Here is a 57,671-nt window from a genome sequence, read left to right as displayed (position 1 = left end):
TCGTTTCGTTTGGTCTATTAGATCAAGAAGGTATTGTAGCAACAGATATTTCTAATTACATCCGTAAAAACATTCGTTTGAACTCTACTCACAAAATTGCTAAAGGCATCACTTTTGGACAAACTTTAGGATATTCAAGAGAGAAAAATGTGGGGATTGGAAATACCAATAGTGAATTTGGTGGACCATTAAGTTCAGCCATCAATTTAGATCCAATTACACCTATAGTGGTTACTGACCCAGTGATTGCTGGTGCGGCTCCATATACCAATAATGGAATTTTCAGAGATAAAAACGGAAATCCTTATGGAATTTCAAATTTTGTTGGACAAGAAATGAGCAATCCATTAGCTTACATTCAAACAAGATTAGGCAATTACAGTTGGTCAGATAATTTTGTAGGGAATGCTTATCTTGAAGTTGAGCCTATCAAAGGGTTAAAAGTAAGAAGTACTCTTGGAGGTAAACTAGCCTATTGGGGCGACGAAAGTTTTACACCGGTTTCTTATTTGAATTCATCTACTATCAATTTGAAAAACAATATTTTCAGAAGTACCAACAAAGGTTTTGGATGGAATATCGAAAACACTGCTTCTTATAGCAATAAAATAAATAATCACAGTTTCAGTGTGTTATTAGGACAAGGTGCTTATGTAGATAATATTACTAGCGGACATGGAGTGACATATTTTAATATTCCTGTAACTAGTTACAAAGATGCTTCCTTTAATTTTAGTGTACCACAAGATCAAATCGACGCTTATGCTTATACCGGTTCCGAGCATATCGTAACGTCTATTTTCTCTAGATTGAACTATGATTATAATGAAAAATACTTACTAACGGGTATTATTAGACGAGATGGTTCTTCTCGCTTTGGTTCTAATAACAAATATGGTACATTCCCTTCTTTCTCATTGGGTTGGGTAGTTTCTAAAGAAGAATTTTGGAAAGAAAACGAGATTGTAAACTTATTGAAATTCAGAGGAGGTTACGGAATCACAGGTAATGATGCTATTGGAGATTTTAGATATTTAGCAACTATTGGTGGTGGAAGAAATTACACCTTCGGAAATGCTGGTTCAGTAACTGTAGGTAATAGTCCAAACGCACCTTCTAATCCAGATTTGAAATGGGAGGAAACTAGTCAGCTTAACGTTGGTTTTGAAACTCGTTTGTTTAATGATTTCAATTTAGGATTTGATTTGTATACTAAAAAAACCACTGGAATTTTACAAGATGTAACTCTACCAGGTTATGTAGGATCAACAGGAAGCCCAGTAGGTAACGTAGCGGATATGACCAACAAAGGTCTTGATGTAGAATTAGGCTATAAAAAACAAATAGGAGACTTATCTATTTCTGCAAATGCCAACTTGTCTTATGTACAAAACGAAGTAACTTATTTAGGAAATGGAATTGATTTTTTATCAGGAGGAGTAGGTTTCCAATCTAGTACTTATCCTATCACAAGGACACAAGTAGGACAACCCGTTAATTCTTTCTTTGGATTCAAAACAGATGGTATCTTCCAAAATCAAGCTGAAGTTAATGCGAATACTAACAGTTCAGGACAATTGATTCAACCAGGAGCGGTTCCAGGAGATTTTCGCTGGAAAGATGTAAACGGTGACGGAACTATCACAGCCGATGACAGAACTTTTATCGGAAGTCCATTACCTGATTTTACGTATGGTTTCACTTTGAATTTAGAATACAAAAGTTTCGATTTGTTAGTGTTCGGTCAAGGAGTAGCTGGTAATCAAATTTTTCAAGGATTACGCAGATTAGATATTGCTAATGCTAACTATCAAACCGAAGCATTAGGTCGTTGGACAGGAGAAGGTTCTTCAAATACATTCCCAAGATTAACCACAAATGATACTAATAAAAACTTCAATAATCCTTCTGATTTTTATTTAGAAGATGGTGATTATTTCCGATTCAAAACCATTCAATTTGGGTATTCTTTGCCTAGTAGTGTTCTTGACAAAGCTAGTATAGCTAAAGCGAGAGTGTATCTTACTGCTGAGAACTTATTCACTTTTACAAAATACTCTGGATACGATCCTGAGATTGGTGGTGGTGTAATGGGAATTGACAGAGGGTATTATCCTCAGGCAAAAACATTTATGTTGGGAGTTAATTTACAATTTTAATAAAACGTAAAATCATGAAACTAAGAAAATTAAAATATACTATCCATGCGTTAGCCTTATTATTTGTGGCCACCTCATGTAGTGATGAATTTTTAGAAGTAGAGCCTAAAGGGACTGCTCTAGAAGAAAATTATTATTCAAATGAAGCCGAAGCTTATTCTGGTCTTGTAGCTGTTTATGATGTATTAAGTAAGCAATCTGGCGGATTTGAAAACATGGTTTGTATGATGAACGCTGGTTCCGATGATCATTATGCTGGTGGCGGTGGAGCTACTGATGGAACAGGCATGCAATCTTTTTCAGATTATTCTATCAGTCAAGTAACTATTCCAGGAAGCTTTTGGAATAATTTTTACCAAGGAATATTTAGAGCCAATACTTTGTTAGTAAAATTACCAAATGTTCCTATGGACGATGCTCAAAAAACTAGATTTACTGCTGAAACAAAAGCGTTGCGTGCCTACTATTATTTTGAGTTAGTTCGTTTATTCAAAAACATTCCATTGATTACGGCCCCAATCCCTACCAGTGAAATTTACAATGTATTGCAAGCGAAACCTGAAGATGTGTATGCTCAAATCGAAAAAGATTTGAAAGAAGCTATTCCTAATTTGCCTAATACTATAACTAACCCTACTACAGAGTCTGGACGTTTTACCAAAGGTGCTGTCAAAGCATTACTTGGAAAAGTGTACTTGTACGAAGGTAAAAATGCTTTGGCTGCTACTGAATTGGCTGAAGTAAATGGTACACCTGGAGGAACAAGTCCTTTTGGTTACAAACTATTGGCAAAATATTCTGATTTATGGGTAATCAGTAACAAGTTCAATTCGGAAGCAATTATCGAAGTATCTCATACTAGCAAAAGTAATGCTGGCTGGGGTAACTGGGGCTCAGGTTCTGATGAAGGAAATTCTATTAACGTAATGGTTGGTCCAAGGGGATATTCAAGACCAGCTAATTCTACAGCACCTGATTATGCTGCAGGTTGGAGTTTCAATCCAATAACTGTTGATTTGTATAATGCTTTAAAACCAGATCCACGTTTTAGCTCAACTGTTGTTGATATGAAAGATTTGAAAGCTCAAGGTCTTGCTGATTATTCTCCAGGATACAAAGACACAGGTTATTTTATCAAAAAATTCATGCCTACAACTGCCGACGTAACTACTGGTGGTGGGGATGCAGTTTTGAACTACAAACAAAACGTATACGTTATTCGTTTGGCAGATACTTATTTGATGGAAGCTGAAGCTTTGGGAGGAACAGGAGCTAGAGCTCAAGCGCTTCTTGATGCGGTTCGTGCTAGAGTTGGATTACCATCTGTTCCAGTTTCAATAAATGCAATTATGGCTGAACGTAGATTAGAATTGGCTTGCGAAGGGCACCGTTGGTTCGACTTGGTTCGTACAGGAAGAGCAGCAGCTGTTTTGGCAAGTAGAGGTTTTATCGCAGGTAAAAACGAGATCTGGCCTATTCCGTTGAAGGAATTAGAAAACACCAAACTGGTTCAAAATCCAAATTATTAATCGTAAATCAAAAGATATGTTTGTAAATAAAATTTCAAAAAGCGCCATTTACTTATTCTTTGCTTTTGCATCAGTAAGTACTTTGCTTAGCTGTCAGCCTGATGATGCGGTTGACGGAAACGGATTGACCGATGCTAATGTAGACGCTTCATTTACCATTACACCAGTAGACGGAGCAGTAAATACCTATATACTAGAAGCACAAACCAAAAATGTTATCGCCTCAAAATGGAATATTGGCGATGGATTGTATTCAGGTAAAATGACAGAGAAAATTTCGCTTCCAGATGCAGGAACCTACAAAATCACACACATTGCTGTAGGAAGAGGTGGTTCCGAAAACGTAACGACCAAAGAAATTGTTGTAGCTACTTCAGATCCATTAAAAGGGAATTTGGTAAAAGGAGGCAACTTTGCCAATGCTGCCGATCATGCACAATGGAGCAGTTGTAATTTGAGTCCATCAGGCGCTGCCAAATGGAACTTCAAAACTGGAAGTGCTACCATCAATTCTAATGGTGGTTGGGCTCAAGAAGCCATGTACCAAGCTATTGATGTAGTAAAAGACAAAGAATACACCATCGATATGAATGTTTCTTCAAACGATGGTTCGAACGAAACTTGGTTCGAAGTGTATGCTGGAACTACAGTACCGGCTTCAGGAGTAGAATACAAAGACAACAAAGTGATGGGATTAAGTACTTGGGACGGTTGTGCAAAAGCTGCCTTCTCTGGAAAACTATCAGTTGTGGGCTGTGTAAAAAATGCCGCTGGAGTTATCTCGAACACCGTAAAATTTAGTCAAACCGGAAAAATATATCTAGTAATTCGCTGCGGCGGAAACACATTTACTCCAAGCGGAATTACCATTTCCAAAGTGGAGTTTAGAGGAAAGTAAAATTGTTTAAGTTGAGTTAAGTTTTGAGTTTTGTTGTTAATAGCCCATTCTCATCCAGATTATGGGCTATTTTTTAACAAAACAACGTAACTTAGGTGATTAATTATCAGGTATTTAAAATAAAATTGAATAAAATGAATAAATCGGCTATATCTCTATTCTGTTTGCTTCTTATGGGAACCCTTTTTGCACAACAAAAGGAAAGCAAAGGAAAACAAGCGTTTACAACAGCTGGAAAAAAAGTAACCGTTTACACCACAGCAGCCAATACCGACTTGCGATTAAGCCCGACAGCTAATTTGGTTTTTGCAAAAGCAGCGCAACCGCTAGAAACAGAAATATCCATTTTTGTAGAACCACAACGAAAATTCCAATCCTTGATGGGAATTGGTGGCGCTATTACGGATGCAAGTGCCGAAGTGTTTGCCAAGTTGTCAAAAGAAAAACAGCAAGAATTTTTAACCGCTTACTACGATACACAAAAAGGCATAGGCTATTCATTGCTAAGAACAACAATTCATAGCTCTGATTTTAGCAGTGGAAGCTATACTTATATCGAAGAAGGCGATAAGGATTTGAAAACATTTTCTATTGCGCACGACAAACAATTCCGAATCCCAATGATTAAGCAAGCCACGCAAGCTGCAGGCGGAAAAATAGTAACCTATGTTTCTCCTTGGAGCCCACCAGCCTTTATGAAAAGCAACAAACAAATGCTAAAAGGCGGAACACTCTTGCCAGAATATTACCAAGCTTGGGCCAATTATTACACCAAGTTTATCAAAGCCTACGAAAAAGAAGGAATGCCTATTTGGGGATTGACCATTCAAAACGAACCTATGGCAGTACAAACTTGGGAATCTTGTGTTTTCTCTGCCGAAGCTGAAAGAGACTTCTTAAAAAACTACCTTGGACCAACCTTAAAAAAAGAAGGACTAGGCAACAAAAAAATAATTGTTTGGGACCACAACCGCGATTTGATGAACCAAAGAGCCAATGTGATTTTTACCGATCCCGAAGCCTCTAAGTACGCTTGGGGAATGGGATTTCACTGGTACGAAACTTGGGCAGGAGGCGCGCCAATGTATGACAACGTAGCCAAAGTGCACGAAGCGTTCCCAGACAAAAACCTCATTTTTACCGAAGGTTGTATCGAAAAATTCGATGCCCAAAAGTACCAGTTTTGGCCTAACGCCGAACGATACGGAGCCTCAATGATACATGATTTTAACAACGGAACCGTAGCTTGGACCGATTGGAATATTCTCCTCGATGAAAAAGGAGGGCCTAATCACGTGGGCAATTTTTGTTTCGCACCCATCCATGCCGACTCTCAATCGGGAGCCCTAATCTACACGCCGTCTTATTATTATATTGGTCATTTTGCCAAATTCATTCGCCCTCAAGCGCGCAGAGTAGCCACGGCCTCTAGTCGCAGTAGTTTAATCAGCACCTCATTTCAAAATGCAGATGGTTCTATGGTCACCGTGGTCATGAACCAAAGCGACAAAGAAGTTACCTACAATTTGATGATTGCTTCCGAGAAAACCGTAACCACAATACCACCACATAGTATTCAGACCTTGCTGTATTAAAACAGCAAAAACAGGAATAGGAAAAGCAGGAGCGAAACATTAGGCAGTACCTGTAGGCAACGTTCCCGCCATCCTTCCTAAGCAGCCGAGCCGAACACCGGCTCAGCTGCTTATCCCTCCTGTCGGGGCTAGGCAGCTATCAAAAGTGATTTTTTGGCAGCAAAGCATTCATATCAAAACTAACTCTAAAATTCTATAAACATTCCTACTTATGAAATTTGAAATAAACAAAACAACACGATACTTACTTTACAGTTTGGCCATTGCCATGCAAATCAGTTGTTCTTCCCCAAGTGATGGAGGAGATACAAATCCCACACCGCCACCACCGCCTAATCCTCCCGCTACCAAAAGCGAAGTAGATTATTGGCTTACCAAAGGCGACCAATCCGTACTATTGACCAAACAAAATGCGATTCTTGCTTTTGGAACTTTGCCCAATGCTTATGCCTCTATCGAAGTAAACGACGCCCAAACTTTTCAAACCATCGACGGATTTGGGTACACCTTAACAGGAGGTAGTGCCGATGTCATCAACCAGCTCACCGCTACTAAGAAAAAAGAATTATTGCAAGAACTTTTTGGTTCTTCAGCAACTAGTATCGGCGTAAGCTACATTCGTATCAGTATTGGTGCTTCAGATTTGAATGCAGCTCCATTCACTTACAATGACCTTCCTGCTGGCGATACCGATTTGACTTTGTCAAAATTCAGTTTGGCCCCAGATAAAAATGGCGTGATTGCAATTTTAAAAGAAATTTTAGCCATCAATCCAAATATTAAAGTTCTTGCAACACCATGGTCTGCACCACTTTGGATGAAAGACAAAGCCAGTTTCGTTGGAGGAAGTTTGCAAACGCAATATTATGGAGTATACGCAAACTATTTTGTAAAATACATCCAACTTATGAAAGCTGAGGGCATCACCATCGATGCGATTACGCCACAAAACGAACCTTTGCATGGTGGTAATAATCCAAGTATGGTAATGACAGCAGAAGAACAAGCCAATTTTATCAAAAATAGTTTAGGTCCTGCTTTTAAAACAGCTGGAATAACGACTAAGATTATTGCTTATGACCACAACTGCGATAACATACAATATGCCACTACCATTTTTAATGATGCTGCAGCAGCACCATTTGTAGACGGTTCTGCTTATCATTTGTATGGTGGCAATATCAATGCACTTTCTTCAATCTACAATGCTTTTCCTACAAAGAATGTTTATTTCACAGAGCAATACACAGGAGCAGATGGGGATTTTGGAGGGGATTTAAAATGGCATGTAAAAAATGTAATCATTGGCTCTATGCGCAATTGGAGTAAAAATGCATTAGAATGGAATTTGGCCAACAACAGCACTTTCGGGCCACACACTAATGGTGGCTGTTCTACTTGCAAAGGTGCATTAACAGTAAATTCTAGCGAATCTTTCAATCGTAATGTTGCCTATTATATCATTGCTCATGCTTCTAAATTCGTGCCTGCTGGTTCCGTTCGAATTAGCAGTAACATAGTAGGAAACTTAAACAATGTAGCTTTTAAAACACCTGCAGGTAAAAAAGTTTTGATTGTAGAAAATGATGGTAATACCAACGAAATTTTTAATATTAAAAACAACGGAAAATGGGTAACCACCTCACTTGATGCGGGTGCTGTAGCCACATTTGTTTGGTAGTTTTCTTCACACCCCTTTTAGAGTATGAAACTTTGAAAGGGTTATTTTAAACACAATAAAAATGAAAAAAATAATTTTTATTCTTCTCGTTTGGCTGCCAACAGTCGGATGGGCTCAAGGCTTTTTACACAGAGACCATCAAAAGATTGTTGATGGAAAAGGACAAAATATAGTACTTCGAGGCTTGGGTCTAGGAGGTTGGATGGTGCAAGAAGGCTATATGCTCAAAACGGGCAATTTTGCTGGACCACAATACAAGATTAAGGAAAAAATTATAGAAGTAATTGGTAATGAGGCCACCGAAAAATTTTACCAAACCTACAAAGACAATGGAATTACCAAAAAGGATATCGATTCATTGGCTGCTTGGGGATTCAATTCAGTGCGATTGCCCATGCATTACAATTTGTATACACCCGCTATTGAAAACGAAAAAAATGGTGAAATCACCTGGCTAGAAGAAGGATTTAAACGCACCGATGCTTTGCTAAAATGGTGTGAAGCCAATAAAATATATTTGATTTTAGATTTGCATGCCGCTCCCGGAGGTCAAGGAAAAGATGCTGCAATATCAGACTATGATGGGTCAAAACCATCGCTCTGGGAGAGTGCTGCTAATCGCAATAAAATGATAGCTTTTTGGAAAAAAATAGCCGAACGCTACAAGGACAATCCTTGGGTGGGAGCCTATGATATTATCAATGAGCCCAATTGGAATTTTACCGGAACCAATGCCAATGGCTGTGACGAAGCTTCAAATGGGCCTTTACGTTCTTTGTTGATGGAGACTACTCAGGCCATTAGAGCCATTGATAAAAACCATTTGATTTTTATCGAAGGCAACTGTTGGGGCAATAACTACAACGGAATTTTTCCGCTTTGGGATGATAATTTGGCTTTGAGTTTTCATAAATATTGGAATACCAATGATCAAGCTTCTATTCAAACGATGTTGGATTATAGAACCCAATACGATGTGCCAATTTGGTTAGGCGAAAGTGGTGAAAACTCCAACGTTTGGTTCAAAGAAGCCATTAGTCTGGTAGAGCAAAACAATATCGGTTGGTCTTTTTGGCCAATGAAAAAAATAGAAAGTATTGCTGGTGTAACTTCGGTAACTCAGCCGCAAGGCTATCAGCAATTATTGGATTATTGGAAAGATGGAAAATCAAAACCAAGTCCAGCTTTTGCCACAAAAGTTCTGATGGAATTGGCGAATAATTACAAGCTAGATCAGGTAACTATTAGACCAGATGTGGTAGATGCAATGTTCAGACAAGTACAGGATCCTAGTGCAAAAGCTTTCAAAAAACACCTACTTCCTGCTCGAATTCTAGCTACCAATTATGACTTGGGTACACAAGGAGTAGCTTATTATGATACCGATTTTCAAAATATCGATGGTACAAAATTCACCCCTTACAACAAAGGTTTTTCTCTTCGAAATGATGGGGTCGATATAATCCCTTCAAGCAATAAAGAAAGCAAAGGTTTTCAAGTAGGATTTATTGAGGCGGGCGAATGGTTACAATACACCATAACTTCCAAAAAGAAAGCTACGTATTCAGTTAGTATTACTTATGCGAGTGCCACAACAGAGGGGCAAGTGCATTTGGTTTTTGGGAACAACAAAAAAACAGAAAGTATTCTGCTGCCCGCTACAGGAAACAATGACAAGTATAGTACTGTCACGATTTCCAACATTGCTTTAGAAAAAGGGGAGACACCCGTACAAGTCGTTTTTGAAAAAGGAGGAATCCAATTTATTTATTTAGAATTTAAAAAAATGAACTAATGATAAAAATACACACTTTTAATGCAAAAATAGGTTTCGTTTTGGGCTTGTTTTTATTGGTTTTTCTTTCTTGTAGTGGCTCGGGTAGCGGTTCTGAAGAACCTGTTATTCCAACGCCTTCCAATCTTTCGGTTACCGCAACTATTGTGGGTGCCGATGCGCAAAACCCTGCCGGTGACGGAAGCGGAAAAGTTAATTTTAAAATTAATGCCACCAATGCTACTTCATACAAACTATTGATAGAGGGCAAAGTGATTGATGTAACCACTACCGATTATGCTTATGTTTTTAAAACTGTTGGCACGAATAGTTATACCATTTTAGCTTCGGCTTATAATGGCGCTAAATACATTAACACGTCTATTTCGGTAACGGTAAAAGTTGAATCAAAATTGGTTTGGTCTGATGAGTTTAACGTAAATGGAGCTCCTGATCCTTCAAAATGGAACATTCAAGTTTGGGATCCAGGACACGTAAACAATGAGTTGCAATCGTATACCAATCGTTCTAAAAATCTAATCGTTGAAAATGGAGTTTTAAAAGTTACGGCTTATAGAGAAGATTACGGCAAAGGTAAATTTACTTCAGGAAGAATCGAGAGCAATGGCAAATTTGAGTTTACGTATGGAACGATTGTCATCAGAGCCAAAGTACCAGTTGGTGTAGGAACGTGGCCAGCAGTTTGGATGCTTGGCGCTAATATTGGAACCGTGGGATGGCCAGCTTGTGGAGAAATAGATATACTAGAATCAGTTGGAAAAAATTTGGATCAAAATCATTCCTCACTGCATTCGCCCGGACGTTCTGGAGCTACTCCTGATACTGGAATCATAAAAGTACCGAACAGCAGCACCGAGTTTCATATTTACAAAGCCAATTGGTCTGCTTCCGAAATCAAATTTTATGTAGATGATGTGTTGTTTTACACGTTTCAAAATTCTGATAAATTTCCATTCAATAAAAATTTCTACTTGATTGTCAATCTGGCAATGGGTGGTGTTTGGGGTGGAGATGTAGATCCTAATTTTACTTCATCTACTTTCGAAATTGATTATATAAGAGTTTATAATTAAGGAGCTTATCATTAATAACATTTTTATAACCAAATATTTAGGTTTGCTTTAAAATGTTTAAGTTTTATTTGTTACCACAAAGGGGCAAAATCGTGTTGGTATTTTAGAGTATCAATAAATATAGATTGACTTTTAAACGCTTTATTGATAGCGTTTTATTGACAACTTTTTTATGTTAATCAAACAATTATTTTGTGTTGGTTGGTAAAAATAAGTTTCAAGATTTTCTTTATTGCTTTAAAAATTTAAAATCCAATATAACAACAAGTATTACTTAAATCAATTTATTATAATGAAAACAGCAAAAAAAATAGGCTTAGTGTTTTTACTCCTTTTATTAAGAGTAACAGTATCTGCTCAATCCCTAAAAATGATGACCTACAACATCCGTTTGGATATTGCTAGTGACGGACTCGATGCTTGGCCACACCGAAAAGATTTTTTGATTGCGCAAGTGCAGTTTTATGCCCCCGATGTTTTTGGGGTACAAGAAGCAACCCCCAATCAAGTAACCGATTTGACTCAAGCTTTTGCTAAGTATACCAAAGTGGGAATTGGTAGAGAATTGGAGGGAAAAGGCGAGGCTTCTTGTGTTTATTTTAAAAAAGACCGATTTGATCTCCTGCAATCCAATACGTTTTGGTTGTCCGAAACGCCTAATCAGGTTTCTATGGGCTGGGATGCTGCGTGCAACCGAGTATGTACCTATGTTTTATTGAAAGATAAAAAAAGCAAGCAATTCCTTTGGGTATTCAACACGCATTTGGATCATATGGGTCAGGAAGCCCGTACCAAAGGAATTCAGCTTATTTCGAAAACTATAGCCGAGCTAAATACTAAAAACTACCCCGTTATTTTTATGGGCGATTTCAATACGACTCCCAACGAGAGTAGAATTTTGGAATTGAAAAAAGTGATGGAAGATGCCAGAGAACTATCCCAAGAAAAACCTTTTGGTCCCGAGGGAACTTTTAATGGATTTCGTTATGATGTGGCGGTAAAAGACCGAATTGATTATATCTTTTTGTCAAAAAATAGCGGGTTGACCGTTCAAAAATATGCGGTTTTGACTGATGCTAAAGACTTGCGATATCCTTCGGATCATTTTCCAGTGTACGTAGAATTGGTAGTTAACAAGAAAAAATAGGGATGAAGTACTCCATTGCTACAGCTGTTTTTCTTTTGCTTTGGAGTGTTTCCTTAAACAGTCAAAATCAAAAACACACAAAAAAAAGGAAATCTCTAGTTACAGCCACTCCGACTAAAACTACTGATTTGGTAATTTCAAGAAGCGACTATAAAGACAAGCTTTATGGTTTTTGGTTAGGACAATGCATTGCCAATTGGACAGGTTTGGTTACCGAGATGGACAAAATAGGCAATATCGGAGAAATCAAAACAGGTAAATTTTATACTCGATTGGATTGGGGAAAACCAGATCAGCCGAGTATTTGGGGGCAAGGTGTGCCGAGCGATTTGTCTAAAAACATCGATTTTGTTTTTGTAGGTCCTGAGGGTATTTGGGGTTCCGATGATGATACCGACATAGAATACATCTACCAAGAACTTCTTTATACCAAGCAAAAATCAATACTTACGGGCGAAGATATAAGAGAGGGCTGGTTGCGGCATATCAAAAAAGAAGAGGAAAATTATTTGTGGGTTTCCAACCAAAAAGCATTTGATTTAATGCAGCTTGGAATGATTCCTCCCGCTACTGGAGATCCAAAGAATAACCCTGAATACGAAATGATTGATGCACAATTGACCACCGAATTTTTTGGTTTTTTTGCGCCATCAAGACCAGACATTGCTTTAAAAATGGCGAAACTTCCCATTCAAAATACCGCTAGATACAACTCCGAATGGATTGCTAATTTTTATGTGTCGATGTATGCTTTAGCTTCTGTTACTGATACCAAAAAATCAAATAAAGATAGCATTCTTTGGATGGCTGAGGTTGCTAAAAAGCAACTTCCTAAAGATTCGTATGCTAGCAAAATGTATGATTTTGTTAAAAGCAGGTATTTAGAAAACATACCTTGGGAACAAACCCGAGATGAGGTGTACCAACGCTATCAAGTCGAACAAAAAGACGGGTACGATATGACTTCAAAGAACCGCTATTGCAATGGCTGCTTTGCTTCTGGAATTAATTTCGCCTCGAGTTTAATCAGCCTTTTTTATGGAGAAGGTAATATCGTTGAAACAATTAAGATAGGAACATTAGCAGGTTGGGATTCTGATAATCCTACAGCTACTTGGGGAGGTTTATTGGGTTTTATGTTGGGTAAAGAAGGTGTTGAAAAAGCGTTTAATCGAAAATTTTCAAATCAATTTAATATTCACAGAACCCGAATGGGATTCCCAAACAACGGTATCGACACTTTTGAAAATATGGCTCAAAAAGGAATTGAAATTATCGATAGAGTCGTACAAGAAGAAAGCAAAGGAAGCGTCGATTATAAAAAGAATGTGTGGATTATTCCACAACTAAATAAGTACTAAAGAAAATGAAAAAGGTAATACTACTGCTATTTTTGGGGTGCAATGTGCTGGTTTTTGCACAATCCAAGAATATCAATCAAAAAGTCGAGGCGTTATTGCGACAGATGACTTTGGAAGAAAAAATAGGGCAGCTCAATCAATACACAGGAGATAATGCAGCTACTGGTCCTATCACCATTAATCCCAACAAACAAACCGAAATCAAACAAGGACTAATTGGTTCTATGTTGAATATTTTGGGAACCAAATATACACGTCAATATCAAGAATTGGCAATGCAATCGCGTTTGAAAATTCCGTTGTTGTTTGGTCAAGACGTGATTCACGGATACAAAACCACTTTTCCAATTCCTTTAGCAGAAGCTGCTTCTTGGGATTTGGAGGCGATGGAACTTACGGCAAGAATAGCAGCTACAGAGGCTGCGGCTGCAGGAATTCACTGGACGTTTGCGCCTATGGTCGATATTTCTAGAGATCCAAGATGGGGTCGTGTGATGGAAGGTGCTGGAGAAGATACCTACTTGGGTTCTAAAATTGCTTATGCAAGAGTCAAAGGTTTTCAAGGAAATTTGGGAGACGTTACTTCGGTGATGGCTTGTGTCAAACACTTTGCGGCCTATGGTGCTGCGGTGGGCGGACGCGACTATAATTCGGTTGATATGAGTAATCGAATGTTGTGGGAAACCTATTTACCTCCTTTCAAAGCAGCTTTAGATGCGGGTGCAGCAACATTTATGAATTCTTTCAATGACTTGAACGGAATTCCAGCCACAGGTAATGCCTATTTGCAACGCGATATCCTTAAAGGGAAATGGAATTTTAAAGGTTTCGTAGTTTCAGACTGGGGATCTATTGGCGAAATGGTCAATCACGGTTTTGCAAAAGATAACAAAGAAGCAGCATTGGCCGCGATTACAGCGGGTAGCGATATGGATATGGAAAGCAATGCCTATCGTTATCATTTGGCACAATTGGTAAAAGAGAAAAAAGTACCAATGGCTTTGATTGATGATGCGGTAAAACGGATACTGCGCAAGAAATTTGAGTTGGGATTGTTCGATGATCCGTTCAAATTCAATAATGAAGAGCGCGAGCAAAAAGCCTTATGCAATCCAGAGCATAGAAAAGTGGCTAGAGCAATGGCAGCCAAAAGCATTGTTTTGTTGAAAAACGAAAAAGGAATTTTACCACTTTCAAAATCGACCAAAACCATTGCATTCATTGGTCCTTTGGTAAAAGAATACAAACAAAATATGGGCTTCTGGTCGGTAGAATTACCAGAATTGGATTATACCAAAGAGATTGTTTCGCAGTGGGACGGATTGCAAAATAAAGTAGGGAAGAATACACAACTTTTGTATGCCAAAGGTTGCGACATCGAAGGCGACAATAAAGAAGGTTTTGCAGAAGCTATTGCCGTGGCCAATCAAGCAGATGTGGTGATTTTGAGCATTGGCGAACGAAGAGATCAAAGTGGCGAGGCCAAAAGCCGTAGCAATTTGCGTTTGCCAGGAGTACAAGAAGAATTAGTAAAAGCCATTCAAGCCACGGGCAAACCAGTTGTCGTATTGATCAATGCGGGAAGACCACTTATTTTTAATTGGACAGCAGATCAAGTACCTGCCATTTTGTATACTTGGTGGTTGGGTTCTGAAGCGGGGAATGCCATTGCCGATGTGTTGTTTGGCGATTACAATCCCTCTGGAAAATTGCCAATGTCTTTTCCGAGAGAAGAAGGACAAATTCCAATTTATTACAATCACTTCAATACTGGAAGACCAGCACCAAATGAAACGGCTACTAATTATGTGTCGGCTTATATCGACTTAAAAAACAGTCCGAAGTTTCCTTTTGGTTACGGATTGAGTTATACCACTTTCAACTACTCCGATTTACAATTGTCTAAAAAAGTAATGAAGAAAAATGAAACCATAACAGTTTCGTTTACCCTTACCAACACTGGAAAATTCGATGGAGAAGAAGTGGTGCAATTGTATCTAAAAGATCAAGTGGGTAGCGTAGTGCGTCCGGTAAAAGAGTTGCGTGATTTTCAAAAAGTGTTTTTAAAAGCGGGAGCTTCGCAAAAGATTACATTTACGATTGATAAAGAAAAACTTGCTTTTTATAATGCCAAATTAGAATGGGCACCTGAACCGGGAGGGTTCGAAGTGCAGTTAGGATCTTCATCCGCCGATATTCGCTTGAAAGACAGTTTTGAATTAATATTTTAATTTTTGAAAAAATGAAATTGAAAAATTTGACCTTTTTTCTTTTGATGCCTTTTATGCTTTTCGCTCAAACAAAAAAAGACACCATCAGAGTATATTATTTGGGAGGACAATCTAATATGGAAGGCTTTGGCTATGTGAAAGAGTTACCAGAAGCCTTACGCAAAAAAAGTAAAAATGCATTTATATATCAAGGCAATCCAGTTGGGGATAATGATGCCAATGGCGGTTTAGGAAAGTGGGCCGTTTTGCAGCCTGGTCACGGAACGGGTTTTGCTTCGGATGGCAAAAGCAATACACTTTCTGACCGATTTGGGGTTGAACTTTCGTTTGTTCAAAAATTACAAGAGGAATATCCCAATCAAAAGATTGCCATTATAAAATATGCTCGAAACGGTTCCGCAATTGATAGTAGCGGAAACAATTTTTTTGGATCTTGGGAGCCTGATTTTAGAAGAGTAAAAAATCAATACGATTATTTTTTAAAAACAGTGCAAGCAGCGATGGCTGTGAAGGATATCAATGGCGATGGTATTGAAGACGTGTTAGTGCCTTGCGGAATTCTTTGGATGCAAGGAGAAAGCGATGCCGATAAAACAGAACAAATTGCGAATCACTATTATGACAATTTGAAACGACTGATGCAACTCATTCGAGCCGCTTTTAGAAACAATGACTTACCAATTGTCATTGGAAAAATATCCGATTCTGGAGATGATCCCGATGGGAAAGTTTGGGGTTTTGGGGAATTAGTTCAATACGGACAAGAAAAATTTGCCCTTACAGAACCTAATGTGCGTATTGTGCGAAGCACCTCCAAGTACCTTTACTCAGATAAATATCATTATAAAAGCGAGGGATATATAGATTTGGGGAAAGAATTTGCCAAAGCCATTATAGATCTTAACAAGAAAGATAACAATCACCCAGAAATACAACACAATTAGTCTAATTGAAATAGAGGATCATAATTAAATTTCATTATATTGTAATACAGAAAGTTACGGAGTTTTTATTGGCGCTTGTGACCTTTAATTTGTAACTAATGCTAAATTTTAATATCAATGCTATGAAATCGCCATTAACAACCGGTTTGTTGCAAACAAACACCAATAAATAAAGGCGATTCCATGTATGACCGCTAACAAATAACTTTTACATATATGAAAAAAATAATGCTATTACCGGTTTTATTAGTTGGGTTCCTTTCGTTTTCTCAAACTGAGGCCACAACTGAAAAACGAATTCAGTCATTAGTAAAAAAAATGACGCTCCAAGAAAAAGTGAGTTTATTGCACGGTAATTCTAAGTTTTATGTTTCCGATATTAAACGATTGGGCATACCAGAATGGGCTTTGTCCGATGGGCCCCACGGCGTGCGTGCCGAAATGAACCGACACAATTGGCAATATGCTGGTTGGAAAGATGATGCGGTTACTTGTTTTCCTCCCGGTACTGCTATGGCCGCCACTTGGAATTTAGATTTGACTGCCCAACGAGGTTATGTTTTAGGTGAAGAAGCCCGATTTAGAAAGAAAGACGTACTCTTAGGACCTGGTATTAATATCATCAGAAGTCCATTATGTGGAAGAAATTTTGAATATTTAAGTGAAGATCCTTTTCTAATTTCTCAATTGACGGTTAGCTATATTAAAGCTTTGCAAACCAAAGATGTGGCGGCTAGTGTAAAACATTTTGCGGCGAATAATCAAGAAGACAATCGATTTGTGATTGATGTAACGATGAGCGACAGAGCTTTGCACGAAATTTATTTGCCTGGTTTTAAAGCTGCAGTTATGGACGCAAAAGTGTTAACCGTGATGGGCGCTTACAATAAATTTAGAGGGGATTATTGCACGGAGAATATGTTGTTGGGACGAACTATTTTGCGCGATTTATACCAATTCAAAGGCGTTTATATGTCGGATTGGGATGCAACTCACAGTACAGTCAATGCGGCTTTGGCTGGATTGGATTTAGAAATGGGAACTAATAATACCAATTATAACGAATGGTATTTTGCGGATCCTTTGATTAAAGCGGTGCAAGAGGGAAAAGTAAAAGAAAGCGTAGTAGATGAAAAAGTAGCCAATGTGTTGCGAGTGATGATTAAAACGAAAGTTTTAGATCCCAAAACCAGAATCAAAGGCAGTGTGAATACCAAGGAACACCAAGCGCTAGCGTATCAATCGGCAGTGGAATCTATAGTTTTATTGAAGAACGAAAACCAACTGTTGCCTTTGCAAATGAATGCCGTGAAATCGGTGGCGGTTATTGGGGACAATGCGACCAGAAAACACTGTGGTGGCGGATTGAGTTCCGAGATTAAGCCTTTATACGAAATCACTCCATTAGAAGCGATTACCAATAAGTACGGAAACCAATTGCAAATTAATTATGCCCAAGGCTACAATAAGCAATCTTCGCCTGGAGAGGGCAGTAACAAAGGGCAATTAAATTCTGATTTTGTCGATTGGAAATTAATCGATGAAGCAGTGGCTCAAGCCAAAAAGTCCGATGTGGCGATTGTATTTGCAGGATTAAATCACGATTTCGATTCGGAGTCGTTTGATAGAATTCATATGCGTTTGCCTTATGGACAAGAAACCTTAATTCAAGAAGTAACCAAAGCCAATCCGAAAACTATTGTGGTAATCATTGCAGGTTCTCCTTTAGAATTATCAGGAATTCAGACACGTGTTCCTTCAATTGTTTGGGCGTGGTACGGCGGAATGGAAGCTGGAAATGCTGTGATGGATGTGTTGAGCGGAAAACAATATCCTTCTGGAAAATTACCGATTACTTTGCCAGTAAGTTTACAACAATCCCCCGATGTTGCTTTAGGTAATTATCCGGGAAGGGATTTAAAAGTGAATTATGAAGAAGATATTTTAGTTGGCTACAGATGGTATGACACCAAGAAAATTGAACCACTTTATCCTTTCGGTTTTGGATTGTCGTATACTTCATTTGCAATTTCTAATGTGGGAACAGATAAAAAAACCTTCGATGTGAACGATACGGTTACGCTAAAATGTACCATCAAAAACACAGGACAACTTGAAGGAGCAGAAGTACTTCAGTTGTATGCTAGTCAACCTGTTTGTTCGGTGCTTAGACCTCAAAAAGAGTTGAAAGCTTTTGAAAAAGTAGTGTTGAAAGCGGGAGAACAAAAAGAAGTTTCGCTTAAAGTTAAGGTGAAAGATTTGGCTTTTTATGATGAAAAAAATGCCAATTGGAAAGTAGAACCAGGAGAATTTGTTTTTCATTTAGGCACTTCATCAAAAGAAATTGTAAATGTTGTAAGCATCCAAGTTAAATAGACCATTAAGATTTCTGATAAAAACAAAGAGCGATACTTTCTGTGTGAGAGTATCGCTCTTTTGGTAAGGTAACCATTGGCTTTTAACAATAAAAAAATCGTTTGTGCTTTCGTTATGAAAAATGTTGGGGGTGTGGTATTTATTTGAGTTTTTTATTAGCCAATGGTAGATATGTTGTTGAGGTGTTACTTTTATTTTTTAGGAATGTATCTTCTGATATACGCAATTTTCCCTTTGATGGTTTTATGAGTTCTACACTTTTCGACTTGATAATGTCTATTCACCAATCACTAATTACTAATCACTAATTACTAATTACTAATTACTAATTACTAATCACTTTGCGACTTTCTTTTTAAGCCAATTTCTAACAGGTTCGTCGTACCATTTCAAACAGGCATAGGCCAAAACAATTGAGCTTACTACGGTCAAAATACTCATTGGTAACGCTTCTTGAAACGGGATTTTTCCATTGGCAACCCAAGCCGTGTAGATATAAATTAAAGGATAATGCGTGATGTAAATAGGATAGGAGATGTCGCCTAAAAATTGGCAAACCCGTGAAGCGTTTTTCCCTTCTAGGGTTCCGCTGGCGCCAATATAAACGATGAGCGGAAAAAGAATAATGATGCTCAACGAATCGTATAATCCGTTTTGCCAAACAGTCGTACTGTCACCAATTCTTGGCATCGCCAAAACAACTATAAGCAACAAACTCGACCACAGAAAAGCATTTTTGATAGTCGTAAGTGTAACGATTCGATGCAATAACAACCCACCAAAAAACGGAAAAAGAAGTCGGGCAAAGCCAATGTGAAGTTGCTCAGGAACCAATGACCAACCACCGATTACATCTCCGTTGGGACTGGTCAAGGTTAGGTGAATCAAAAAACAACCCGATAGAAAAACGAGCACAGCCAAGGCGGTATTCGAAAATTTTCTCACGAACAAGGCATACAAAATATTGCCAATATATTCAAAGAACAGCGACCAACCTGGACCATCAAGCGGATGCATTTCTTGCCATCCTCGAATATCCATTGAAGTTGGCACTGGAATCAATGTAAAGCCAATGACCATAATGAGCAGCATTTTCCAAAGTGGCACTTGGTGAATGTTGGGCCACAAAACCGAATCTTGAAAATAGAAACACAAGGCGCCCACAATCATTCCCATAATAACCATTGGTTGTAATCGAATGAGTCTGATTTTGAAAAAATCGCCTAGGGACATTTTGCTCCAGCGGTCATCATAGGCATAGCTAATCACAAATCCCGAAAGCAAAAAGAAAAAATCAACCGCCAAATACCCGTGATTGATGACTTGGTCAAACCGACTCGTAGCGTGAGCCTCCATAATATGAAAAGCGACTACCATAATAGCAGCCACTCCTCGCAAACCATCTAAAATCGCGTAATGTTTTTTTGTAGGTAGTGTTGGATTTTGCATTAGCAAAGATTTTAAAAAATGAGGCTGTCGCTCAAAACAGCCTCAATTGAAACAACATTTATAACAACCAAAATTTATAGAAACTTACTATTTATTTCGCATTAGCCGCCTGCAACAAAGCTTGTAACTGTTCTTCGGTAAATTTTCCACCAGAGAGCAACAAGAATTTATTAATAGGCATATCGGCAAGCATTGCAATCATAAAGGCTTCGGCTTTTTTCTCTTCTTCTGTTTCCGCTTTTTTAGTGCTACCCGTAAAGCTTCTCGTCAAGGCCTCGTAGATTACAGCGCTGTTTTTGGTTTGTTTGAACTCTTTCAACAAGGAGTTGCGGGTAAAAACAGGCGTAAGGATTTTGGTAGACTGAATATCCAGCGTTTGTTGCAAAGGCAAATCTCTAGAAGAGCTTCCCACACGAATATCAAATTTACCCGATTTCACTATCCAGTCGTGAGCCACTGTGCTGTAATACTCAAAATCTCGTGAGGACAATTGAAACTGTACCGTTTTTTCTTCTCCAGGAGCCAAGGCTATTTTTTCGAAATGCTTCAATTCGTTTTCAGGACGACTGAGTGCGGGATCTTGTTCGTGAACATACAATTGTACTACTTCTTTTCCAGCTACTTTTCCAGTGTTTTTTACTTTTACAGAAATAGTAATCGCATCCGAATCTTTGGCAGAAGTCATATTGGCTTTGATATCTGAATAGCTAAAAGTGGTATAACTCAACCCAAATCCGAAAGGAAAATTAGGTTCAATTTTCTTTTTGTCATAATAGCGGTAGCCAATAAAAATGCCTTCACCATAATTAGCCACGCCATCTTTTGACGGAAAATCGATAGCTGTCGGTGTATCCTCTAAGCGCATAGGGAAGGTTTCAGATAACTTTCCAGAAGGATTTACTTTGCCCGTAAGCACATCGGCTATGGCGCCACCTCCAGCTTGTCCGCCCAAATAGGCTTCTACAATGGCAGCGACTTCTTTTTTCCACGGAGTGCTTACCGCCGAGCCATTCAACAGAATAACAACTACGTTTTTGTTTACTTTCGCTATCGCTTCAATCAATTGATTGTGACCTGCAGGCAAATCCATATTGGCTCTGTCATAACCTTCGGATTCGTATACGTCTGGAAGACCAGCAAACAGAAGAACGGTTTCAGCGCCTTTAGCATTTTTTACAGCTTCGTTAAGCAAAGTAGCGTTAGTCTCTCCCGCTGAGGTATAACCTTCGGCATAACTGAAAGTAGTGCCTTTTGCTAATTTTTGCAATTCATCGAAAGCATTTTCTATTTGAGTAGGTTTTACTTGCGAACTTCCCGCGCCTTGATAGCGTGGTTTTTTGGCAAAAGCGCCAATAATTGCTACTTTTTTGATGGAAGATTTTAGGGGCAAAATTCCAATACTATTTTTTAAAAGAACAATCGATTCTGCACTGGCTTCTCTTGCCAAAGTATGATGTAGTGCTTTGTCGACCACGATACCTTGTTGGTGACTGTCTTTGGCTTTTAGTGTGATGGCTAGGGTTTCGATGACAATTTCATCCAATTTCGATTCGGATAAAGTACCTTTTTTAACCGCGTCTACAATTTTTTTGTTGTTAAAACCTCCACTGGCGGGCATTTCTAAGTTCAAACCTGCGGCTACGCCCAAAGGTCGGTCGTTGACAGCGCCCCAATCCGACACCACAAAACCTTGAAAGCCCCATTTTTTCTTTAAAACATCGGTCAATAAGTATTCATTTTCTGAGGCATATACGCCGTTTAGTTTGTTGTACGAACACATTACAGTCCAAGGTTGGGCTTCTTTTACGGCAATTTCAAAAGCAGGAAAATAAATTTCACTCAGCGTGCGTTCGTCCACCACAGAACTATTCGACATTCGTTCAAATTCTTGGTTGTTGGCGGCAAAATGTTTTAACGAAGTCCCCACGCCTTTGCTTTGCACGCCATTGATAAAAGCAGCGGCAATTTTTCCTGACAAAACGGGGTCTTCAGAGAAATATTCGAAGTTGCGTCCACCAAGCGGAGAACGTTTCATATTGATGCCAGGACCCAACAAAATCTGCACGTCATTGGCTTGTGATTCGGTAGCTAAGGCTTCGCCCACTCGTTTCACTAATTCTTTATTCCACGACGAAGCCAAACCTGAGGCTGTTGGAAAACAAGTCGCAGGAACACTATTCGTAAAATCAAAACCTTCTGCTTTGCGCAAACCGTGTGGACCATCGGTCATAAAAATCGACGGAACGCCCAATCTTGGAATCGCCTGCGTAGACCAAGCGGTTTCGCCCGAACACAACGAAGCCTTTTCTTCAAGCGTCATTTGCGCGACGATTTTCTTGGCTTTCTCACGATAATCGGTCGTTTGCGCACTCGCTGTGAGCACGGCAAAAAAGAAGCAACCCAAAACATATTTTTTTTTCATACTGGTAAAGGTTTGGTTTATAGTGAAATACTAATGTGTTATTTTGACGCAATGTACATTTATTTTTGATTAAAAAAACATTTCGCTCAAAAAAAAGCCTCTTTTTTAGTGAAATCTAGTTTTATGTACGTAAAATTTTAAGGATTAAGAAGTTATTTCACTTTAGCTTTTAAAAAAGAGTTAACCGCAAATTCGCAAATTTTAAAACATTCAGAGATTAAAGTAATTTGCGAATTTGCGGTAATTGTTTGTAATCCAATTTTGCTATGTCTTATTTTATTGCGGTTAGTTTATTTGAATTTAACCCAACATATTTATGCTACAAATGGTAATTCTGCTCTCCCTTTTTTCATTCCAAAAGCGTTTGAAATAGACTATTCGCATTTAAAAAAGTTAGCCAAAAACAGTTCAAAATAGCGTTAAATAGTATGAATTTTAAAAATTCGTGAAATAAAAAAGGCTTATGAATTAGTGTGCATTCGTGTAATTTGTGGTGGAAATTTTAAAAGCGATTGTTTGGCTTGAACAGAAATTTACCGCTTTGTTTCTCAAAAAAAACTAAATTGCGCTCACAATAGCGGCGTATTAATTTAAAGAAGATGCAGATGTTACTGAAAATACTCGAGAATAAAGACCAATTCCAACCTGGATTATCCATAGATTGTGTCATTTTTGGTTTTCATAACAACCAACTCAAAGTGCTCTTGAACAAGACCCAATACAGCGACCAATGGGCATTGCCTGGCGGTTTTGTTCCCGTCGACGAAGATTTGGACCAAGCAGCAGTCTCTATTTTGTACGGACGAACGGGAGTCAAAGGCATCTTCCTGCGCCAGTTTGCCACCTTCGGAAAAGTGAAACGCAACCAGTCAGATTTTAGTCAAAAAGTTGTGCAATTTTATGGACTTACCCCCGAAGCTGCACAATGGTATTTGAACCGATTTGTCACCGTGGGCTATTATGCCTTGGTCGATTTCTCGCAAACGGTACCACAACCCGAGGGCAACAAAGAAGTAGTAGAATGGATTGACCACAGCGCCGTGCCCGAACTCATTTTGGACCACCGCGAAATCCTAGACACCGCCTTGGCCACACTCCGCACCGAGCTCAATTTGATGCCCGTAGGCTACAACCTTTTACCCGAAAAATTCACCATACCCGAGTTGCAAAAACTCTACGAAACCATACTAGGACGCCAGCTCGACCGCCGCAATTTCCTCCGAAAAATCACGGCCATAGGCATCCTCATCAAACTCGACGAAAAGAAAAGCAACGTCGCACACAAGGCGCCCAACTTGTACCGTTTTGACAAAGAACGCTACGAAGAAGTCGTAAAAAATGGCCTCACCCAAGGCTGGTAATTTCACATTTTTTTTGTTTTGGGCATACCCCCGAGCCACACAACCCTGCCAAACCACACCACCCTGCTCCTCGGGGTCGGGCTATCCATTATATCTTTGCTGGCTAAAAGAACCGCCAGCAAAGGATGCCATTCCTATCCCTTATGCGAAGGTAGAAGTTGAGATTTGGGAAGGTAGAATTTGAGATTTGGAATTTGGAATTTGGAATTTGGAATTTGGAATTTGAGATTTTGCAGATTGCATTCTTACAGAAAATTTTTATATTTTTTGAGGAAAAAGGAATATATTTGGGAGATTATATAGTGAAACAGAGCTTTGTCTATCTGCTCGATTATGGAGGTATATGCGAAGGTTTGTTTATATACAAGATAGGTAAAATGTAAAACCAAAAGCAATGAGAATAACCTCTTGGAATGAAATTATCGAAATAATTGAAAAATCAATCCCCAATTTCCCTGATATTACTACTAACTATATTCAGTTTCGTGGTCAAGCAAATAATGAGTGGAAATTGGAACCATCATTGACACGTTTAGTAAAGGGGAGTGAATTAAGTGAAAGTAAAATTATTTATTACGAACAACAGGCTCAAAGAGAGTTTATTTCGCAATTCCATATAAATGATTCGAAACTTTCTTATAACGAGTCGATTAATTCAACTGCAATTTATATTGATATGCAGCATTTTTCTTGTCCGACAAGACTTTTAGATTGGAGTGAATCGGCATATATTGCCCTTTATTTTGCTGTAAATGAACATTTAGATAAAGATGGTGCTTTATTTATGTGGGATGGTCGATTTTATGAAAAAAAAATGAATGAATTATATGGTGATTTTTTAAATATTGGCGGTGGACAAATAATTAGTCATAAAGATTATGATATTGTAAGCATAATTTTTGCAATGAAAAAAAATGAGAGATTAGTAAAACAGCAAGGAGCTTTTTCAATTTCTAATAATCCTCTAAAAAGTCATTGTGAAATGATCTCTGAAATAAATAAGGATGATCCGTTAAAAACAGGTTTATACAAAATTGAAATTCCAAAAGAGTTAAAGCTTGAATTCCTTGCGAGGTTAAGAAATATGAATATTTCTGCCGCAAGTCTATTCCCTGGTTTGGATGGTCTTGGGAGATCTATAAAAGAAACACTTCAATTAAGAAAATGGAGCGAAGATAAACAACACCTAGCCCGTAACTCAAAGTCAACTAAACAATAAATAAATTGTTGTGTGTGGTGCTCCGCTGAGTACCAGAACGTCAGGCTGTGAAAAAACCTCATCAAATTTAGCAAGTATTCGGAGGGGCTACCAAAGAAAAAAATTAAATATGAGATTTTCAAGAGGTTGATTTTAGTTTTTTCACAGGCTGACGTTATGCGACATTATAAAACGAAACGATATGAGATGCTACAACTGTGGAATTGAATTAACTGATGAAACAAATCACGATGAGCACATTCCTGCAAAAAATCTTTTTGCAACTCATCCGCCAGAATATAAAAAAGAACTTTTAAAGGTTCCTGCATGTTACGAATGCAATGTTGGACTTTATTCAAAAATTGATCAAGAAATTAGGGATGCTGTAGGAATATTAAATGAATCTGATGATTTGAAAAGTGAATTAACTGCAAAAGCAGTAAGATCAATAATGCGCAACAGCAACTGGAAAGATCGTGTATTTTTTATTGATGATGGAAAATCCATTGATGTAAGTTTTAGTTATAATGACATGGAATCTCTACATATTAAAAATTTTAAAGGATTGTATTATGCAAAATATGGTCAACCAATTTCTGAAGAATTTGATATTAAAGTAATTGCAGAAGGCGATGAAAATAATAAGAAACTTCAAAAAGTTGATAGTTTTATGCGTGAATATCTACATTTTGAAACGGAATGGAGTTTTGTAGGACATCCGAAAGTATTCAGATACAAAATGAAAGCACAAATTGATGGCAATGATGGCTTATTTTATGATGGTGAGAATATTGAAGATGCTATTGGATTCGTTTGCATAATGGATTATCATGAAGCAATTCATCCGTTAGTAATTGCTCAGAAAAAAAATTTTATAAATGAGAACCTAAAATAACGTCGCATAATTGCGGTGGCTGTTGCACAACTAAAAAAAAGACTAAATCTAACTTTTAACTCGCTCCACAAAGTGTTCTTACAAATTGATAAGGTTATTGTTAAGTCTGCGCGAATGTCCCCGCTCTGCAAAGTGTTCTTGGTAATAGATAAATTTGTCGTTAAAGCTGCGCGAATGTCTCTGACTTCGCGCCATTTTAAATCGTTTTGTGAACCGAAAAAGTGTTAAAAGTCCCCACTGATTGCCAGAATTTCAAACTGTTTAAAAGTCTAAATCAAGTCTCTGAAAACTAAGTATTTGATATTTTTAAAAGAAGTCTAAATATAAAGTCAAAAAGGAAGTTTTTGAGATAAACTGACGAAAGTAATTATTATGAGAAACATACTCTATTTAATAACAACACTCTTGATTGTTAGTTGCAGTAAAAATACTGATAATAAAGCAGTTCGAGACAATAAAGTTGAAAAAATAGTTGTTGTTGACACACTTGAGTTTTTTGTAGATTCGACTAGTTTTGGACAAAGGCAAAATAGCAAAATTGAAGTTTATAAAATTGGTGCTCAAGAAAATACAATTGCTAAAGTTTGTCTTTATGAAAAAGTCAAAAATCTTTGGAGATTAAAAGATAGTTTAAGTCTTGAAGCCGCAAGAATTGAAAACTTAAAAACAGAGATATTCGATTTTAATAACGATAACTTTAAAGACATTATTTTCACAACCGGAATGGCTGCTAGAGGAGGGAATAATGTTCAAACATTAATTCTGTATTCTCCTAGGAGTAAATCTTTGAATTGGATAAAAAATTCAGAAAATTTTCCAAACTTAATGTATAATGAAAAGCTCGATTGTATAGATTCGTTTATACTTACTGGTGGGCAAACAACTTACTTCTTAAAAATTGAAAATGACAGTCTAAAAGAGTTTGCAAATGTAGACCAAAGGGACGGTAGAATAATTGCAGAAATTCGTGACGTAAATGGAAAATGGAAAGAAATTGAAAACATTAAAGATGAGTCTGAAGGTTTCGATAGATTTATTAATTTCAATCCAATACAGAAAAGAAAATAACAATTGCTAACAGCCACGATAACCTATTTGGGGATTTGGCTTAATGGAAAGTTGGTTTTTAATTTGAAACTATAAGCTTGGATATGGCAAATCTAAACAATGACTTAATTTGGTTTCAAACAGCTTGTAGCTCGGGAACTTGTGTGCTGTTTGAAAACACAACCTATAAAAACACAACTAACAAATGAAGAAAAAGCATCTTTGGATAATCGGATTTTTGACAGTAATTGTATTGCTGTCAATTCCGATATTTCATATTCTAAAAACTAAATGGAATGAAAAGGATATAAGTATTGAAATACCAAAAGGTTTTACAAATGATGCAAGTCAACTGAACTTAACCAAAATTGATACTATAATTAAAGTTCCAAACAACAAAAAAGAGATTGAAATCCAACTTAAAAATGTCTTGAAATATGCAAAAGAAAATAATTTAAAAATTTCTATTGCAGGTGCAAGACCCCCCGCTCTGCAAAGTGTTCTTGGTAATAGATAAATTTGTCGTTAAGGCTGCCCCGCTCTGCAAAGTGTTCTTGGTAATAGATAAATTTGTCGTTAAAGCTGCGCGAATGTCTCTGACTTCGCGCCATTTTAAATCGTTTTGTAAACCGAAAAAGTGTTAAAAGTCTCCTGACTTTTTACGTAAATATCTTTAGAATGATACACGTGTCAAATCATTATATAAAAGTTCAAAATAGTAAACTTATAATTTAACAGTTTTTATAAATTTGAATTGCAAGCAAATAAACTTGCAAGATGATTCAAAAGAATACAATGACAAAAGAAGGCTATACAATAAGAGACCAAACTTTACCGCATTTTATTACGGCAACCGTTGTGGATTGGATTGATATTTTTACAAGAAAAACATATAGAGATACAGTTATCGAGTGTTTCGATTATTGTATCACAAACAAAGGAATGGTTCTTTATGGCTATGTAATTATGAGCAACCATATCCATTTAGTTCTTCAATCCAGTGAAGGTAATCTTTCTGATTTAATACGTGATTTCAAAAAATTTATAGCTGCTAAAGTTTTAGAAAAAATACAAATCGAGCCTGAGAGTAGAAGAGACTGGATGTTAGAACGTTTTAAATTGGCAACCGAAAGTCATTCTAGAAACAAAAATTACCAATTCTGGCAATATGGCAATCATCCTGAAGAAATCTATACGAACAAGTTTATGTGGACGAAGCTGGATTATATTCATCTGAATCCTGTTCGGGCAGGAATTGTTGAAAAGGCATCACATTATGTTTATTCAAGTGCCAGTAATTATGTAAACGATACAGGGCTTCTTAAAGTAGAAAAAGCGGATAATCCCATTGTTGATGTATTAAATCCTAATTCTGTAACAAAAATCAATTTGTATTGATTGTATCTCTTTGGATGTGTTGTTTTAGTAAAACAATTCATTTTCAAGACGTTTGCGGAAAAAGTCAGGAGACTTTTGACACTTGTAACGATTGCAATAGACAATTAAGATGGCGCGAAGTCAGAGACATTCGCGCAGCGCAGCACGACATTATTTTGATTCATCATAATACTTTGCGGTGCTGAGTCTCTTTGGGTGTGTTATTTTAGCAAAACAATTCATCTTCAAGACGTTTGCGGAAAAAATCAGGAGACTTTTGACACTTGTAACGATTGCAATAGACAATTAAGATGGCGCGAAGTCAGAGACATTCGCGCAGCACAGCACGACATTATTTTGATTCATCAAAATACTTTGCGGAGCTGAGAAAAAGGTTTAATTTAGTAGTACACTCGTCCTAGTATTTGAAGGCTAGTCGTGATTTTAAAAAAGTGATAAGAATGAAAATAGCTTTATTGACACTTGGTACACGTGGTGATATTCAACCTTATGCTGTTTTAGGGCAAGCATTAAAAGAGCAAGGACATCAAGTGACGCTTTCAACAGCAAAGAATTTTGAAGGTTTAGTTTTATCTTATGGTATCGACTTTGTGCCTGTAGAAGCAGACTTCCAAGCTATTTTAGACTCTGAAGAAGGCAAAAAAATGATGAAAGGAAACCCTTTTGCCATACGACGAAATCTACATACTTGGATTTATCCATTAATAACAAATTCTTTGATTGCTTTTTATAAACTAGCCCAAGAAAGTGATTTGGTTTTGTTTCACGTCAAAACATTAGCTGATAGTTTTGCTGATCAATTTCCAGAGAAAATGATTCGAGCTTCTGTTTTACCAATTGTTGAGCCAACCACTGAATTTGCGAACCCATCATTTAGCGGTTTGTCTATGCCAAATTTTTTAAATAGAATTAGTTATACGCTTTCAAATTTGAGTATTAAACTGTTATCAAAGCCTATTGGAAAATTTAGAGCAGAATTCGACTTGCCCAAAAAGTTTAAGATACCTCCAGTAAAAAACATCTATGGTTTGAGTCCAAGTTTTCTGCCTTTACCCAAAGATTTTTCGAGTGGATCAGCATTTAATGGGTTTTGGTTTGGAGATTCAGGCGATACTTTATCAAATGAACTCTTAGAATTTATTAATTGTGGGGAAGCGCCGCTACTTTTGACTTTTGGAAGTATGCCTTTTAAAAGTAAATTTGATTTGCAAGCAGCTATCATAAAACTAACCGAACAATTTAATACAAGAATAATTGTAATTAAAGGCTGGGGACTTGAGCAAACTGAAAAACTAGAAAACAATCTCAAAATCAAGGTTATTAATGCTGCACCTTATGAAAAATTATTTCCACTGACAAAAGCAATCATTCATCACGGCGGCATTGGTACAACGGCAGAATGTTTGAGAGCGGGAAAACCCTTTTTTATTTGTCCTATTTTACATCCAATTGGTGACCAGCAATTTTGGGGGCGAATAGGATACAGAAGAAAAATAGCTGTTCGTCCAATACCAATTAGTAAAATGACCGAAGAAAAATTTATAGGAAGCGTAAGGGAATTATTGACAAACGATGAATTGTATAAAAATGCAGTTGAAATGAAAAGATTGATAGACAGTGAAAAGGGTATTGAAGAAACAATTGACGAAATAGAAAAACACAACAATGAGTGTTTCGTTGTTTGAGAGGCAAGAATCTTACTCCGCAAAGTGTTTTAGTAATAGATAAATTTGTCGTTAAGGCTGCGCGAATGTTTCTGACTTCGCCCAGATTCGCAAAGTGTTCTAAGCAATAAATAAATTTGTTGTGTTTGCTGCTAGAATTCAGACACATTCGCCTTTACTTTGAAATAGAAAAAAAACTTTAATAATATAGAATGCTAAACAAACAACGACACGGATGCTTAACAGCTTGGCTGATTTATTTATTGTTTTCATATTTAATGGTTTAACTTGGTTTATTCTTCAATTCAGAAAGAATAGTTCAAAAGATTGAATATGTTAAATCGGAAAATTTGTTGCTAATTGTTGCCTCAATTGCATTCTTAAATGTTTTATTTATTTTTATGCTTCTTAAATGGTTTAAACTTGGTTTTTGGGGATTATTATCTACAAGCGCACTATTATTTGTCATCCAAATACTAAATAGTAATAACATCTTCACGCCAATTATCACTATCATTGTAATGCTAATGATTTATGGATTATTGAAACTTAAAAAAAGAAATGTTTCAGGTTGGGATAATTTAGAATAGAAAACTAACTCCGCAAAATGTTTTTAGTAATAGATAAGTTTATTGTTAAGACTGCCCCGCTGAGTACCAGAACGTCAGGCTGTGAAAAAACCTTTTCAAATTTGGAAAGTATTCGGAAGGCTACCGGAGAAAAACATCAAACAAAAGATTATCAAGACGTTGACTTTAGTTTTTTCAAAGACTGACGTTATGCACAATGCTTTAAACACGCTGCTTTTATGAGAAACATATTTATATTTTTAATTTCAATAGTTTCAATAAATTTTTACGCTCAATCGAAACTTGAAATACCAAATAATTATAAAGAAACTGAAATTCCTAAAGAAAATAGTGAGGAACATCGTAAACTCAATTATTCTGAAGACATTTCAATTAAACTCAATGGAAAAAAAATTAAAACTTTTAAAACACAACGGAAAAAAGATTCCGAATTTAAATTTCAAAAAGGTTTTCTAATTGGAACTGATCATGGAGAATGGGGAGGAAAATTAACTTTCAAAATTAATGATAATGAAATAGTAATTAAAGAGGGTAACATCTTTTCAATTTTTGAAATAGATGGAAAAATTTACTTTATGGAAGGTCTGGCTCATGGTGCAACTAATTACGGAAAAATATATGCATTAGAATATACTATCGATAAATTTAGTTATCATAAAGTTTTAGAATTGCCTGATGAACCTGAAGTATTTACAATTACAAATAATAAAATTTATATTGCGACATTTGAAAACCTTTTAATTATTAAAGATTGGAAAATTGAATATAAAATGAAAGGATTTTGGAAAAGTCTTTATCCAAATTCTATAATTGTAGAGAATGAGAATAGTGTATTTTTAGGTATTCGTGGAGGAATTGTTCAAATATTACCGAATGGAAATACGATAAAACTTTACACAAAAATCAATTAGCACTGTGCATAACATGCGTTTGCCAAGATTGCGAATTTTGTAGTAAATACACGTTTATATTTCGTAAGAAATTTTATCTTCGATAGAAAATAATCGGTTCCGAATTTCGCAACCTCGCCAATAGCCTGAACGTCAAACTGTCTAAAAACCTAAATCAAGTCTCTGAGAATTGCTTATTTGAGATTTTTAAAAAGGAGTCCAAACATAAAATTAAAAATGATGGTTTTGAGACAAACTGACGTTGTTAGCAAATTTAAAATCGTAAACGTAACAACTATGAGAAATTTGATATTATTAGCACCATTTTTTATTTTTTTTGCTTGTAAAAAAGAGCAACTTCCAGAACAATTAAGTCGTGATAATCAATTGGAAATATATACTTATGGAGCACCGTGGTCCGATCAATTCCAAGCCTCTTTTAACCAGACGGAAACTTCGAAAGACACGTTGTATGTTGCAAAATTTGAAATTGTTAATGGTGAAAAAAAGCAATCGTTAAAAAAGATAAAATTAAAACCAAATGAAATAGACTCTCTTTACTTATACTTTCAAAAAATTAAAGATAATTTTGAACTCAAGGATATGAAGACGCGCGTTATGGATGGTACATCAGTAGGTATCTCTATTAGAAATAATACTACTTCATTGTCATACTCTTATAGAGGTTTAGATAAAGCTGAAAACTCGACTATGGAAATTAGAAAACTTTTGATATTTATCAACTCAAGGTTACCGAAAGATTTTCAAATGTATTAAAAAACACAGCTGCTAACACACGTGGCTGTTGCACAACTAAACAAAATATTATATCTAACTTTTATTATTTTTAATAAATTAAGCATTGAAAATCAATTTGTTATGTTTTTGATAATTTGATAAATCAGAATTTTAAGAGGGAATTTTTGTTGTGCAAAAAGTACACACGCTACAAGCAATTTGGGTTTCAGGTTTAATTTGAAGTTGGTTTTGTATTTGTGATAATTTGGCAAATCCGAAAATAGGGCTTAATTTAGTCCCAAACCCGCTGTAGTGCCAAGCCGTCAGGCTGTGAAAAAACCTTTTCAAATTTGGAAAGTATTCGGAAGGCTACCGGAGAAAAACATCAAACAAAAGATTATCAAGACGTTGACTTTAGTTTTTTCACAGACTGACGTTGGCTGTAATGCGCCAAAAAAAAGAGAATATTTATGAGAAAAATAAACTATCTACAAATCATTTTTCACTTTATAGCAACGTGTTTTTTTATATATTCATTTTACTCTTATTCCGCAATTTATAATATTAAAATTTTGACTGCAATCTCAGAAAACGGAAGTGAGAATGTATTACGAAATTCTGAAAAATTTGGAATAACTATAATTGATGTTTGGAACTTTTCTTTCATAACTCAACTTTCTGCTGTTTTAGGAATATTAACTTCATTTATTATTTCTATGGTAATTTCTATAAAAAATAAATGGTCTGTTTGGAATAGTTTCATTGTTCTTGTACTATGTTACACACTAAATCGATTTGATCTTTTAGGTTGGAGTTATTTAAAAACCTATATATCTCCAGGAAGATTAGTAAATAATCTGCTCTTTAGTTTTTTAATTACGGGGAGTTTCCTGCTTCTAATTGGATTGATAATTTTCTTTTCTAATTTTTTAAAAACCCGAATTGAAAACCAGAAACTGAAACAAATGCACTGCTGCTAACACACGTGGCTGTCGCACAACTAAAAAAAAGACTAAATCTAACTTTTAATCCATTTTTTTAAAGCAAATAATTCATTTGAAATCAATACATTACGTTTTGAATAATTTAAAAAATCAGAATTTAAGAGGGAATTTTAGTTGTGCAACAAGCACACACGCTACAAGCAATTTGGGTTTCAGGTTTAGTTTGAAGTTGGTTTTGTATTTGTGATAATTTAGCAAATCCGAAGAATGGGCTTAATTTAGTACCAAATCCGCGGTAGTGCCAAGCCGTCAGGCTGTGAAAAAACCTTTTCAAATTTGGAAAGTATTCGGAAGGCTACCGGAGAAAAACATCAAGTGCTAGATTTTCAAGATGTTGACTTTAGTTTTTTCACAGACTGACATTGGCAGTAATTATCAAGCAGAAAGCAGAAATTCAAGAATCCGACAAAAATAACGTACAAAATGAACGAATGCAGAATCTAAAAAAATATATAACAATCATAATTTTAATCGTATTTATTATATTCATTAATACAATTAATTTTGGAATTACAAAAGGATATTTTGAAACTGATATAGAAAATTTTCAAGATAGCATAGATGTTTATAATAAATATGCTGTTGTAATTTTCATAATAATATCTTTTCTGTTTTTATTTTTCAAAAATAGAAAACAAATTAAATCAAAAAATCCAAATATAATTTCACCTGAATATCTAAAATACACATTCCTAATAATATTTATCTCTTTAATAATTTGGATAAATTTTGACACAATAATAACTGATTGTTCTCTGATAATCAACAAACAAAAAGAAATAAGTTCGATAGAAAGAGAGTTTGCTATAGATTTTTATAATGATAAAAAAGGCGAATTGGGATTAACTGAAGATAGATATGATGTAGAATTAGGAATAATTGTAGAGCATTTAGAATTTTATAAAATGAACAAAGAGATTTATAAAAGTTTAAAGGATAAAAAAAATATTAAAATGAAATTCAAAACAGGTTTATTAGGAATACCATTTGACCCTGAATATAAAAAATAGCTACTGGCAACACACGCTACAACGGATTTGGGCAATTGGTTTTGTATTTGGCAGTTTAGTGATAACCAAAAAACAAATCTTAATTTAGAACCCAAACCCGCTGTAATACCAGAACGTCAGGCTGTGAAAAAACCTAAATCAAGTCTCTGAGAATTGCGTATTTGAGATTTTTAAAAAGGAGTCCAAACATAAAATTAAAAATGATGGTTTTGAGACAAACTGACGTTGATAGACATTTTGAAACATGCAGTTCGTTTAACAGAAAATTTAGAAAAATGACACACGCTGAAATATTAAAAAAAATAGAATGGAAAGACTTAAAAAAACTTTCTGTTAAAGAAATGCTAATTGAAAATAATTTGACAATTCCTTGGCTGATTATTTCTTTGACATTGGCATATTTTAAATTTTATTTATTGGCTTTACCTTTTTCTGGCTTTTATTTTTTAACAGCATTAAGACAAGTTCATAATGGTTTTCATAATTCACTTGGAACGAATAAGTTTTTAACTTGGTTGACTTTGTATTTGAATAGTCTATCAATGATGTCATCAATTCACGCAGTAAAATTCAATCATATTCGGCATCATAAATACTGTTTAACCGAACAAGACTATGAAGGTAAATCCGCAGGAATGTCCTGGTATGGAGCAATTTTATATGGACCGATTCATATGTTTTTAATACACAAAGTTACTTTACAACTCGGAAATAAAAACTACGTAAAAAATGTAATCTTTGAATTAATTTCTATTGCTATTTTTACTTTTATCGTCTTTTATTTCAATATACATTTTCTAATTTATCATATTATTGTTATGGTTATTGGGGAATTTCTTATGGCATTTTTTGCAGTTTGGACAGTTCACCACGACACAGATGATAATCCTGAATTTGCACGAACACAAAGAGGTGGTTGGAAAAATAAAATTACATTTAGTATGTTTTACCATTTAGAGCACCATTTATTTCCAGCAGTTCCTACAATTAAACTACCTGAATTAGCAAAACGAATAGATGAAAGTATTCCCGAATTAACTAAAAAACAAACTTTTTGACAACCTTATAAAAAAGCGTCTGTCAACAGCCACTCAACGGATTTACTTCGTCTGTTCGGCTTGCAGCCTCGGGTGGGCAATTGGCTTAATGGAAAGTTGGTCTTGTATTAGGAATGATTTGGCAAATCCGAATATTGGGCTTAATTTAGTTCTAAAGAATGTTGTATGCTATTTTATTACTGAAATAAAAATAAAAATTACCAATGATCATTTTAGAAGTACTTTTTGAAATTTTAGCATGGTTTATACTGGAAGTAATTGCTGACGGATTTTTAAAAATTCTTAAACAGACATATTATTATTTAAGAGAAATTATCTTTGGAATTGAAAGGCCAACTGACCCAAAAAAAGAATTTGAAAAACAATTTCTATACAAAGAAATCGAACTAACCGAGAATCTAAATTCCAAATTAATAACAGGTCAAAAAGGGGTGATTTTAGAAGTAATAAATAGAAACAGAGTATTTGCGGAATTTTACGATACAAATGGAAACCAAATTGAGTGGAGAAATAAAATAGTTTTTAAAATTGGCATGAAACAATTTAAAATAAAAAAAACACTACTGACCGACTAAAGCAATTACGCCAGAAAAAAAAGCAAATAAAGGGATTAATAATTCATTTTGATTGGTTAGGGGCCTAAATAAATTATTACAAGCCAGCCTAAAATACTTGTTTTAAAAACAGACTTATTCTTTTGAAAAACTCGCGAACTATTATGAATAAAGATTTTTTTGAGTTTTAGAAAATTTAGTCGGTCAGTAGTGATTCAGAATAAAAAAAAACCTCGTTTAAGGATAGTTAAGCGAGGTTTATTTTTGGTTTTGAGTTGTAGTTTTCAAAAAAACAAAGTGCTTAAACTCAGAATCCGCATTAGAAATTTACTCCAACTAAATTGTTTTACCATTTTTATATTTTTTAGCGGAGTTCAGTGAATCAATTTCATTTGTTTTTAATATGGTTGTTTTGGTCAAATGTAAGCTTCGATGTCTTCTTCAAAACCAAGAATTTTTCACGAGTTTTATTTTTCGTGGAGTTCAAGATACGCTCCGTTTGGTTCTCTCATTTTTAAATTCGAAATACAAAAGTAGTATCTCATTGTACTATGTTTTTCAGAGGTATTCGATGAACCCTGTTTCTTTCTTCAAAAATAGTCCGTGAGCTCTTGCTTTTATTTGAATAATTCAGTTTCGCTACGAAGCCTAATGCACATTCTGGGATAAAAATAGACCATGAAAATCTAAGTTTGTCCAACTTTCAAATACAATAATGAATTAACAAGCACATTGAATTTTTTCACCACTTGAACTTGACTTTGTTCCTTCGGTAGCATAACCGTCAAATTTCCACCATTCAATTCCGCCCATTAACTCTTTGACTTTAAAACCCAATTTGGACATATTTAACGCACCTTTTGTAGAAGCATTACAGCCAATTCCATCGCAATAAGTTACATACAAAACAGTTTTATCTAAATGTTTGGTACTTTCCTCATTCATTTCACGATGCGGAATATTTATTGCCCTTGGAATATGTTCGGCATCAAAGCCAAATTGCTTTCTTGCATCAAGTGGAACAACTTTTTCATTGTTATTTAAAGCATCAAATAAATCAGACGGGTCCATTTCAAAGGCTAACTTGTTTTCGTAATGTTTAATTTGTAAATCCATTTTTCTAAATTTTAAGATTAATATGATGTAAAACTAAAACAACTTCTTACGTCATAAAAACGAAAAGAATTCATCATTTCTAACGATTATTTTCATACAAATCTGACTATCTAATTTCGTTCCTTTGTATAAAAAATTAAAACAGAAAATGGAAATTCGACATTTACGCCTTATCAAAGCCATTGTAGAAGAAGGTAGTATTACAAAAGCTATCGACAAATTACATTTGACACAATCGGCCTTAAGTCATCAATTGAAAGAAGTTGAATATCAATTGGGTACAAAAATTTTTCTTCGCACCAATAAGAAAATGATTTTAACCAAAGCTGGAGGAAAATTGTATGCAATAGCCAACGAAATTTTAGATAAACTTTCCGACACTGAAAAAGAAATCAAGCAATTGATTTTTGGAGAAATTGGCGAAATAAGAATTAGCACAGAATGCTATTCAAGCTACCATTGGTTGCCTTCTGTTTTAAAGCAATTCCATCTTTTATACCCAAACATTGAGTTGAAAATTGTAATGGAAGCTACTCATTATCCTTTACAAAAATTACAAGAAAATATTTTAGATATTGCCATTATTAGCGACCCAATAAAAGACGAAAATATTAAGTATGTTGAACTTTTTCAAGATGAGATGATGATGGTGGTTTCTGAAAATCATTCTTGGGCAAATAAAAAGTATGTCGTTGCGGAAGACTTTATAAATGAGCATTTATTGATACATTCTTTACCGATGGAAACCGTTACAATTCATCAATTTTTATTAGCACCAGCAAAAGTAACTCCTAAAAAGATAACTCCATTACCATTAACAGAAGCATCAATTGAAATGGTAAAAGCCGATATGGGAATTATGGCAATGGCAAAATGGGCTTTACAGCCGTATTTGAAAAATAATAATATAAGAGCAATAAAAATTGGTAAAAATGGACTTAAAAGGAAACATTACATTGCGTATATGAGCAACAAAACTTATCCTGATTATTTTCAGCATTTTATTGAATTTTTGGTAACCGAAATCAATCAACAATGGACTATATAATCAGAAAAATAGAAGAAAAAGAGTTAGCAATTTTGGTAGAATTATGTCAAAAACACGCTGAATATGAACAAGCGCCGTATAATGTAACCAACAAATTAGAACTATTAAAAGAGGTGATTTTTGCTCAAAACCCGAAGTTGTATTGCTATGTAATTGAAAGTGGAGTAAAATTAGGAGGTTATTTTTCATTCACTTACGACTTTTCGACTTGGGACGCACAGGCATTTTTATATTTGGACTGTCTATATTTAGAACCAAATTTTAGAGGACTAAAAATTGGTGAGCAAGTTTTTGAAAAATTAAAACAAATCGGGCAGGAAAACAATTGTGTAAATATACAATGGCAAACACCTACTTTTAACGAAAGAGCCATCAAGTTTTACAACAAAATAGGAGCGATAGGAAAAGACAAACGCAGATTTTTCATAGATTTGTAACATGTAGAAAAAACGCAGCACAGGCAACATCGGTTTTGCGGTAGTGGAGGGAAGTGCTAAATTGAACATTTGGAATTCTAATAAACTTTGTACTAAATTTGAACTTTGGAGCCTTGAATTTTCCACTATCATCAAGCCGAAAACCGTTTTAGGAATCCATAATAAACACTACTTCAGCTATGGACGGACAAATTCAAGATATATGGACTGACTTACACCAAGAATTGAAAAAATTCATTTTCAGTAAGGTAAAGGATATCGATACAAGTGAAGATATTGTTCAAGACGTTTTTTTGAAAATTCACCTTAACATTCATACACTTTTGGACTGTACTAAACTAACCTCTTGGGTGTATCAAATAACAAGAAATGCAGTAGCTGACCATTATCGAAAAACCAATTTAGAAATTCAGATTGATGGTTTGGATTTTGCAGAACAAGAAAATGAAGAACCGCTTTACCTATCGTTAAGTAATTGTATAAATAAAAAAATAACTAAGCTACCAGAAAAATATAAACAGGCCATATTACTTACTTATTTTGACAAGTATTCTCAAATTGCGTTAGCCGAAGAATTAAATATATCCTATTCAGGAGCAAAAACAAGAGTTCAAAGAGCTAGAGAAAAATTGAAAGACCTTGTTGTAGATTGTGAAAATGTGGTGACTGATAAAAAAGACAATCCTATTGCATATCAAAATTGTTCAAAATAAATTTGCGTCTTTTTTTCAATTGTTGCGTCCATTGATTGTGAGTGTTTTATAAACTAAATCAATTTTCAAATGGACAATTTTCAAAAAGTAGAAGTACAAATTATTAGCGCCTTTGTAGACAATGGGAAAGGTGGAAACTCTGCAGGTGTAGTGTTAAATGCAGACAACTTAACAAACGAACAAAAATTGAAAGTTGCTACAAAAGTTGGACTTTCTGAAACTGCTTTTGTTTCAAAGTCAAAAGTGGCAGACTTTAAACTTGATTTTTTTACACCAACCAGACAAATTGCTCATTGCGGACACGCTACCATTGCAACTTTCTCTTATCTGTCGCAATTAGGCTTAATCAAAAGTAAACATTCTTCAAAAGAAACAATTGATGGAAAAAGAGAGATTTTAATACAAAACGATTTGGCATTTATGGAGCAAAAGCCACCGTTATATATTGAAATTGCTGACTATAGAGAAAAAATATTATATTCATTGGGACTAACAGAAGATGACACTCTTACCAATGCCCCTATTTCAATCGTTAATACAGGCAATTCATTTGCTATAATTCCAGTTGCAAGCGATGATATTTTGAAAAAAATAATTCCAAACCTAGACTTAATAACTCAAATTAGTGATGAGTTCGATTTGATAGGATATTATGTTTTCTCCACAAAAACGAATAATGAGGAAAGGGTAGCAACTACAAGAATGTTTGCCCCAAGGTATGGAATTGCAGAAGAAGCAGGAACTGGAATGGCAGCAGGACCTCTAGCTTGTTATCTGTTTGACAATCTTGGACTAAAAAAAGACCGAATTTTAATTCAACAAGGTTGGTTTATGAACCCACCTTCACAAAGTTTAATCATTGTAAATTTAATCGTAGAGAAAGGAAATATTACAAAAGTTATGGCTGGTGGAAAAGGAATAGTAGTGACTTCAATGACAATTGAAATCTAAAAAGGGCTTCATACAAAGACGGTTTTTATGAAATTGAGGCTTCGGGCTTGATTTAAAATTTGTTTTGTACTTTTGATTTTCAGTGCTCAATCGAAAGTTTCGGGTTTGCAAATCCCTAATTTCTTAAATCCGCAAACCGTCAAACTGTCTAAAAATCTAAATCAAGTCTATTAGAATTATGCATTTGAGATTTTAAAAAGAGAAGAGTTCTGATATAAAATTAAAAATGGAGGTTTTGAGACAAACTGACGTTAACAGTAAGTTATAACAACAACTAATAAACAGACAAACAAACAAATATGACTATTCAGAAAGCTGTAATATTCGATATGGACGGGGTAATTATTGACTCGGAAAATCTTTGGAAAAAAGCGGAGAAAGAAGTTTTTACATCATTAGGCGTAAACGTAACTCATGAAGATTCCGAACTGACCAAATCAATGACAACTTTTGAGGTTACTAAATTTTGGTTTGACAAATTTCCCTGGGAAGATAAAAGCACTGACATTGTTGAGCATATGGTTATTTCAAGGGTAATTGAACTTATCGACACCGAAGACTGTAAAATCAATGGCATCAAAGAATTTATCGAAAGACTTAAAGCTAAAAATTACAAAATTGGACTTGCGACTAACTCACCCTACAAAATTATACCCAAAGTTTTGCAAAAGTTTGACATTCAACATTTATTTGATACTGTTTCTTCTGCAGAATTTGAAGACAACGGAAAACCAGCCCCTGCAATTTATTTAACGACTGCTGAGAAACTTAACGTTACGACAAATAACTGTATAGCTATTGAAGATTCTTATTCAGGAATGTTAGCTGCAAAAAATGCAGGTATGACAGTTGTTGCATTTACAAACGGTAACAAGGACTTAGACTTTGAAATTGCAGATTATAAAATTGATGCTTTTGACCACTTTAATATTGACATATTTAATTAACCTACCGCAAACAGCTAACAACACATTTGCAATGGGCGGGGTTTCTTGCTTCGCAGATAGTTTAGTGGTAGCCGAAAGTTTTGTGCTCCGTATAAAGTTCATTGGTAAAATCTAGCCCATCCCAAATCTGCAAACCGTCAAACTATCTCAAAACCTAAATAAAGTCTCTGAGAATTGTGTATTTAGGAGTCCGAATATAAAATTAAAATGAAAGTTTTGAGACAAACTGACGCTAGCAGTGATGTAATAGTAGAATAGACCCAAAAAATATGAATATGCAAAAAAGCAAGCCAACGAATCTTTATGATTTTTTAGATTTCATTCGTGAAAAACCAGAATTGTATATTGGCGAAAAATCATTAACTGCTTTATACTTCAATATAAATGGATTTAATTTGTCATCTTGGGTTCATAATTTCGAAGAAAACATTAAACCTGAATGGAAAGGATTTCATGATTTTGTGGCATTAAAACTCGAATATAAAGAATCAACTCTAGGTTATAGAAATATGATTTTAGAGAAGAATAAGTTTGATGAAATCAAGTCGCTAAATATGTTTTTTGATCTTGTTGATTCATATAAAGAAACCGATAAATAAACACTACTGCCAACATCTACAACGGATTTGGGTATTTAGCTTCATGGAAAGTTGGTTTTGTATTTGTAAGATTTGGCAAATCCGAAAATAGGACTTAATTTAGTGCCAAACCCGCTGTTGTGCCAGAAGGTTAATTGCAATTGTATGAGAACACCAGAAGAACTAATAAATCAATTTGATCAAATAACATATTCTCTTTCGAAAGAAGATATTTTTAGATTTGACAAAGACGATAATGGACCAATACACAATGTGATTACACGGATTCACACACATTGTTATGGTGTTAGATTATTTGATGAGGAAGTTGGAATTATAATTGAAATGTTCTATGTAAATAATGACAAAGAATTAACTGGCGATTTAATTCAACTAGATCTAAATGATGAAAACTATTTTCAGTTGTTAATTCGATTCACTGCGATGTTAGCTCAAAAATACAATGACGTTAATGCATTAATTGCTTTTAATACTTTTCAAAGCAAACTCAGAGGTTTTTTAGAAAAACTTGGTTTTTTCACTACAACATCAATAGAATTGAAACCATACAAAAATAAAAATGCTGTAATGTATGGATTTTCCGAGCGTGGAATCAAAAACGTAATTCTAATTGAGCAAAAAGATTTTTACCGAGATTTTTTTAACAATATACATTTATTGGAAATTATTCCTGATTGTGAATATGTTTATTTGATGGTAAATAGTGATACTGGATATGTAAAAATTGGAACAAGCAAAAATCCAAGATATCGCGAAAAGACTTTACATTCTCAAGAACCAAAAGTCGATATGATCGCTTTATGGAAATGTGATAAAAAAGTAGAAAAAGAATTACACGAAAAGTACAAAGAAAAGCGAGTTCGAGGAGAATGGTTTGATTTGAAACTTTACGATTTAAAAGAGATTGAAGAATATATGACGAAAAAATCAACTGTAAGTTAACAACTACAATGGATTTGAGCATTATGATTAATTGAAAGTTGGTTTTGTATTTGTAAGATTTGGCAAATCCGAAAACAGGTCTTAATTTGGTTCCAAACCCACTGTACTAACAGAATCTTACCAGCTTTTACCGCAGAATCACATATGAAAGAAAATTGGCTTTTTATTAAAACTCCAGATGATTACGGAAACTCGGAGATTATTCAGATTGAAGAAGATATCATTCAATATTTTGTTGTTGAAAAAAATGACGAGATCTGTCTAATAAATAGCGAAAACAGAAATGAAAAGTTAAGCGAAAAAGAACATAAATTCATAAATCAAAATCGAATTAGATTTTTCAGAAATGGAAAAAATTCATAAATTTTATAGTGATGAAAAGTATACAACTGAAGATTGTATATTCGAAAATGATTACGAAAAACTTATAGCAACAGAAACTGAATTAACAGAAACTGAAATTCAGAATTTAAAGTTTGAGTTTAATTGGAATGTAGAAAAAATGAATCTTAGGTTCAATGAGGTTTTGGACTCGCCATCTATACAAGAAGTAAACAAACGTTTGAATAAAGAAGGAAGTAAAATAATACTTGAAAAACTAAATGAAACGCTATTTGTTTCACTTTATATAGATAATTATCTTGACAAGCTAATTCCTATAAAACATGTAGACAAACAAAAGATGATTTTATATGGTTTCCCAACAGAACCTTATGAAATTAGTTGTCCAATAATCGAATAAAAAACATCTTGTAAAAGTTATCCCAGCTCCGTAGAGTGCACTAAACAATAAATAAATTTGTTGTGTGTTGCTAATAGCTCTGACTTCGCGCTATTTTAAATCATTTTGTAAACCTTAGAATTTAGATGTGATTTTCAAAGAAGACCATCAATAAAAAAGGAAGCAAATGGCCATAGAAAATTCAAATTTAATCTCAAAATTTGCAATCTCAATGCTTGACCAAGAAAGAATCTATCTAAAATAAAAAAATAGAAAACGTCAGAAAACCTTTGCTAGCGCTGCTTACAGAGAATTAATCTTAAAAGCTATTGACCTGTTGTCATAAAGGACTTCTAGACGATTAAATAGTTAATTGTGTACCTTTGCGAAAAAAAATGAAATTTAAAATTATTTTACTTATCCTAATGTGTTTTTCTATTTTGGCTTCCGCCCAAAACCAAATGCAACAATTGCAGCGCTATTCTCAGAATCAACAAAATCAAGCGAGACAAATGCATCAGCAAATGAATAGAAACAATCAGAATTGGGCAAACCAAAGATACCAACAACAGCTACTATGGCAACAGCGCGCCATGATGCGTGCTCGTGATATGACGATTACTAATGAATCTAAATTAGCCAAAGAACAAAACAGCTTCCAAAAACAAGAAACTAAAATAAAAGAAAAAGAAGCTGAAATAAAAAAACTACAAGAAGAAGTAGCACAACTACAAGAAAATTCCAAAAACTCAAGTGATGCTGATGTGGCGAGCAAAATTGAGAAAACTAAGAAAAATATAGGTAAATCTGAAGTTAAATTAGCCAAATCAACTGCCAAACTCGCTGAATCTTCTCAAAAAATTCAAGAACTAAAAACGGAAATTGAAGCTAATAAATTGGCAGCGGCTGAACTGTCTAAAAAACATGAGGAAGAGAAAAAACTGAAAGAAGCTGAAAATGAGAAATTAAAAAAAGAAGCAGAAGAGAAAAAAGAAGTCAAAAGAAAATTTAAAGAAGAGAAAACTTCTTTAAAATAGCACCAGTCCGTGGAAGAAAAATACTCTATTCCACAAAGTGTTTTTAACAATAAATAAATTTGTTATGTGTTGCGCAAAGTCAGTGACCATCGTAAAGTACAGCACGATATTTTTTCGATACATCTGAATTTGAGGCAAAACAACAGTAACATCAATTCATGAAAAAACTAATATTCATATCGTTATTTCTTTTATTTAGCAGTTTATCCTTATTAGGGCAGATAAATAAATTACCAGTTCCTACAAAGGCTTTTATTGAGAAAGCCAAATATTCCTCAGATCTCGAAGAAAAATATTTTACAAAATATATTGGAAAAAAAAGGGAGAAAATCTTAAAAAGATATAGTGACTCAAAAGAGGTTTGTGCAAGCGAATATGAATTTAGAACGGGAATAAAAATGAAAAGTAATTCCTGTTCTGAGGCAGGCTCACAAGTAGAGATCATTTTTCCGAATTATTCCAAAAGCGAGGTGGTTAAATTCGTTGAATGGTTTTTTAAAAATGATTACAGTGAGTGGAATAAAACAAAAACAAATTATCAACCCAAAGAAGATGGCGATGCAGGTTGTTATCTTGAAATTAAACAACTGAAAGGTAAAATAGTATTAAGTTACTATTGCGGTTGCTAACATAATAGACTTTTTAACACGCGCCTCAATAATTTCTCTCAATTCACTAACCATAAAATTCAGTCTTGACAAATCCTATAAAAAGGTTAAGTTTAGTATCAAATCTGAATAGCATATAAATTTTGTAGTAATCTTAAGGTAACACTCTGAAAAATGACAACTATAAATAAAAAAGTTTTAATTCCTATTATTATTCTAGTAAGCATATTTTGTTTTGTTGTTTATCTAAATCATAAAAATTTCCAAGCTAAGTTTTTTAACAAAACAGGAGAAAGTATTGATTCACTTATGATTGGAAATACATTAATTGGTAAGTTAAAAAAGGAGGGGCATACAGAATACATCAATTTTAAAGAATTTGCATTTGATAGTGGATTCCCTTATGAAAATGTTAGCGGAAAAATTAAAGGAAAAACAGCCGGGCCTTATTTTTGGAGTGATTGCGGAACTCAGAGATATTCTTTATCTGATGATACTTATCAATTTGACATCAAAAGTGAAATTGATTTAAATGGAGAAACTGTTTTGTATCTGGCTCCTCATAACAGAAAAATGTTTTGGGAGTAAAATACTACAACTGATGGTTGAGTTTTCATGTCGTCTTTCACTAACAATGAAGTCTAAATTTTCGACAAAATCAAAAAATATAATGTCTGAAAAAATAGAAAAAATAATACTTGAAAAGTATTCAGGAAGCTTTATGAATAATTCCAAGTGGGTAAAGTTAATTCAAAAACTTATTGAAAATTTTGACGTTATTAAAAAGTGTAATGTTAAGTTCATATATGATGATGTTATTAGATCATTGATTATAACTGGAGATGAGCAATACAATTTAGATTTTTATTCAAACTCAATGGAAGGGATGCTAAATAATCCAATCGTTCCTGGCTGGACAGTTTATAAAGAAATCGAATGGATAAGCTTTCCTTACGATACTGAAACAGTACAGGATATGTTGAAAATAAGACAAGAAATTCAAATGCTGGGTAAATTTAATGATGAATTAACAGATGACTATTATCGAATTTATGCCTATAAATAAAGATGTCATAATAACTAGTGAAACAAATTTGCTCTAAAAACTGCATTAGTTTTTTGGAACCAACCCGGCTCATCAAAGTGTTCTTAACAATAAATAAATTTGTTATGTGTTGTGCAAAGTCAGTGACCTTTGTAAAGCGTAGCATGACATTTTTTCGATACATCTGGATACTTTGCGTAGCTGGGGTTATATTGGAAATCATATAAAGAACAAATTCCAAGGAAGATAGTAAGAGGAATTAATACATAATATAAGAAAATTAGTAAATTTGGATAGTTAATAATAATTACAAGTGTTGCGCTAGATACTTTAATCCACCAGTTCGTAACATTGGCAATATCTAAAATATATGAACAATCAAATGCTCTTTTTTTTCAGTGCATTAGGTGCATTTAATGGTTTTATACTTTCAGTTTATTTTGCTATTAATGCTAACAAGAGAAAATTTTCAAATTACTTCTTGGTATTTTTGCTTTTGACGTTAAGTATAAGAATAATTAAGTCTGTTTTTTTCTATTTTAATCCCCAACTATCAAACACTTTTATTCAGATTGGACTTTCTGCTTGTATATTGATTGGTCCTTTTCTTTATTTATATCTAAAATCTCAGTCTGATAATGAAAAAATAAGTTGGATTATTCACATATTTCCTTACTTAATAGGAACTATCGTTTTAGGATTATCCTATCCATATGTTGAACACCAAGTGATTTGGAGTAGCTGGATTGTAAAAGGCATCTATATTCAATGGTTTATATATATAGTTATTTCTATAAAATATATTTCCCCTGTTTTTTATAAACTCAAAAAGAAACAAAGCTTATCCAAGATGGATATTTGGTTACTAAGTATCTATTTAGGCGTTGCGTTTATTTGTTTGGCTTATTCTACAGCAGCATATACCTCTTATATCGTTGGGGCTTTATCCTTTACATTCATTCTATATCTAATTATTTTGCTTTTTGTTTTCAAGAATAAACATGCATCTACTTTTTTTCAAGAAAAAGAAAGGTACCAAAACAAGGAGCTTGACGCTATAACTATAGAAGCCATACAGCAAAAAATACTTTTTATAGCTGAAAAAGAACTCTTTCTTAATCCAAATCTTACCTTGGATGATACTGCAAAAGAAGTAAAGATCAATAAACACCAATTGTCACAATATCTAAATGAAAAACTAAATAAGTCTTTCAATGTTTTTATCAATGAATTTAGAATTGAAAAAGCAAAATCTTTGCTTCAGACTAAAACCAATTATACAATGGAAGCTTTAGGCTATGAGTGTGGCTTTAATTCAAAATCAACTTTTTTTACAACCTTTAAAAAAATAACAGGTCAAACTCCCACCGAATACCAAAGAGGCTTTCAGAATGAGTTCGGTTTTATAAACTCGAACTCCAAAACCATAAAATAAAACTTCTAAACCTTTTTATCGCTACATATTTGCACAGATTATTAAAAATTAAAACAATGCAAAATATGTACAGAACAATTTTTAAATTAAGGTTATTTTTTTTGATAAGCACTTGTTTTTGCTTGTCCCCTACATTGGTTTTTTCACAAAATAAAATCCTATTTGTCGTTTCGAACCAAGATTACTATGGAAAATCAAAAGTTAAAGCTTCCAACCATTTTGGTGAGATAGTAGTGCCCTATGATATTTTTACCAGGGAAGGTTATACTGTAGATTTTGTAAGTCCTAAGGGTGGAGCTGTTCCAATCGGGTATATTAATGCTTCAGATAGCATTCATAAAAAATACCTTTACAACAGTTTTTTTATGAATAAACTCAAAAATACCTTGAAGCCTCTTGATGTTGTTGCCCAAAATTATAGTGCTATTTTATATGGAGGTGGTGGTGCCGCTATGTTTGGTATAGCTGAAAATATTGCCATTCAAAATCTTGCAAGACAAATTTTCAACGACAACGGTATTGTTTCAGCAATTTGCCACGGTACTGCAGGTTTAGCATATCTAAAAGACGATAATGGGAAATCCCTTTATAGCGGCAAAAAAATAACAGGCTTTGCGGATAAATTTGAAGATAAAGCAGAGGAATATTACAAAACGTTTCCTTTCGCCATGGATGAAGCTATAAAAAACAATGAAGGCAATTTTGTATATGCTGATAATTTGGGGGAAAGTTTTTATGTGGTGGATGGACGATTTGTAACCGGGCAAGACCCCAGTTCTGCATCAAAGATGACTTCCGAAATCATCAAACTTATCGAAAAAAACAAATTTTCAATTCCACAAACAACAATTAAAAAAATCGACAAAGTTTTTTCTGAATGGGACAATATGCCAAATAAATTAGGTGTGGCGGCTGGTCTTCTAAAAGACGGAAAAATTGTCTATTTAAAAGGTTTTGGCAGTGCTAATCTAAATGACGAAATCCCGATTAATGAAGATACGCAATTTCAAATTGGTGCTATGGCTAAGCAATTTACTGCCTTTGCAATACTCCTTTTGGAAGACCAAGGAAAGCTGTCATTAGCAGATGATGTGCGTAAATACATACCACGATTAAATGATTTCGGACATAAGATTACGATCAAACATTTATTAAGTCAGTCTAGTGGTTTGCACGACTTTATGTCTTTAAAAGAAATTACTGGTTGGAGAGAGAAGGATGTGTTTACACAAAAAGATGCTTTGGATTTAATTTTCTTACAAAAAGAATTAGATTATGTACCAGGGACAAAGTTTTCACAGACTAGTTCTGGTTTTATTTTATTAGCTGAAATAATAAAACAAGTTACAGGTCAAACACTTGCAGAGTTTTCGCAAGAACATATTTTTCAACCTTTGAAAATGAACAATACTTTGTTTTTAGATGACCATGAAAAGATTATTCCCAACATAGCTATTTCGTATCAAAGTAGTAAAAACGGATTTAAATATAATCCGATCAACTATTCTATTGTTGGAACAACCAATCTTTATACTTCTGCGGCGGATATGAGCCGTTGGTATCTCAATTTTGAGAATCCAAAAGTCGGTAGCAAAAAGATGATAGAAAAGCTAAGGTCTCCAGTTACATTAAATGATGGAAAAACAACTTTTAGACCAACATCTGGAAGACTAATTTATGGACAACAGTATGAACACTCAGAACGAGGTCTGCCAAAAATTTGGACTTTTGGTTTAGAGGGCGGTTATGCTAGTAATATTTTCATATTTCCTAACCAAAAAGTTACGGCATTTGTGCTCGGAAACAACATCAGGTATAACGGTAGTCTTGCTATGAGAATGGCACAGGAAGTGTTGGGAATTGATTTTCCAGAACCAGAAAACATTGATTTTACTAAAGTTAAAAGTATAAAAATGTCACCCCAGCAATTAGAAAGCTACAGTGGTTACTATTGGGACAATGATAGAGCGTCAGCTCGAAGGGTATATGTAAAAAATGATGCTTTATACTATCAAAGTATTGGTACTAGTAGCGAAAGTAAATTGTTGCCTTTATCAGAAAATATTTTCCAGATGATACTCGAAAGTGATGATGTTGTAATGGTGAAATTTCGTAAAGAAGATGGAAAAATGAAAATGATTTATACCTCTGGGAAAAGTGATGACTATGTATTTGAAGTCTACAAACCGCTAAATATATCTGCCACAGAATTGAGTACCTACACGGGAACATTTTACAACAAAGCATTAAAGGCATCTTACATAGTGTCGCAAAATGAAAAAGGCTTATGCACAAGCAACAAAAGTCAACCCGTAATTGACTTTACGCCTATTCAAGTGGATCTATTTTTAAGTAATATCAGAAGTTTTGGTAGTATTCGATTTGTTCGAGATAAGCAACAAAAAATTACAGGATTTTATATAAACTCGGACAGGATTAAGAATTTATTTTTTGAAAAAATCTATAATTAACTTTAAAATGTAAAGACATGAAGTACACTAAGATTGCTTATTTAGTAGTAATGGTACTATTGCAACGAGCGACTTTTGCCCAAGCGTCATATAACAAATCGGAAATAAACCAGATTGAAGAAACTTTGAAGCACTATATAGAAGGAACGGCAAATGGTCAGCCAGAAAGGTTGAAAAAGGCTTTTCATCCCGATTTTAACTTGTACTCCGTCGTAAAAGATACATTGAGAGTTTGGAAAGGGCAAGATTATAGTAGCAATATCAAAGAAGGCGAAAAGACGAACCGAATAGGTCGTATTCTTTTCATTGACATAGAGAATGATGCTGCCATTGCAAAAGTAGAAATTTTGATGCCCGAAAGGCAACGAATTTATACCGATTACTTTCTTTTACTTAAATATCAAGGGACATGGAAAATAATTCATAAAAGTTTTGCATGGAGAGCACTATCTAAAATAGATAAGAAATAAAAGCCATCCTCCAACAACCAGTATTTCGTTGTGTGAGTAGGATCAACATTGAATAAACCCCAGATCCGTATTAGACTACGAAGTGAGACTGAATTATTCAATGAAAGCAAGAGTTCACGAACTTTTTTTGAAGAAGGAAACAAAGGTCGCTGAATTCCATTTAAAAATATAAAAATGAAGAAGTAATTTAGTTGTAGTAGATTTTTAATGCACAATCTGGGGTAAAGAGATCTAGATAGAATAACCTAAAACTTGTCTTTGTTTCCCTTTGGATTAAGACTAAGATTTATAAACAATAAAAAAAAACAGCAATCGGATTGATATATCGGTTGCTGTTTTTTTATGTTAATGTCACCACCTGCTATATGGTTTTTTTGATTTTCGACAAGAATTCATGCGATACACCCAAATAGGATGACAGGTTTCTGTTGTTGATTTGCTGTGTTTTGTGCGGGTATTTTTTGATGAACTCCATATAGCGCTGTTTAGAGGTTTTGTTCAAAACATCCAAAAGTCTTTCTTGCATGATGATATTGGTTTTTTCTACCATCATAGTGTGAAATTGAATCAATTTAGGGACTTCCTGAAATAATTTTTTTTTGTTCGTTTTATTAATGACCAATATTTCGCTGTCTTCTAGCGCTTTGATGTTGAATTTGGTTGGTTTTTGATGGTAAAAACTTTCTACATCGCAAATCCAATCGGTATCAAAAGCAAAAAATAGGATACTTTCTGTTCCGTTTTCTTTCAAAGTGTAAATTTTAAACGATCCTTTCAAAACAAAACCTTCGTATTTGCTGTTAGAGTCCTGAATTTGCAAGAAGTCATTTTTCTTCAAGGTAAAACGTTCGACTTTGTTGATAATCAATTCCCATTCGTCTTGTGTGAGTGGGATTTTGGTTTCAATATTCTGTCTTAGTAATTCGTACATGGTTTGGGGTTTTTCAAGTTTAAATTAGGCTAAGGATTCTTTTTATCGAAAAACAGTAGGTTGTGTAATCGATTGCGTAAAAATATGAAAATTATATTATCTTCAATATAATAAACAATAAAAAAATAAAAATTAAAAAATTTATAACAATTGTTGAACTTGTTCAATTTTTTTGAACTTTTTTGTGATTTATTTTGTAATGCTTAAAATATGTCATTAACATTAAAAAAAACTATTATGAAAGTAAGAATTATTAAGGCTGTTTTTGTGCTAAGCCTTTTTTGGGGATGGGTAAGTTGCAATTCTGATGAGGCCGTTATGGAAACGAACGCTGAGGTAAATGCAGAGGAGAATTTGGTACCAAAAACCACTACAGCTTCTACCTTAAGAGTTGGGGATTGCACAGCCGTTCCAGGTTGGGCTTCGCAAAACGGAGGGACTACCGGAGGAGGTAGCGCAGCTGAAACAGTGGTAACGAATTACGCTCAATTAAAAGCTGCTATCGAGAATACGGCTGTGAAAGTAATCAAAGTGACAGGAACAATTACAATTCCAGCTACTTCAACGGGTAGAATTGCTTTTCAGGATCAAACCGGAAAAACTATTTATGGAGCTAGTGGAGCCAAATTGGTATCTACTGATCAAACCAAAGCCAACTCTGGAATTTTGAATATCAAAAGATGTAAAAATATCATCATCCGAAATTTGATTTTTGAAGGACCTGGAGCCTATGATACGGATGGTTGGGACAACGCCATCATCGATAATTGTCAGAACGTTTGGGTAGACCACTGCGAATTTAGAGATGGAGTTGATGGAAATTTTGATATCAAAAACCAATCCGATTATGTTACAGTTTCTTATTGTAAATTCACTTATTTGAAACCACCAAGAGCGGGAGGTTCTGGAGGTTCAGACGATCACAGATACTCTAACTTAATTGGTTCTAGCGATGGAGCAACTGCTGATCGCGGTAAATTGAGAATTACTTTCGCTCGTTGCTGGTGGGCTAGTGGTTGTAAAGAAAGAATGCCAAGAGTTCGTTTTGGAAGGGTGCATATCATTAATAATTATTTCAGTAGTAGTGTGAGTAATAAGTGTGTAGCCGCTGGTTTTGAAGCAAATATTCGCGTAGAGAACAACGTATTTGAAAATGTAAAAACACCAATCGATTTGATGACTGGATATACAGCAGTTACAGCTGTTGGAAATATTTTTACCAACACTACAGGAAATACAGCTGGAAGTAACACGGCGTTTACACCTCCATACTCTATTCCAACGCTTGCAGCATCAGCGGTTAAGGCCGATGTTTCAGCGGGAGCGGGAGCAACATTCACAGGAAATGTTTGTGGTTCTTTTTAAGAAATTGAAAAGAATGTAATAGGAAAAGGTGTGGTATCTTTTTCAAACCCTCAAATGACATCAGTTGTTTGGGGGTATTTTTTTTTTGTAGTATACAAAAATAAAAATATTGTTATAGTGGAGGGTTTTGGGTTATTACTATATTTGGAAGACCCAATCTAAAGCTATAATTATGTTGAAACCTTGTTTACTGTTACTCTTGTTTTTAAGTTTTGGTTTTGCTACAAAGAAAACTATAGTTTCTGAAAGAAGCACTCCTAAAACAATAGCAATTCCAAAACCTTTTTTACCGTTGACTGTAGAGGAACTAACAGCCGATACGCTAGTCCCTATTGCAGTTTTGAAACAAAAAAGTAAAAAGTTTTCTGAAAAATACGGGCTCGATTTTCAAGGAAATTGTTACGATTGTGATTTGGCAAACCTCAAAATTTCAAGACAAAAGCTTGTTTTTACCAATGTTTGCGATGCTACTCAATCCGTTGTCTTGAAGGTGTTATTTGTTAAGCACATCAGCAATCAATTGATTATTGGTACGCCTAACAGCCGATAGATTTTTGCTAAAATAGAAAAAGAAGGTGTTTATCAATTGAAAGTAGAAGGCAGTCGAATAACCAAAGTGGGATTCAGAACGAGTATTTTTTTTACGTCAAAGAAAAAATTACCTCAGTTTAAAGTCCACGATTGTGGAGATTTTCAGGGATAGTTTTTAAAAGGGCTTTAAGTTTTTTTAAATCTAAAAAAAATGTTAAACCTTTTTAGATTTGAAAAGTCTATATATGAAACGAACCAGTAACCCAAAACGATAATTATGAAATACTTACCATTACTTTTGCTCTCTCTTTTGTTTGTTGGATGCGACAAAGGAGACGACACCCCGCAAAATCCTACGGAAGCTTTTTATTTTCCACCCACAACAGGAAGCACTTGGGAAACGAAATCCATAGCCAGTTTGGGATGGAACCAAAGCGCGGTTCAGCCCTTAAAAGACTACTTGGCACAAAAAAACACCAAATCCTTTATGATTCTAGTCAATGGAAGAATCGTAATGGAAGAATACTTTAACGGACATACGGCAGCGGCTACTTGGCAATGGAATAGCGCAGGAAAGACATTAGTAGCTACTACAACGGGAATAGCGCAGCAAGAAGGTTTACTTAGCATTAACAACAAAGCGTCACAATATTTAGGTACAGGTTGGACTAGTGAAACGCTAGACAAAGAGAATCTAATTACGTCGCGACATTTATTAACCATGAGTTCTGGTTTGAATGATGCAAGTGAATTGGTCATAAAATCCAATTTAACGTATTTGGCCGATGCTGGAACAAGATGGTCGTATCATAATGTGTTTCAGAAATTAATGGATGTGGTGGCTGCGGCTAGTAAACAAGATTTTGAAGTGTATTTCAATACCAAATTGAAAAATAAAATTGGGATGGATGGTTTTTGGAACTACGGAGCCATTTTTAAGATTTATAACAGTTCTACCAGAAGTATGGCTAGATTTGGGCTTTTGGCACTTAATAATGGTAAATGGAATGATGAGCAAATCATTAATGAAACCTACTTTAAGGAAAGTATCAGTACATCGCAAACTATTAATCCGTCTTATGGTTATTTGTGGTGGTTGAATGGAAAGTCTAAGTATATGGTTCCTGGAGGACAAACGGTTTATCAAGGGGCTTTGGTACCCAATGCACCCGCTGATATGTATGCCGCGATGGGAGCAGAGGACCAACGTATTTATGTGATTCCGAGTAAGAATATGGTGGTGATACGAATGGGGGATGCTTCGGATCCTGCGAATCCTAATTTTGCACTTTCGGGTTTTGACAGCGCACTTTGGGAAAAAATAAATGCAGTGATTAAGTAAATTTTTAATCCTACTTCATAAGCGACAACAAATCTTTTTTGTTGTCGCTTTTTTTGTATCCTAATAGAAAACCCTGTGGGGCTCTCTAGCCCCGATCGCAGCGGCATCCTTTTGTGCAGCGAGAGCTGTACAAAAGATATAGCGGAGAGCGGGAACTTTGTTGGCTGGAAATGCCTGTTCTTTCGCTCCTGATTGGTATCATGGTTGATTAAAATTAATTTCTATTTGTTGGATTGATGCAATAATGGATTCGATTCGCTGGTTTTCTTTTTCTTGTTGTTTTTTGCCTAAATAGAAATAGGTAAAAAGAAACCAAGTGAGGGTTAATCCAATGATTATTAGTTGTATGCCTAGAGAAAAAGGATGGATGACTTCGATAAAATACAATCCCATCGCGAGGCTGATGAATAGAAAGTAGGCTTTGGTCAACTTGGTATTGATCCATTTTTGGTATTGGTATACTTTTTCTAATTGCTCAAGAGAATGTGAAGGGTTTGAGGTGAAATCTATCTTTTTTAATAGGTATATTAGTTTGCCACGTGCGATTGAGAAAACGCCGATGCAAAGTATCATTGTTATTAACCCAATATAAGTCGTAATGGATTGGAAGGTGATGCTGAAGAGTATCCAAATCAGGGTGATGAGTGCTAAAACTAAAGCTGTTATTTGAATGCTAATCTTGGTGTTGTATTCTTTTTTAGTTTTTTTCGCTTTGTTGATTATGGCAGAAGCATCTGGAACGGCTTTGGTTTCCTGATTTTTCCATAGGTTTTGTATGTCGTTAAAGTCTTTCATATTTTGCATATATTTCGCTTAGTTGTTGTTTGATGCGATGTATTTTTACTCGAAGATTACCTTCGGAGAGCGCGGTTACCTCTGCAATTTCTTTATAACTTACTTCTTCGAGTAGAAGGGTTATAATGACTCTATCGGCTTCGTTCAACTGGCTGATGCATTGGTACAGCAAGTTAATTTGTTGCTCCTTGTCGTTTTGTTCTTCGAAGATTTTGGTAAGGTCGGTATTGATAGCGACGTTATTTTTGTTTTTGGTACTCCGAATGTGTAGTAAACAGGTATTAACAGCGATTCTATAAATCCAAGTACTGATTTGTGATTCTCCTCTAAACTTGCTCTGGTTTTCCCATACTTTGATGAAAATTTCTTGAAGTAAATCATCGGCTTGCATCGCGTCTCCAGTATATCCCAAACAGAGGCGCAGGACTTTTTGGGAATATGTGGCGTATATGTTTTCGAAATTAAAAGTTGTTTCGGGCACTTTTTTTATGATTTAGCGTTTAAAAATAGTTCAATTTCGTTGTAAAACCACTCGGGTGTGTCGTACATAATAAAATGTTTGGCTTGGGCTACTTTGATGGTTTTGTTTTTGAGAAGGGCATATTGCAAATTGTATTCTTTTTCGCTGGTTTCTTTTGTACCCCAAAAACTGGTTAAAACTAAATTAGGTTGTTTTATTTTGGCAAGTTCTCCTCGTAAATCAGTGGTCGATAATTCGACCAAAGTACTTCCTAAAGTAGTGCGATCACTATCAAAGCTCCATTTTGCAATCGCTTTGGCTCGCAAGCTGTCGGACACTTGGTAGAGCATGCTTTTGGTCATATTTTCGATATAGCCTTCGTTTGGTAAACTTTTGAAATTAGCTACCACTGCTTTTTTGTCAAATTGAGGCATTTTTTTTACGTCGTCAGCTGTGGTATTGGGTTTTCCCATTGCCGTTAAGAATGGAAGTCCGTCTACGCAAATGCTTTTTCCAAACAAATCGGGGGCTTGACTTTGAATCCATAGGGTTAAGAAAGCGCCCAAACTATGACCGATGAGAGATGGTTTTTTCAAACGGTTGTTTTTGGTGTAAGCGATTATTTCCTCTTTGACGGTTTGTAACAAATGTTCGCTTTCGATAGGAGGGGTACCTCCAAATCCTGCAATAGATATAATGTGTAGTTCGTAATTTTTTTTCAATTGTTCGGCGGTTTCTTTCCAAACTTCGCCAGGACAAGAATATCCTGGAATCATAATAACGGGTTTTCCTTTTCCGATTACTTGTACTTGAAACGAAGTTGGCTGTTGAGAGAAAGCTAAACTAGCGATTAACAATAAAACGGTGCTTAAGATTATTTTTTTCATGGTTATTTTTTTAAAGTTTCCCTTTGGATACAATCGCATTAGAATTGTTACAAAGACAAACAAAAAAATATGAAAGTTTTTTTGGAGAAGTGAATATTGGTATTTAAATACTTGATTTTTAGAAGTTTGCTTTGTTTTTATTGTGTAATGAAGCATACTAAATGAACTTAATTTTTCAGTATTCATGATTATAAAAATTTTGAATCCTAATTTTAAATCTTAAAAAATTGACTGGTTGTTTACGAGAATCATATTCTTTGACATTTTGTTTTTTTAGAAATTTAATTTAAAAAGACAATTTTTGTAGTGTATTCCTTTGATTTTCAGTTAATAAAATTGGTATTGTACTATTTATTTTATTATATTTGAGTTAATGATAATATTATTACCGTTTTGTCTTGATTTTACCATTTTTTTATTTTCTACGATCAAAGCAATTAGAAATTAGTTTTGATTTTAAATGAAGCACAAAAAAAATTAAAATAATCTATAAAAAACCTAAATATTATGAAAATAACTATTGTTGGGAGTGGCTATGTTGGTCTTGTAACAGGAGCCTGTTTTTCTGAAGTTGGTATTAATGTTACGTGTGTAGATATAGACCGTAATAAAATAGACAAGCTTAACGAGGGTATTATCCCTATTTATGAGCCTGGGCTTGAGGATATGATTACCAGAAACATGAAAAAAGGGCGATTACTTTTTACCACAAACATACAAGAAGCCTTAATTGATTCTGAAGTTTTATTTATT

Annotated in this window: 52 protein-coding genes (2 of these 52 cut by a window edge); 45 read left to right on the top strand and 7 right to left on the bottom strand. The window is 34.8% G+C overall.

What is annotated here, in order from left to right; genetic code table 11:
- The 12 genes from WFZ86_RS03420 to WFZ86_RS03365 form a co-directional block, all read left to right on the top strand.
- Positions 1 to 2,159, top strand: the 3' portion of a protein-coding gene (locus WFZ86_RS03420; RefSeq protein WP_342690626.1) for a SusC/RagA family TonB-linked outer membrane protein. It extends 949 nt beyond the left edge of the window; 2,159 of the gene's 3,108 nt are visible here — the last part of the coding sequence; its start codon lies off the left edge, out of view; the stop codon is at positions 2,157 to 2,159.
- 14 nt (positions 2,160 to 2,173) lie between these two features.
- A complete protein-coding gene (locus WFZ86_RS03415) occupies positions 2,174 to 3,688 on the top strand; it encodes a RagB/SusD family nutrient uptake outer membrane protein (RefSeq protein ID WP_342690625.1) in 1,515 nt (504 codons plus the stop codon).
- A gap of 16 nt (positions 3,689 to 3,704) precedes the next feature.
- Complete coding sequence (locus WFZ86_RS03410) at positions 3,705 to 4,586, top strand: hypothetical protein (RefSeq protein ID WP_342690624.1); 882 nt, start codon at positions 3,705 to 3,707, stop codon at positions 4,584 to 4,586.
- A gap of 134 nt (positions 4,587 to 4,720) precedes the next feature.
- Complete coding sequence (locus tag WFZ86_RS03405; RefSeq protein ID WP_342690623.1) at positions 4,721 to 6,181, top strand: glycoside hydrolase family 30 protein; 1,461 nt, start codon at positions 4,721 to 4,723, stop codon at positions 6,179 to 6,181.
- Between the two features lie 211 nt (positions 6,182 to 6,392).
- Positions 6,393 to 7,862: a glycoside hydrolase family 30 protein gene (locus WFZ86_RS03400; protein WP_342690622.1), complete on the top strand. Its 1,470-nt coding sequence runs from the start codon at positions 6,393 to 6,395 to the stop codon at positions 7,860 to 7,862.
- 61 nt (positions 7,863 to 7,923) lie between these two features.
- Positions 7,924 to 9,657 carry a cellulase family glycosylhydrolase gene (locus WFZ86_RS03395; RefSeq protein ID WP_342690621.1) on the top strand — a complete coding sequence of 578 codons (1,734 nt, stop codon included), beginning with the start codon at positions 7,924 to 7,926 and terminating at the stop codon, positions 9,655 to 9,657.
- Positions 9,657 to 10,730 carry a glycoside hydrolase family 16 protein gene (locus tag WFZ86_RS03390; RefSeq protein ID WP_342690620.1) on the top strand — a complete coding sequence of 358 codons (1,074 nt, stop codon included), beginning with the start codon at positions 9,657 to 9,659 and terminating at the stop codon, positions 10,728 to 10,730. The genes WFZ86_RS03395 and WFZ86_RS03390 overlap by 1 nt, the downstream gene beginning before the upstream one ends.
- A 292-nt stretch (positions 10,731 to 11,022) precedes the next feature.
- A complete protein-coding gene (locus WFZ86_RS03385) occupies positions 11,023 to 11,877 on the top strand; it encodes an endonuclease/exonuclease/phosphatase family protein (RefSeq protein WP_342690619.1) in 855 nt (284 codons plus the stop codon).
- Positions 11,878 to 11,879: 2 nt separating this feature from the next.
- Positions 11,880 to 13,238 carry an ADP-ribosylglycohydrolase family protein gene (locus WFZ86_RS03380; RefSeq protein WP_342690618.1) on the top strand — a complete coding sequence of 453 codons (1,359 nt, stop codon included), beginning with the start codon at positions 11,880 to 11,882 and terminating at the stop codon, positions 13,236 to 13,238.
- Between the two features lie 5 nt (positions 13,239 to 13,243).
- A complete protein-coding gene (locus WFZ86_RS03375; protein ID WP_342690617.1) occupies positions 13,244 to 15,469 on the top strand; it encodes a glycoside hydrolase family 3 N-terminal domain-containing protein in 2,226 nt (741 codons plus the stop codon).
- An 11-nt stretch (positions 15,470 to 15,480) separates the two neighbouring features.
- The gene (locus WFZ86_RS03370) at positions 15,481 to 16,413 is read left to right on the top strand and encodes a sialate O-acetylesterase (RefSeq protein WP_342690616.1); all 933 of its coding nucleotides are present in this window, start codon (positions 15,481 to 15,483) and stop codon (positions 16,411 to 16,413) included.
- Between the two features lie 216 nt (positions 16,414 to 16,629).
- Positions 16,630 to 18,789: a glycoside hydrolase family 3 C-terminal domain-containing protein gene (locus WFZ86_RS03365; protein ID WP_342690615.1), complete on the top strand. Its 2,160-nt coding sequence runs from the start codon at positions 16,630 to 16,632 to the stop codon at positions 18,787 to 18,789.
- A 336-nt stretch (positions 18,790 to 19,125) separates the two neighbouring features.
- Here the strand turns inward: WFZ86_RS03365 and WFZ86_RS03360 are convergent, their stop codons facing one another.
- Both WFZ86_RS03360 and WFZ86_RS03355 read right to left on the bottom strand, forming a co-directional pair.
- Positions 19,126 to 20,238, bottom strand: a complete 1,113-nt coding sequence (locus tag WFZ86_RS03360) for an acyltransferase family protein (RefSeq protein WP_342690614.1) — start codon at positions 20,236 to 20,238, stop codon at positions 19,126 to 19,128.
- A gap of 91 nt (positions 20,239 to 20,329) precedes the next feature.
- On the bottom strand, positions 20,330 to 22,660 hold the full coding sequence (locus WFZ86_RS03355) for a glycoside hydrolase family 3 C-terminal domain-containing protein (RefSeq protein WP_342690613.1): 2,331 nt from the start codon (positions 22,658 to 22,660) through the stop codon (positions 20,330 to 20,332).
- A 605-nt stretch (positions 22,661 to 23,265) separates the two neighbouring features.
- Between WFZ86_RS03355 and WFZ86_RS03350 the strand changes: the two genes are divergently transcribed.
- The 13 genes from WFZ86_RS03350 (at position 23,266) to WFZ86_RS03290 (ending at position 36,088) form a co-directional block, all read left to right on the top strand.
- Positions 23,266 to 24,021, top strand: coding sequence for an NUDIX hydrolase (locus WFZ86_RS03350; protein WP_342690612.1), 756 nt, complete (start codon positions 23,266 to 23,268; stop codon positions 24,019 to 24,021).
- A 394-nt stretch (positions 24,022 to 24,415) separates the two neighbouring features.
- Positions 24,416 to 25,240: an FRG domain-containing protein gene (locus WFZ86_RS03345; RefSeq protein ID WP_342690611.1), complete on the top strand. Its 825-nt coding sequence runs from the start codon at positions 24,416 to 24,418 to the stop codon at positions 25,238 to 25,240.
- Positions 25,241 to 25,421: 181 nt separating this feature from the next.
- Positions 25,422 to 26,114: a hypothetical protein gene (locus WFZ86_RS03340; RefSeq protein WP_342690610.1), complete on the top strand. Its 693-nt coding sequence runs from the start codon at positions 25,422 to 25,424 to the stop codon at positions 26,112 to 26,114.
- A gap of 372 nt (positions 26,115 to 26,486) precedes the next feature.
- The gene (locus tag WFZ86_RS03335) at positions 26,487 to 27,182 is read left to right on the top strand and encodes a hypothetical protein (protein ID WP_342690609.1); all 696 of its coding nucleotides are present in this window, start codon (positions 26,487 to 26,489) and stop codon (positions 27,180 to 27,182) included.
- Positions 27,183 to 27,366: 184 nt separating this feature from the next.
- Positions 27,367 to 27,678: a hypothetical protein gene (locus WFZ86_RS03330; RefSeq protein WP_342690608.1), complete on the top strand. Its 312-nt coding sequence runs from the start codon at positions 27,367 to 27,369 to the stop codon at positions 27,676 to 27,678.
- Between the two features lie 278 nt (positions 27,679 to 27,956).
- On the top strand, positions 27,957 to 28,559 hold the full coding sequence (locus tag WFZ86_RS03325; RefSeq protein ID WP_342690607.1) for an REP-associated tyrosine transposase: 603 nt from the start codon (positions 27,957 to 27,959) through the stop codon (positions 28,557 to 28,559).
- Positions 28,560 to 28,999: 440 nt separating this feature from the next.
- Positions 29,000 to 30,244: a glycosyltransferase gene (locus WFZ86_RS03320; RefSeq protein ID WP_342690606.1), complete on the top strand. Its 1,245-nt coding sequence runs from the start codon at positions 29,000 to 29,002 to the stop codon at positions 30,242 to 30,244.
- Between the two features lie 787 nt (positions 30,245 to 31,031).
- Complete coding sequence (locus tag WFZ86_RS03315; protein ID WP_342690605.1) at positions 31,032 to 31,724, top strand: hypothetical protein; 693 nt, start codon at positions 31,032 to 31,034, stop codon at positions 31,722 to 31,724.
- Positions 31,725 to 31,949: 225 nt separating this feature from the next.
- A complete protein-coding gene (locus tag WFZ86_RS03310; RefSeq protein WP_342690604.1) occupies positions 31,950 to 32,480 on the top strand; it encodes a hypothetical protein in 531 nt (176 codons plus the stop codon).
- A 431-nt stretch (positions 32,481 to 32,911) separates the two neighbouring features.
- Positions 32,912 to 33,421, top strand: a complete 510-nt coding sequence (locus WFZ86_RS03305; protein WP_342690603.1) for a hypothetical protein — start codon at positions 32,912 to 32,914, stop codon at positions 33,419 to 33,421.
- Positions 33,422 to 33,807: 386 nt separating this feature from the next.
- Positions 33,808 to 34,455, top strand: coding sequence for a hypothetical protein (locus WFZ86_RS03300; RefSeq protein ID WP_342690602.1), 648 nt, complete (start codon positions 33,808 to 33,810; stop codon positions 34,453 to 34,455).
- Positions 34,456 to 34,616: 161 nt separating this feature from the next.
- Positions 34,617 to 35,513 (top strand): fatty acid desaturase family protein, encoded by an 897-nt coding sequence (locus WFZ86_RS03295; RefSeq protein ID WP_342690601.1) that lies wholly within the window; start codon positions 34,617 to 34,619, stop codon positions 35,511 to 35,513.
- A gap of 203 nt (positions 35,514 to 35,716) precedes the next feature.
- Positions 35,717 to 36,088: a hypothetical protein gene (locus tag WFZ86_RS03290; protein ID WP_342690600.1), complete on the top strand. Its 372-nt coding sequence runs from the start codon at positions 35,717 to 35,719 to the stop codon at positions 36,086 to 36,088.
- A gap of 699 nt (positions 36,089 to 36,787) precedes the next feature.
- Here the strand turns inward: WFZ86_RS03290 and WFZ86_RS03285 are convergent.
- Positions 36,788 to 37,183 (bottom strand): rhodanese-like domain-containing protein, encoded by a 396-nt coding sequence (locus tag WFZ86_RS03285; RefSeq protein ID WP_342690599.1) that lies wholly within the window; start codon positions 37,181 to 37,183, stop codon positions 36,788 to 36,790.
- 148 nt (positions 37,184 to 37,331) lie between these two features.
- On the opposite strand from WFZ86_RS03285, the gene WFZ86_RS03280 reads away from it, so the two are divergent.
- From WFZ86_RS03280 to WFZ86_RS03205, 16 genes are all read left to right on the top strand, one after another.
- Positions 37,332 to 38,231: a LysR family transcriptional regulator gene (locus WFZ86_RS03280; RefSeq protein ID WP_342690598.1), complete on the top strand. Its 900-nt coding sequence runs from the start codon at positions 37,332 to 37,334 to the stop codon at positions 38,229 to 38,231.
- Entirely contained in the window at positions 38,219 to 38,668 is a 450-nt protein-coding gene (locus tag WFZ86_RS03275) for a GNAT family N-acetyltransferase (RefSeq protein WP_342690597.1), read from the top strand. The genes WFZ86_RS03280 and WFZ86_RS03275 overlap by 13 nt, the downstream gene beginning before the upstream one ends.
- A gap of 179 nt (positions 38,669 to 38,847) precedes the next feature.
- Complete coding sequence (locus WFZ86_RS03270) at positions 38,848 to 39,381, top strand: sigma-70 family RNA polymerase sigma factor (RefSeq protein ID WP_342690596.1); 534 nt, start codon at positions 38,848 to 38,850, stop codon at positions 39,379 to 39,381.
- A 69-nt stretch (positions 39,382 to 39,450) separates the two neighbouring features.
- Positions 39,451 to 40,332, top strand: coding sequence for a PhzF family phenazine biosynthesis protein (locus tag WFZ86_RS03265; RefSeq protein WP_342690595.1), 882 nt, complete (start codon positions 39,451 to 39,453; stop codon positions 40,330 to 40,332).
- Positions 40,333 to 40,631: 299 nt separating this feature from the next.
- Positions 40,632 to 41,279 carry a hexitol phosphatase HxpB gene (gene hxpB, locus WFZ86_RS03260; RefSeq protein WP_342690594.1) on the top strand — a complete coding sequence of 216 codons (648 nt, stop codon included), beginning with the start codon at positions 40,632 to 40,634 and terminating at the stop codon, positions 41,277 to 41,279.
- 275 nt (positions 41,280 to 41,554) lie between these two features.
- Positions 41,555 to 41,878, top strand: coding sequence for a hypothetical protein (locus WFZ86_RS03255; RefSeq protein WP_342690593.1), 324 nt, complete (start codon positions 41,555 to 41,557; stop codon positions 41,876 to 41,878).
- 144 nt (positions 41,879 to 42,022) lie between these two features.
- Complete coding sequence (locus WFZ86_RS03250; protein ID WP_342690592.1) at positions 42,023 to 42,820, top strand: GIY-YIG nuclease family protein; 798 nt, start codon at positions 42,023 to 42,025, stop codon at positions 42,818 to 42,820.
- Between the two features lie 144 nt (positions 42,821 to 42,964).
- Positions 42,965 to 43,183, top strand: coding sequence for a hypothetical protein (locus WFZ86_RS03245; protein ID WP_342690591.1), 219 nt, complete (start codon positions 42,965 to 42,967; stop codon positions 43,181 to 43,183).
- Positions 43,167 to 43,562 carry a hypothetical protein gene (locus tag WFZ86_RS03240; protein WP_342690590.1) on the top strand — a complete coding sequence of 132 codons (396 nt, stop codon included), beginning with the start codon at positions 43,167 to 43,169 and terminating at the stop codon, positions 43,560 to 43,562. The genes WFZ86_RS03245 and WFZ86_RS03240 overlap by 17 nt, the downstream gene beginning before the upstream one ends.
- Before the next feature lie 374 nt (positions 43,563 to 43,936).
- On the top strand, positions 43,937 to 44,578 hold the full coding sequence (locus WFZ86_RS03235; protein WP_342690589.1) for a hypothetical protein: 642 nt from the start codon (positions 43,937 to 43,939) through the stop codon (positions 44,576 to 44,578).
- Positions 44,579 to 44,736: 158 nt separating this feature from the next.
- Positions 44,737 to 45,207: a hypothetical protein gene (locus tag WFZ86_RS03230; protein WP_342690588.1), complete on the top strand. Its 471-nt coding sequence runs from the start codon at positions 44,737 to 44,739 to the stop codon at positions 45,205 to 45,207.
- Positions 45,208 to 45,360: 153 nt separating this feature from the next.
- The gene (locus tag WFZ86_RS03225) at positions 45,361 to 45,774 is read left to right on the top strand and encodes a hypothetical protein (protein WP_342690587.1); all 414 of its coding nucleotides are present in this window, start codon (positions 45,361 to 45,363) and stop codon (positions 45,772 to 45,774) included.
- An 82-nt stretch (positions 45,775 to 45,856) separates the two neighbouring features.
- Positions 45,857 to 46,252, top strand: a complete 396-nt coding sequence (locus WFZ86_RS03220) for a hypothetical protein (protein ID WP_342690586.1) — start codon at positions 45,857 to 45,859, stop codon at positions 46,250 to 46,252.
- A 349-nt stretch (positions 46,253 to 46,601) separates the two neighbouring features.
- Positions 46,602 to 47,666 carry a helix-turn-helix domain-containing protein gene (locus WFZ86_RS03215; RefSeq protein WP_342690585.1) on the top strand — a complete coding sequence of 355 codons (1,065 nt, stop codon included), beginning with the start codon at positions 46,602 to 46,604 and terminating at the stop codon, positions 47,664 to 47,666.
- Positions 47,667 to 47,788: 122 nt separating this feature from the next.
- The gene (locus WFZ86_RS03210; protein WP_342690584.1) at positions 47,789 to 50,137 is read left to right on the top strand and encodes a serine hydrolase; all 2,349 of its coding nucleotides are present in this window, start codon (positions 47,789 to 47,791) and stop codon (positions 50,135 to 50,137) included.
- A gap of 17 nt (positions 50,138 to 50,154) precedes the next feature.
- Positions 50,155 to 50,607 (top strand): nuclear transport factor 2 family protein, encoded by a 453-nt coding sequence (locus WFZ86_RS03205; RefSeq protein WP_342690583.1) that lies wholly within the window; start codon positions 50,155 to 50,157, stop codon positions 50,605 to 50,607.
- A 361-nt stretch (positions 50,608 to 50,968) separates the two neighbouring features.
- Here the strand turns inward: WFZ86_RS03205 and WFZ86_RS03200 are convergent, their stop codons facing one another.
- A complete protein-coding gene (locus WFZ86_RS03200) occupies positions 50,969 to 51,538 on the bottom strand; it encodes a Crp/Fnr family transcriptional regulator (RefSeq protein ID WP_342690582.1) in 570 nt (189 codons plus the stop codon).
- A gap of 237 nt (positions 51,539 to 51,775) precedes the next feature.
- Here WFZ86_RS03200 and WFZ86_RS03195 point away from each other — a divergent pair, with 237 nt between their 5' ends.
- From WFZ86_RS03195 to WFZ86_RS03185, 3 genes are all read left to right on the top strand, one after another.
- Complete coding sequence (locus WFZ86_RS03195) at positions 51,776 to 52,903, top strand: pectate lyase family protein (protein ID WP_342690581.1); 1,128 nt, start codon at positions 51,776 to 51,778, stop codon at positions 52,901 to 52,903.
- 172 nt (positions 52,904 to 53,075) lie between these two features.
- On the top strand, positions 53,076 to 53,453 hold the full coding sequence (locus WFZ86_RS03190; protein ID WP_342690580.1) for a hypothetical protein: 378 nt from the start codon (positions 53,076 to 53,078) through the stop codon (positions 53,451 to 53,453).
- 258 nt (positions 53,454 to 53,711) lie between these two features.
- The gene (locus WFZ86_RS03185) at positions 53,712 to 54,776 is read left to right on the top strand and encodes a serine hydrolase domain-containing protein (protein WP_342690579.1); all 1,065 of its coding nucleotides are present in this window, start codon (positions 53,712 to 53,714) and stop codon (positions 54,774 to 54,776) included.
- A gap of 198 nt (positions 54,777 to 54,974) precedes the next feature.
- Here WFZ86_RS03185 and WFZ86_RS03180 read toward each other — a convergent pair whose 3' ends face one another.
- Genes WFZ86_RS03180 through WFZ86_RS03170 form a run of 3 tightly spaced genes read right to left on the bottom strand, consistent with a single transcriptional unit; the run spans position 54,975 to position 56,918 of the window.
- Positions 54,975 to 55,571, bottom strand: a complete 597-nt coding sequence (locus WFZ86_RS03180; protein ID WP_342690578.1) for a reticulon family protein — start codon at positions 55,569 to 55,571, stop codon at positions 54,975 to 54,977.
- On the bottom strand, positions 55,558 to 56,052 hold the full coding sequence (locus tag WFZ86_RS03175) for an RNA polymerase sigma factor (protein ID WP_342690577.1): 495 nt from the start codon (positions 56,050 to 56,052) through the stop codon (positions 55,558 to 55,560). The genes WFZ86_RS03180 and WFZ86_RS03175 overlap by 14 nt, the downstream gene beginning before the upstream one ends.
- Positions 56,053 to 56,057: 5 nt before the next feature.
- Positions 56,058 to 56,918, bottom strand: a complete 861-nt coding sequence (locus tag WFZ86_RS03170; protein WP_342690576.1) for an alpha/beta fold hydrolase — start codon at positions 56,916 to 56,918, stop codon at positions 56,058 to 56,060.
- Positions 56,919 to 57,425: 507 nt separating this feature from the next.
- Between WFZ86_RS03170 and WFZ86_RS03165 the strand changes: the two genes are divergently transcribed.
- Positions 57,426 to 57,671 carry the beginning of a UDP-glucose dehydrogenase family protein gene (locus tag WFZ86_RS03165; protein ID WP_342690575.1) on the top strand. Its footprint extends 1,080 nt past the window's final position, so the window shows 246 of its 1,326 coding nt (coding positions 1-246); its start codon is at positions 57,426 to 57,428; its stop codon lies off the right edge, out of view.

The sequence above is a fragment of the Flavobacterium polysaccharolyticum genome, from assembly GCF_038739875.1.
In the GTDB taxonomy this organism is placed as follows: domain Bacteria; phylum Bacteroidota; class Bacteroidia; order Flavobacteriales; family Flavobacteriaceae; genus Flavobacterium; species Flavobacterium polysaccharolyticum.
This window is presented reverse-complemented; position numbering and strand designations above follow the sequence as displayed.

Excerpts from the sequence above, each read along its gene's own strand:
- WFZ86_RS03415 (WP_342690625.1), top strand. The coding sequence starts at position 2,174 with ATGAAACTAAGAAAATTAAAATATACTATCCATGCGTTAGCCTTATTA.
- WFZ86_RS03410 (WP_342690624.1), top strand. The coding sequence starts at position 3,705 with ATGTTTGTAAATAAAATTTCAAAAAGCGCCATTTACTTATTCTTTGCT.
- WFZ86_RS03405 (WP_342690623.1), top strand. The coding sequence starts at position 4,721 with ATGAATAAATCGGCTATATCTCTATTCTGTTTGCTTCTTATGGGAACC.
- WFZ86_RS03400 (WP_342690622.1), top strand. The coding sequence starts at position 6,393 with ATGAAATTTGAAATAAACAAAACAACACGATACTTACTTTACAGTTTG.
- WFZ86_RS03395 (WP_342690621.1), top strand. The coding sequence starts at position 7,924 with ATGAAAAAAATAATTTTTATTCTTCTCGTTTGGCTGCCAACAGTCGGA.
- WFZ86_RS03390 (WP_342690620.1), top strand. The coding sequence starts at position 9,657 with ATGATAAAAATACACACTTTTAATGCAAAAATAGGTTTCGTTTTGGGC.
- WFZ86_RS03385 (WP_342690619.1), top strand. The coding sequence starts at position 11,023 with ATGAAAACAGCAAAAAAAATAGGCTTAGTGTTTTTACTCCTTTTATTA.
- WFZ86_RS03380 (WP_342690618.1), top strand. The coding sequence starts at position 11,880 with ATGAAGTACTCCATTGCTACAGCTGTTTTTCTTTTGCTTTGGAGTGTT.
- WFZ86_RS03375 (WP_342690617.1), top strand. The coding sequence starts at position 13,244 with ATGAAAAAGGTAATACTACTGCTATTTTTGGGGTGCAATGTGCTGGTT.
- WFZ86_RS03370 (WP_342690616.1), top strand. The coding sequence starts at position 15,481 with ATGAAATTGAAAAATTTGACCTTTTTTCTTTTGATGCCTTTTATGCTT.
- WFZ86_RS03365 (WP_342690615.1), top strand. The coding sequence starts at position 16,630 with ATGAAAAAAATAATGCTATTACCGGTTTTATTAGTTGGGTTCCTTTCG.
- WFZ86_RS03360 (WP_342690614.1), bottom strand. The coding sequence starts at position 20,238 with ATGCAAAATCCAACACTACCTACAAAAAAACATTACGCGATTTTAGAT.
- WFZ86_RS03355 (WP_342690613.1), bottom strand. The coding sequence starts at position 22,660 with ATGAAAAAAAAATATGTTTTGGGTTGCTTCTTTTTTGCCGTGCTCACA.
- WFZ86_RS03350 (WP_342690612.1), top strand. The coding sequence starts at position 23,266 with ATGTTACTGAAAATACTCGAGAATAAAGACCAATTCCAACCTGGATTA.
- WFZ86_RS03345 (WP_342690611.1), top strand. The coding sequence starts at position 24,416 with ATGAGAATAACCTCTTGGAATGAAATTATCGAAATAATTGAAAAATCA.
- WFZ86_RS03340 (WP_342690610.1), top strand. The coding sequence starts at position 25,422 with ATGAGATGCTACAACTGTGGAATTGAATTAACTGATGAAACAAATCAC.
- WFZ86_RS03335 (WP_342690609.1), top strand. The coding sequence starts at position 26,487 with ATGAGAAACATACTCTATTTAATAACAACACTCTTGATTGTTAGTTGC.
- WFZ86_RS03330 (WP_342690608.1), top strand. The coding sequence starts at position 27,367 with ATGAAGAAAAAGCATCTTTGGATAATCGGATTTTTGACAGTAATTGTA.
- WFZ86_RS03325 (WP_342690607.1), top strand. The coding sequence starts at position 27,957 with ATGACAAAAGAAGGCTATACAATAAGAGACCAAACTTTACCGCATTTT.
- WFZ86_RS03320 (WP_342690606.1), top strand. The coding sequence starts at position 29,000 with ATGAAAATAGCTTTATTGACACTTGGTACACGTGGTGATATTCAACCT.
- WFZ86_RS03315 (WP_342690605.1), top strand. The coding sequence starts at position 31,032 with ATGAGAAACATATTTATATTTTTAATTTCAATAGTTTCAATAAATTTT.
- WFZ86_RS03305 (WP_342690603.1), top strand. The coding sequence starts at position 32,912 with ATGAGAAAAATAAACTATCTACAAATCATTTTTCACTTTATAGCAACG.
- WFZ86_RS03290 (WP_342690600.1), top strand. The coding sequence starts at position 35,717 with ATGATCATTTTAGAAGTACTTTTTGAAATTTTAGCATGGTTTATACTG.
- WFZ86_RS03285 (WP_342690599.1), bottom strand. The coding sequence starts at position 37,183 with ATGGATTTACAAATTAAACATTACGAAAACAAGTTAGCCTTTGAAATG.
- WFZ86_RS03280 (WP_342690598.1), top strand. The coding sequence starts at position 37,332 with ATGGAAATTCGACATTTACGCCTTATCAAAGCCATTGTAGAAGAAGGT.
- WFZ86_RS03275 (WP_342690597.1), top strand. The coding sequence starts at position 38,219 with ATGGACTATATAATCAGAAAAATAGAAGAAAAAGAGTTAGCAATTTTG.
- WFZ86_RS03270 (WP_342690596.1), top strand. The coding sequence starts at position 38,848 with ATGGACGGACAAATTCAAGATATATGGACTGACTTACACCAAGAATTG.
- WFZ86_RS03265 (WP_342690595.1), top strand. The coding sequence starts at position 39,451 with ATGGACAATTTTCAAAAAGTAGAAGTACAAATTATTAGCGCCTTTGTA.
- hxpB (WP_342690594.1), top strand. The coding sequence starts at position 40,632 with ATGACTATTCAGAAAGCTGTAATATTCGATATGGACGGGGTAATTATT.
- WFZ86_RS03255 (WP_342690593.1), top strand. The coding sequence starts at position 41,555 with ATGCAAAAAAGCAAGCCAACGAATCTTTATGATTTTTTAGATTTCATT.
- WFZ86_RS03250 (WP_342690592.1), top strand. The coding sequence starts at position 42,023 with ATGAGAACACCAGAAGAACTAATAAATCAATTTGATCAAATAACATAT.
- WFZ86_RS03245 (WP_342690591.1), top strand. The coding sequence starts at position 42,965 with ATGAAAGAAAATTGGCTTTTTATTAAAACTCCAGATGATTACGGAAAC.
- WFZ86_RS03240 (WP_342690590.1), top strand. The coding sequence starts at position 43,167 with ATGGAAAAAATTCATAAATTTTATAGTGATGAAAAGTATACAACTGAA.
- WFZ86_RS03235 (WP_342690589.1), top strand. The coding sequence starts at position 43,937 with ATGAAATTTAAAATTATTTTACTTATCCTAATGTGTTTTTCTATTTTG.
- WFZ86_RS03230 (WP_342690588.1), top strand. The coding sequence starts at position 44,737 with ATGAAAAAACTAATATTCATATCGTTATTTCTTTTATTTAGCAGTTTA.
- WFZ86_RS03225 (WP_342690587.1), top strand. The coding sequence starts at position 45,361 with ATGACAACTATAAATAAAAAAGTTTTAATTCCTATTATTATTCTAGTA.
- WFZ86_RS03220 (WP_342690586.1), top strand. The coding sequence starts at position 45,857 with ATGTCTGAAAAAATAGAAAAAATAATACTTGAAAAGTATTCAGGAAGC.
- WFZ86_RS03215 (WP_342690585.1), top strand. The coding sequence starts at position 46,602 with ATGAACAATCAAATGCTCTTTTTTTTCAGTGCATTAGGTGCATTTAAT.
- WFZ86_RS03205 (WP_342690583.1), top strand. The coding sequence starts at position 50,155 with ATGAAGTACACTAAGATTGCTTATTTAGTAGTAATGGTACTATTGCAA.
- WFZ86_RS03200 (WP_342690582.1), bottom strand. The coding sequence starts at position 51,538 with ATGTACGAATTACTAAGACAGAATATTGAAACCAAAATCCCACTCACA.
- WFZ86_RS03195 (WP_342690581.1), top strand. The coding sequence starts at position 51,776 with ATGAAAGTAAGAATTATTAAGGCTGTTTTTGTGCTAAGCCTTTTTTGG.
- WFZ86_RS03190 (WP_342690580.1), top strand. The coding sequence starts at position 53,076 with ATGTTGAAACCTTGTTTACTGTTACTCTTGTTTTTAAGTTTTGGTTTT.
- WFZ86_RS03185 (WP_342690579.1), top strand. The coding sequence starts at position 53,712 with ATGAAATACTTACCATTACTTTTGCTCTCTCTTTTGTTTGTTGGATGC.
- WFZ86_RS03180 (WP_342690578.1), bottom strand. The coding sequence starts at position 55,571 with ATGAAAGACTTTAACGACATACAAAACCTATGGAAAAATCAGGAAACC.
- WFZ86_RS03170 (WP_342690576.1), bottom strand. The coding sequence starts at position 56,918 with ATGAAAAAAATAATCTTAAGCACCGTTTTATTGTTAATCGCTAGTTTA.